We start from the raw sequence: 56,387 nt of genomic DNA, 5'->3' as shown, positions 1-56,387 counted from the left end.
GGCCAACGCATGGCGGCGCCGGCAGGTGCCGCCATGCGTCTTGAGGCGGACCGACAGCTCCCGATCGGACTCGGGATGATCGCGGCGGACGGCGTTGAGCACGGACGCATCCGCGGTGATGCGCACGACGATCCCCTGCATGCCCCGCACCCGCCATACCCGCGCCTGGATCAGGTGGGTTCGCGCAACGGGCAACGTTTCCACGGCGTTGAGCACGCAGCGATAGGCCACCAGCTGCAGTCCCAGCGAAAGCTGTCGGGGATCGCCGCGCATCCGCCAGCGAAACTCCGTGTTGCACAGGTTCGCGAAGCTCACCGAGCGCAACGTCTGGTACAGGCCATGCGTCTCGATGCCCAGCGGATAAAGCGCCGTCACGTACTCATCGAGCAGTTGCGCCTGGATCACCCCGGTGCGCGTCATCTGCATGGCCGCTGCGTGGTGCCCCTGGGAGCGCAGGTATTCCACTACGTCCCTGCGCATCCGATTGATCTGCACGGTGAGATCGGTGTAGTCGACCACCCGTTTGCGTAACGTGCGCTCGGCAGACAGGTAGCCGGCCTGCGCGAATTCCAGTGCCTGCTCCCGCACCCGTGCGAAGTCGCGCACTTGCCGGTAGGCCGCAGAGATGCGCGAGCCGAACGCAAACAGGCCGGTGGCGGTGACCGCCAGCAGGATCTGCACGGCGAAAGCCTGTGCGTCGAATACGCCGGCTTCGACGGTCTTGGGCAGCGACAGGGCCACCGCGACGTTGGCCAGTACCACGCCCAGTGCCGCACCGCGCCATCCATGGCGCAGGGTGAGCGCGATGGCGGGCACGACCAGCAACACCCTGAGGAGTTGCCGCAGCACGGTGTCGCCGATGAGGGTGATAGCGACGAACAGAAGCGCCACCACCGTGACGGACGCCAGGCCTTCGTGCAGCAGATGGGACGGCCGGCGCAAGGCTTCGTCGCGCCGCAGCCAAAGGAGCGCCGGCAGGACGAACATCAATGTGCCCAGGTAGTCGCCCAGCCAATACCGGATCAGCGTGTCGATCGGCGCCGGCCCCGATGGGCCACCCAGCGCGGCATTGAGCGCCATGTTGCACAGCGTGCTCCACAGCGCGGTCACCAGCGCAAGCGGCAACAGCCAGTGGTCCTTGCGCGTCAAATCGGGAATATGAAAGCGTGCCGTGACGGGAAGCAGCGAGATCGCGGGCATCAAGAGGAACGGACTCAGGTAGGCCCAGGTGGTGCTGGCACCCCAGTCCTCGACCCTCGGCACGCGCAACACCAGCAGCGCCGCAGCGTCACCCGCCAGCAACCATGGCCATCGCCGCGCAGGCAGGAACAGCAGGCTGGCAACGCGCAATCCCGCCGGCAGGTACCACTGGTCCACGGAGCATCGCCAAGCCAGCAAGAACGCGGCACAGTAGCCCACGCTCAGCAAAGCTCCCTTGGCGATGTTCTTTGCAGCGGCCATTCGACCATCCGTGGCAGGTTAGGGCGACTGTACAAGCGCCCCACTGTCTCAGCGTAGACAACTAGCTGCTCTATCGCGTAACCGAACTCACTTTTGATTCGGTCAAAATTTTCTGCGACGTCGATCAATCAGCATCGCTGCCCGGAACGGTCCAAACCCAGTCCGGGCACCCTGGATACTCCCAGCGATCCTGCGGATGTGCGCCCAGGCGCTTGAAGAGCTTTTCGTAGGCGGGCGAGTACTTGCGCTCGCTGAACACAATCCGCTCGGTGCCGAACTCCTGGCGCAGTGCGTTGGCGAAACCGCGTGCGAGCGGTTCGCCGAAGCCCCTGCCTTCCAGGTGTTTTTCAACGGCAAAGTGCCCCACCCGCGCTTCTTTACCGCCGGGGAGAAGGCTCCACTCGTGGACATATGCGATCGGCTGCCGGCCGTTGATCCGGACGTACAAATCGGGGCTGTAAACATCTGAGCTCCGCAGCGTCCCCACCGCCACATTCTGCTGGTAGAGGCAAGCGTACTGAAGGAGCCGATGCTCCAGCGCATGCCGGATCGCATCGTCGTCCAGAACCTCCGGTTCGTGCGCTCGCTTGCCCCAAGGCCATTTCCATCGCATCTCTCTCCCCCTTTTCATTTCTTATTTCAGACCGCAAACCACACCCACCATCAAAACGGTGGGCGCCGCATTCCCATTGCAGCATGACGGTGCCCGCGCATTCTCGCATCGTGCCCCCATCACGTTTGCAGGAGCCGATCCATGCTGCAATTCCTTTGCGACACCGCACACCGGTGGAGGCTCGTCACCCGAGCGGGTCCACTGGCGCTGTTGTGCGCGGCCGGTTGCTCAACCACCTCACCGCCGCGCGCGACTACAGACGCGGCAGCAACGGCTCCCATCGTCTTTGCACCGCAGGTAACGCGGATTCCCGTGGTTCGCCAGGGCCGCTACACCCTCGTGGAACTGGTGCCCGAGGCCGCACAGCGCGACCTGCTGCTGCAGGTCATCGACATCACGCTCCCGCCGTCGACCCAGACCACGGTCGGCGACGGTTTGCAGTACCTGCTGCGGCACTCGGGATACCGGCTGTGCGCAGACGATGCGGAGGGATCGGTGCTGTATGCCCAGCCGCTGCCGGCCGCGCACATGCACCTGGGTCCGCTCACGCTGCGCGATGCCCTGCTGACCATGGCTGGCAGCGCCTGGAGCCTCTCCGTCGATGACGTGTCCCGGCAGGTGTGTTTCCACCGAGCCGCCGAAGCGTCCGCAGAGGGCACTGGCAGCACCTGCACGGTGCCGCCTCTGGCGGACCTCGCCATCGAACACCGCATGGAGCATCCATGATTTCCCATCCGCCGAGCGGGCGCGCCCGCATGCGCTGGCCCTGGGTGGCAGTCGGTGCCGCTGTGCTCCTTTTGGGCGTCGCCACGGTGACCAACACCGTGCGGCTGTCTCGTCTGGCACAGGAGACGCGCAACGCCCATCGGGATGGGGAGATGAAGAGCCTTGCAAGCAGCGTGGCGCAACTGCGCGGGGCCCTCGACGAAGCCCGGCGCCAGCCCGCACCAGTCACCGAATCGGCGTTCTCGGCAGAGAAGCAGGCCATCGGAGAACGCATTGCCCGCATCGAGCAGGCCCAGGGGAGCCTGGCCCGCGCGGACGAGGTGACCGCACTGACGGCACGCATCGACGCCGTGCAGAAACAACTGGCCGAGCGTCAGGCCGCCACCCGACCCGCACGCGCGTCCGCAAACGGCGCAGCACGCGATGCCACGCCGGCCCCGCCGCCCTTCGCGGTACTCGGCACGGAACTGCGGGCCGGGGTTCCCTTCCTCGCCATTGCCCCGCCAGGGGCTTCCTCGCCCGCGCAGGTCCGGCTGCTGCGGGTGGGCGACCAGGAAGGCGACTGGCGGCTGGACGGCATCGAGCCAGGCGCTGCGCTGTTCACGGTTCGCGATCAGGTGCGTCGCGTGCCGGTGCACGCACGGTAGCCGCGGCATGGACGATCCTCGCCCCGCCCTCCTGATCGCGGGCCTGGCCTTGGCCCTGGCAGCGAACGTCCAGGCGCTGGCCCAGGCACCGGGCAGCGCCGAGTCCCGCATCCGCCAGAGCGAGTCCCGCCCGCTGGACCAGGCGCGCGACGACGAACGCCAGGCGCGCGAGTGGAACCTGCGCGCCGAAGAGTGGTCGCGCTACCGGGCGCTGATGCAGGGGCCGCTGGGCACCTACTCGCCGGGCCTCGATCCGCTCACCGCGCTGGGCATCGAGGCCCGATCCGACGAGGAACGCCGCCGCTATGCCGAGCTGCAGGTACAGGCCGAGGCCCGCCGCGTAGAGAAGACCCTGAGCTACCAGCGCGCCTACGACGCGGCCTGGCAACGCCTGCATCCCGGGCAGGAGCGCGTGAACCTGCAAGGCGTGCAGGGTGTGCAGGCGGACACCAGCAAGTCCGGCATGCCTGGCGCCGCGGAGCCCGGGCGAATCGCGGTCTTCGTCAAGGACGGTTGCGCGCCCTGCAACCAGCGGGCGCTGCAACTGCAGGCGGCCGGTACGGCCTTCGATGTCTATGTGGTCGGCAGCCGCAGTGACGACGACCGCATCCGCCGCTGGGCCAGCCAGGCAGGCATCGATCCGGCACGGGTGCGCGCACGCACCATCACGCTCAACCACGACGGCGGCCGCTGGCTGTCGCTCGGCCTGCCGGGCGACCTGCCGGCGGTGGTGCGTGAGGTTGGCGGCCAATGGCAGCGGCAATGACGGGCCGACGCCCCCCTTGGTGGCTGGCTCTGGCATTCGCGCTGGGTGCGTGCGGCAACACCCAAGCGCGGTCGCAGCAACTGCCGCCGCCGGCCTATCAGCTCGCCGCGGCCCAGGCAGGCGTGCCCTCGCCCGTGCTGTATGCGGTGGCCTTGCAAGAAAGCGGAACGCGGCTGCGAGGCCGGCAGGTGCCATGGCCGTGGACGCTCAATGTGGCCGGAGCCTCGCAGCGCTATGCCACGCGCGCCGACGCGTGCCTTGGTCTGCGCCAGGCGTTGCGTCGAACGCCGGCACAGCGGATCGACGTCGGGCTGGGCCAGGTCAATCTCGGCTATCACGGCCAGCGGGTCGCGCAACCGTGTGCCCTGCTCGATCCCTACCGCAATCTCGCGATCGCGGCCGAGATCCTGCGCGAGCAGCACACGCCCGGCGAAGACTGGCTGCTGGCGATCGGCCGCTACCACCGACCGGCCGGCGGTGCGCCCGCCATGCGCTACCGCGGCAGCGTGCACCGCCATCTGGTCCGGGTGCTGGGCAGCCCCCAAGCGCTCGCCGCATTGAACGGCCATTGAGGTCCCTCGCCATGAACATCCACCGATTCCACGCTGCCGGCGGCCTGCTCGCGCTGGCCACACTCAGCACGCTGCCCTGCGCGATCCGGGCCGCGACGGCGCCGGCAAGCCTGCCCACACCCCGCCCTGCGCTGATCGTGGTCGAGGACCGCGGCGGGGCTCCCGCGCAACCCTACTACGATGACCTGGGCCTGCCGGCACGCTCTTCGGCGACAGCGGATGCGCCACAGCGTCTGCCATTGCCCGGCGCAACCACCGGTCCTCGCGGGGAAGCCGCCATGCTGCCGGTGCGCTCGGGTTGGCTTACGCCAGGAGTGGTCGAGCGCCGCCCGCTTCTGGCATCGGGACTGACGCCGTTCTTCGTTATCGGCGACGATCCGCGCTCGCGCGAATGGCTTCAGCAGCGGCTCGACCGTCTGCGGGAACTGCATGCCAGCGGGTTGGTCGTGAATGTGGCATCGCCGCAAGCGCTGGACGCGCTGCGAGGGCTGGCACCGGGCGTGACGCTCTCGCCTGCGTCCGGGGACGACCTGGCCCAGCGACTGGGGCTGCGCCACTACCCCGTGCTCGTCACGGCAACCGGCATCGAGCAGTGACATGGCCCAGGCGCACGCGGTGGAGGTGCTGCTGCGCCCCGCGGTGGAGCTATACACCGTGGCGGTCTGCGCCGGCGCCACGCTGGTGTGCGTGGTGGCCCCGTGGTCGCTGGCGCTGAACCCCCTCCTCGGTCTTGCCAGTGCCCTCGCCTTCCTGGTGTTCGGTGCCCTGCGGCTTCGTCAGGCATGGGCGATCCTGCGCTACCGTCGCAACATCCGCCGCCTGCCCCGGTATGTGATGGCCAGCAAACAGGTGCCTGTCAGCCAGCAGCGTCTGTTCCTCGGTCGAGGCTTCCGCTGGGACCAGCGCCACACCCACCGCCTGATGCAGACCTACCGCCCGGAGTTCCGGCGTTACGTGGAACCCACGCGGATTTACCAGCTCGCGCGGCGCTGCGAGGCGCGGCTGGAGTTCGCACCGCCGCCATGGCCACACCTGGCACGGTTCACGGGCTGGGACCATCCGCTCAATCCGGCCCGGCCGCTGCCGCCGGTGGGCGGCATGCCCCGCCTGCACGGCATCGAGCCGCAGGAGGTCGACGTGACCTTACCGCTGGGCGAGCGGGTCGGCCACACCCTGGTGCTCGGCACCACGCGCGTCGGCAAGACGCGGCTGGCCGAGCTGTTCATCACCCAGGACATCCGCAGGCGCAGCAGCACCGGGGAGCACGAGGTGGTGATCGTGTTCGACCCCAAGGGCGACGCCGATCTGCTCAAGCGCATGTACGTTGAGGCGCGCCGCGCCGGGCGCGAAGGCGAGTTCTACGTGTTCCATTTGGGGTGGCCGGACATCTCGGCACGCTACAACGCCATCGGCCGATTCGGCCGTATCTCCGAGGTGGCGACCCGCATCGCGGGACAGCTCTCGGGCGAAGGCAACAGTGCCGCTTTCAGAGAATTTGCATGGCGGTTCGTGAACATCATTGCCCGCGCGCTCGTCGAACTGGGGCAGCGCCCGGACTACCTGCTGATCCAGCGGCATGTCGTGAACATCGATGCGCTGTTCATCGAGTATGCCCAGCACTACTTCGCCCGGAACGAGCCGAAGGCCTGGGAAATCATCGTCCAGCTCGAAGCGAAGTTGAACGAGAAGAACATCCCGCGCAACATGATCGGTCGGGAAAAACGTGTCGTGGCGCTGGAGCAGTACCTGTCCCAGGTGCGGAACTACGACCCGGTACTCGACGGCCTGCGCAGCGCCGTGCGCTACGACCGCACGTACTTCGACAAGATCGTGGCAAGCCTGCTGCCGCTGCTGGAAAAACTCACCACGGGCAAGATCGCGCAACTGCTGGCGCCGAACTATTCGGACCTGTCCGATCCGCGGCCGATCTTCGACTGGCTTCAGATCATCCGCAAACGTGCGCTGGTTTACGTCGGGCTGGACGCGCTGTCCGATGCCGAAGTCGCCGCCGCGGTGGGCAATTCGATGTTCTCCGACCTCGTTTCGGTTGCGGGGCATCTGTACAAGTTCGGCGTGGACGATGGCCTGCCCGCCGCATCCGCGAACGCCAAGATCCCGATCAACGTGCACGCGGACGAGTTCAACGAGCTCATGGGCGACGAGTTCATCCCGATGGTCAACAAGGGCGGCGGCGCTGGCATCCAGGTCACGGCCTACACGCAGACGCTCTCCGACATCGAGGCGCGCATCGGCAACCGCGCCAAGGCCGGCCAGGTGGTGGGCAATTTCAACAACCTCATCATGCTGCGCGTGCGCGAGACCGCCACGGCCGAACTGCTGACCCGGCAGTTGCCCAAGGTGGAGGTGTTTGCCACGTCGGTCACGAGCGGTGCCACTGACAGTTCCGACCCCACGGGCAATACCGCATTTACCTCCAACACCCAGGATCGCATCGCCAGCACGAGCGTGCCGCTGATCGAGCCTGCGCATGTGGTGGCGCTGCCGAAGGGCCAGGCATTCGCGCTGATGGAGGGCGGCAACCTCTGGAAGGTCCGCATGCCCCTGCCCGCACCCGATCCCGACGAGGTGATGCCGCGCGATCTGCAGGAACTGGCGGGCCACATGCGGCAACACTACATCGAGACGAGCGCGTGGTGGGATGGCCAGAGCGCGCCAGCATCGCAGGATGCCGCACTACCTGACGACCTGCTCGCGGGATTTGCACCGGAGACTGCCGGCGGTGACAACGCCGGAACAAAAGCGCTATGAGCGACGTCGCAGCCGCCGCGCAGCGCCAGCAGGTGCGGCAACAGGGACTGATCCTCGGTCTCATCACACTGCCGTTTCGCTGCTTCGGCGTGCTGTGCGGTTCGCTGTTCCTGTGCATCGTGCTCGAATGCATTGGCATGGCGTTGTTCTGGCCGGACCAGGGCTGGCACCACGCCCAAGCCATGCTCGGCCACGAGCTGGACCAGCTGTCTGACTACTTCGTGCGCAGCGCACTGGTGCAGGAGCCGGGGCGCACGGCGCACCAGTGGGTGGAGCACGCCTACGAATGGGCGTTCGTGCGCAGCGGGCTGCTGGAGTGGATACAGGATGCGTCGCGCCAGGCACGCGCGGGAGCATCCAGCCCCGCGTGGAGCTTCCGTCGGGTGCTGGCGACGGTATCCACCCACGCCGAGGGCTACCTCATCGCGGCAGCCTACACCGTGTTGGTGTTCCTGGTTCGGCTGCTGGTGCTGTGCCTGACCCTGCCTCTCGTTGCCCTGGCCGCGTTCGTGGGGATGGTGGACGGGCTGGTGCGTCGCGACATCCGGCGCTTCGGTGCGGGACGCGAATCGGGATTCCTCTACCACCGGGCGCGGGCCAGCCTGATGCCGCTGGCGGTGCTGCCATGGGTGACCTACCTGGCCTTGCCGGTCAGCGTGCATCCGGTGGCGATCCTGTTGCCCAGCGCGGTGATGCTCGGGGTGGCGGTGGATATTGCTGCCGGAAGTTTCAAGAAATACCTCTGATAGGGACGATACGGAGCGTCGCAACCACCGGTTGAGGGATAGTCGCGCTGAGCATCAGCAGGCATTGCTAAGCTAGATGCCATGGGAGGTTTCGGTCAGAGTCACGAAAGTCGAAGCCTCCATCCCCAACAAAAGTACGAGGCGGCAGCCCCGGAGGGACCTTGGACCGACATGACCTCAAGCACTGAGACCATCCGCCGACTTGCGGAGATGAGCGACCCCTCAGCATTTGAGCGCCTTGCCGCGGCAGTTCTGCGGGCCGCGAATCCTTCCGTTTACGGGAACATGGCCCATCCCGGGGTGCAGCCTGGCGGGAAGACGGTGAGAGCGCCGTTCGACAACGTTGGCTGGTTGAACCTGCCGAACGGTCAGTCGCGGCTTGTGTGTGCTGCGCACACCACAGAGCAGAACGACCTGAGCGGAAAGTGGCTTCACGATCCATCAACAGTGAAGGTCAGAAAGCCCGGCGGCAAGCCGACAAAGCCCGCAGGGGACTTGATTAAGGGCATCGAAGAAATCGAGAAATTGCGCACGACGACACCAGGCCTCGGCGTGACCTACGCCTTGACGAGCAACATCGAGGTCTCCCTTGAATTGCGTGCTGCGGCCGAGCAGATGGCATTGGTCGCCAACGTTGAGCTTGATGTCTGGTCTGTCTCTCGGATAGCGCACTTCCTAGACACCGACCCAACTGGACAGCTCATCCGCAGGTCTCACCTCGGGTCTGAGGTCGAACTGCTGTCACGTGAGCTTCTGCTGGAGATGGGCAAGCGCAGCATTCGAGATCACTTCCCATATTTGTCGCTGCCGGACGCAGTCCATCGCGACGAATTCGCCCTCGGACCGAGCGACTTACTGGTGGTCGGCGACTCAGGGATGGGTAAGACAACGGCGTGCGCGGTGGCTCTGAACTCACACATCGAAGCCGGGTTGCCGGCGATCGCTATCCCATCAGAGTTCGTCGAAGTTGAGCCAACTTTGGAAGCCGCGCTCGAGAAGGAACTCAGGCGCCAACACCCCGGCCTTGAATCGGCAGCAGGCGAGAGAGCCGTGGCTCTGTGCACTGGCGATGCGCCCCTAATGGTCCTCTTCGAAGACATCAATCGCTCGTCCAGCCCGGAGCGTCTATTAAACAAGATCCTCTCATGGACCAAGGCAATGTCTGGGGGATCTGCCAACGTCCGGGGTTGGCGCGCTGTATGCCCCATCTGGCCACGACATCTGAATGCGATCGAAGAACAGAAGGGCTTGGCTGAAGGTGTGGAAATCCTCCGGATCGACAAGTTCAGCCAGGCCGAGGCAGTTAGAGCCATCTCCACGCGCGCGACGTTGCTGGGGGTGACGATGGACGAAGGGCGCGCGGATTACATCGCCTCAAGGTTGGGGCGCGATCCCTTGCTGATTGGGCTGCATGACATCCAGTCTGACGTCGTGGCCGCGGACGTCATCCAGTCCTATATCGCTAAGCGCCTTCGCCTGGTCGCGAGTGCGCGTCATCGCACGCTTTCCGAAGCGCTTGAAGCTGTCCACGCCCTGCTACGGTGCGGGCTGCAGCAGCGAAACTTATCCCCATCTTGGGGCGAGGTCCGATCCTGGATCCATGACAAGGAGATGCTAGACACGCTGAGAAACATCGCTCTTGAAGGCAGCATCATTCGGCTGTCCAGCTCCGGAAGGGATGAAACCATCGCGTTTAGGCATGACCGCGTCTTGCACGCCCTGGCCAGCGGCTCAATGACCGAAGTCCTCAGTGAAGCTCAGGCACCTGAGTACGTCGCTGATCCCTTCTTCGCTGAGATGGCGGCAGGAGCCGCGGTACAGGCAAGGCTACCGGCGAAGGCTTTGCTCGACTTGGCGGTCGCAAGTCCAACAGTGGCTGCCCATGCATTGAGGCTGGCGTCGGAACAAAAACCTGGCCTACGCCGACATTGCAGCGCAGGCGCTTATGTCATGGCTAGTCCGGCCCGAAACAGCCGATGTGACGATGGCCAGTCGACGATACGCGGTGGCCGCCGTTCTCGCGGAGACCACATCCCGCCACGTTCTGATCCTAGCTGAGCAGTTTCCTCGAGACGACTCTCTATGGTGGGATCCGCTGTTGGCAGCTGCGTTCAGAAACGGCGATCTCCGTTCAGGGCTGGCTTTCCTGTCACGTTTTTGAGCTTGGCATGACCGTGACAGGCAAGCAAAACTTGTTGTCTCTGGTGACAAGGACTTACGGCGAGCATCTAGTCGATGCCGTCAGCGAGACCTTGCAGCACCTCGACCTGGACTTGTTCAGGAATCACGGCGTGAGGACGGGTGCCCTTCGGCTAGCTGGCTACGTTGGTGACAGTAGGCTGGCTCCCGCCGTTCGAGCCTGCTGGGACCAGGATACTAAGAATGAACGAGACCTCCGCTCCTACCTGTTCGCGGCCGCGCGATGTTGCGGTGATGCGGCGGCAGCAACCCTTGACCCGATTCTTGAGGCCTGGGAAAGCCTTCCTGACGACCCAACATCAACGATAGGCCAGCCCATTGAACGCCTAGCATCTGGGGGTGTGTCCTGGGAGTTCAGGCACTACCCGCCTCTGCACGCCCTGCAGTACCTTGTCGATAGGGCGACGTCCTCGAAAAGGCTGGGATGGCCCATCACCTACATGCTCCGAACGATCGATCACCCCATCGCTGTGGAGCATGTGACACGCTATGCATCGGCGCGCTCCTTCGACATATTCACGAGCGACCTGCTGTCGGATTGGGCACCGAATTCCAGCAGGCCTGTCAGACAGATGTCGTCGGATTCGAAGCGCCGGCTTCTGGAGATCGCCCTCTCCGACAACGAGGCTGATGACGTCCGTAAGCAGGCATTCTCCTTTTGGGATAGGTCCGCTTCACCTACCGACCTGCAGGCCATGAAGCAGATTCAGGAGGGAAGCCTTCTCTTTGACCGCGCTCTTCGGGCCAGGGCGCGGCGGCGCGACTATTCAGCCACCCCGCAGGTACTCCTCAAAATCAAGGATGACCCGAAAGGTTGGCTTCGGACCGGAATCCACATCTGGTCGAGTCCGCTGACCGAAGTGCTGGAGTCCGTACTTGACCAACTGGCAGCGAAGTCGGATGGTGACACCGACGACCTTAGTCATGACACCGCGAATGCGTTGATGTGCGTCGAAACGAAACGGCGTGTCGCAATGCTGAGCGCCAGATGGACGAAGTTGCAGACCATTCCAGAGATGGTTCAGGTGGCTCTTCTCTCTGTTGGTCCTGAGGCGCTTGCCTTGGTGTTGACGGCCATCACTGGGGCACATGATCCTGGTGTATTGCTGAAGCACTTCTCGATCACGGCGACCGCATTTTCAAGCGGAACGCAGCGGCTCGCAGCACCCGAACAATTAGACAATTTGCGTCCATTCCTACAGCACTTCTCTGAAGGAGATATCGTCATCCTTTCGGACGCCTGCGAGAAGAACGGATGGGTTGACTTCAGGCGTCAATATCTTGAGCCGCGCATGCGAGCGATGCTGAATCGCAGATTCTTTTTGCCTGGCGACACGGTCGATCTGGCCGCCCTTGATGAGGCCCTGAATCCACAGCCTGGGGTCTTAGTCAACCTCCACCGATGGCTTGAGAACTCGATGCGTCGAGGAATGGACCGCGAGGCTCTCATCGAAGCGCTGATGCAGTGGCTAGAAAAGAACCATGAGGAACGAGCTATCAAGATCATCGCGGGGATCATCAGCGAAGGAGGAACCCGTAAGGAGTTTCGGGTGTTTGAGGACGCGGCCAAGCAGCGGCCGGATACCGCAGGCCTCATTGATGCGGTCCGCTTCGACGTATTCCGCAGAAGACTTGTCTGACGCCTTCATTTTCACCCCTTCGAATGGCTGAACAGCCCCGGGCTCCTGCGGAGGGGCACTCAGATGGTCGTGGTCTGACAGGCGTTCAGGGTATGCAGTCAACTAACCACATCATGGCGCAGCTGTTTGGCACGCCACCGAAGATCCGGGGAACAGTCGGCGAACTCAGGCTGGATCCGGGACATCGCGCTGGCGACCAGCGAATCGCCGGTCAGGACTGCCAGCAGCATTACGGTCACGGTTACGCCAACGCGAACCGTGGTGGCTTGGTACAGCGCTTGGGAGATCAGGCTATTCGTGCGTAGGTTTTTCCATCCAAGACTCGTTTCACTTGGTCCACGTCTTTCGCCCCGATGCGCACGTAAATTTCCTCGGGCGTGTGGTTTTTGGCGAGCTCGCGTATTGCCTTGACTTGGACCACAGATAAGCGCCCGTCCCGCCCGCAAATCTGCGCTATCGCCCAGTCATTGTCCTTCCACTTTTCGGCGACCCATGGCGCCGGTAATCCCAAGCGGGGATGGTCATTCAGCCACTTGTGCAGAATCTTGTCGCGGTCATCGGGTAGAGGAACGACGCCTTTCGAAAGCAATCCGTTTTCGCGCAGGTAGCGCAGGCCGCTCTTTCCGCCCGGCACCATGTTGAGCCGGCGTTCGTCATCCCAATGCCCTTCCACCAGGAACTCTTCCGCCTCGTAGAGCTGCTCCACATCGTCGGTGATAGCCATCACTTTGTGGTGCACGTACGTGAGACGCCCACCCTCTTGCTCTTCGCGAAATCGGCGATGGAAAAGCAATGGACTGCCCGTCTCAATCGCGCGACGGTGCTCGGACCAGCGCTTTTGCCAGCTGCGGGTGGACACACCCACATAAAATGACCCGTCGTCGGGGTACGACGCACCAGCGCCGAAGATGTGCTGGTAGAGGACGTATGCGCGTTCGGGGTAGTGCTTGGGCGATAGCAGGAAGTGCGCGGGCACCGAAAATACAAGGCTAGGGCTCCTGATGGTGCTTTCGTCAATCTGCGTAGCTCCGCGCATGGCCGCAGCCAAGTACGCGGGGTCAGTAACGACTTCCACCGAAATCGTAGGCTGGATAGCTAACTCGCCTTCGCCCAGTGCGCCGAGACCGTACTCTGGCTTCCGGTCTACCGTTCTGTGCCCTTCCATGAGCTTCCTGAACGGAGAGATGAACCCCGGACGGTCGCCCATGAAAATCATGCGCACCACGGGTATCACTTGGCCTGGCTTGAGCCTAAACACGCCGTGGGGATTCGCAGCCACCCGCGCCCATTCCCGCCCGTAGTCGGAGGACCGCACAAAGTCTTCAAGCAGTTGCTCAACCTCGCGCCGCCTTCGAATCATCGACTTAGGCGCCAGATGCTCCCACCAAGCCTTGTTTAGCTTCATCGCGTCACCGCCTATCCTTCAAAAGCCGGCCGGCCAAGCCTATAGTTGGCGTGCCGTTTGAGAGCCAAGCTTGCACGTCTGTGGCTCCAACTTCCAAACCAGCGCCGAACGCGGCATCGCCTTGCAGGGCATCACCGCACTCTAGTATCACTATTATTGCGGCGCTCAAAGTTCAGAACACGCTCTAGGGACAGGGGTCTTGTCCTGGTCCGAGGACGTTGCTGGCTGTGCATAGGCCGGTCGGTACAGGTGGGTCTTGGGATCCAACCGCAGTGTGGGCAGGTGGTAATCGCCGCCCATGGCTGGTGAGCGCACCTTCAGCTGGATCTCCTGCGGCACGCCATCGCGCCAGTGGCCCGGAACCAAGTCAAGTTCCTCGGGCGGGTCTGCTGGAAACAGGTGGGACAGCTTGCCGACGCAGCGGCCGCTGTCATCCACCAATAGAGGCAGCGAAAAGTGCTCCCAGGGTGCATCAGGCGGCAGGCCCCGGTAGTAGGCGTCGGTGAACACAGCCAGCACGCGCACCTTGGCGGCCTTGGACTCCGAGTTCCCTGCACCGACCTGCACCAGCGGGCAGGAACGGACAGCTTTGCGGTACGGTTCCCAGCCCGCCGGAAGCGGCAGGTCCGCCTCTGGCGCCTGGCAATGGGTGGGATCGAGCGCCATGGGTGCTTTTGCCCCCACATTGACCACTGTAGACAGCATGGCGATCGCAAGCCAGCCGACATGCACAAGAGCTGCGTTCATGAGCGCATCAAAAGAGCAGAAATGGAATTCACCGGATGTGTCCGCGTCCTCCCGGTCACTTAGGCCCGCAGATGCGAAGCGTTGCTACAGAGACCGCCCAATCGATGCGCAAAGTTTCCGAAGGAATCAGAAACTTCAAAGCTAGCATGCTCCAATATGCTTGCATCGACTAGACAGTAACCCTATGCCTGCCGAGCCCTATTGCGAAATGTAAGCGAGGACCGCCAGTGGGCGCCATCAGGCTCCGTGACGACGTTCCTGCAGCTCGAGCAGACAGTCAGCGAAATCGGGCTGAATTCGGGCCATCGCACTTGGGCGTGGCCACGGATATCACCGCCGGAAGTTTTGAGAAGTATCTTTAAGGAAGGTCTGAACAACTGCATCTGATGTTGCAACAATGGATCAACGACCCGAGCGGACGATCTCGATGCAGCTGAGCTTTGGCGATGCGGAGTACAACGGCAAGCGGACACAGCGCGAGGTGTTTTTGTCGGAGATGGATCAGCTGGTGCCGTGGAAGGATCTGCTTTCCCTGATCGCGCAGCACTATCTAACGTTGGGGCAGCCGGGCCGGTAGCCGTACCCGCTGGAGACGATGCTACGCATCCACTTTCTGCAGCAGTGGTACGCACTGAGCGATCCGTCGGCGGAAGAAGCGTTGTACGACATGGTGTCCATGCGCCGTTTCGCCAAGATCGGCGGTTTGGACGATGTGCCGGACGAGACCACGATTCTCAACTTCCGTCACCTGCTGGGGTAGGAAGTCGCCGATGGAACGGTGGCTACCAGTGAGTTTGTTCGACCTGCTCAGGTCGGGCTCGTCAATCCTGGCCTCGCGACCGGGAACATCGGACAAGGATACGGAGATCGTGTGCGGCGCCAATCAGACGCTGCAGCTCAACTACACAATGCGGCTGATGTACGACTCGGGTGTCTGGGTCGATCGCTAGACTGCACACATGCAAGCATCCCGCGCGTGCGCTCTCGCCTACGCGTGGCGCATCGCCAAGCGCCAACCGATCAATCAGGGTGCTGCTGGCACCCTTGCCCCCCACGCCCGACTTGCTACACTCGTTCCACGCCGAATCGGCCTGATTAAGCGGCAACCGCCAGGCGACCCGGACGGCCTCGCGACCAGACCTCGAACGCGCCGGACCTTCCAACCCCAAGTCCCCCTCCTCTCCTCGACCATCGGTACGATCATGAAATCCACTCTCGCCTTCGTGTTGCTCGCCCTCGTTTCCTTGCCAACGCTGGCAGCCGGCAGAAGTTGCGATGAATTGAAGGCCGAACTTACCGCCAAACTCGATCACCATGGCGTCAAGGACTACACGCTGGAGATCGTCGACAACGCCGACATCAATGCACGCAGCAAGGTCATAGGCACTTGCCAGGCAGGAAGCAAGAAGATCGTCTACAGCAAGAACAAGCCGTCGACCTAATCGGCATACGCTATCCCGTCATGCAGGCAACGTGGTGCGACGGCGCGCAAGGCGGCGTCCTCGGGCGGTGCAGGGGTACGCCATGCAGGTAGTGGATCACGAACCGCACGCGTGGTTCCTGCTGCGCGACGGCGACACGCTGCTGCTCGACGTCGACTGCAGCCATGGCGCGGTCGGTGACGTGTGGACCATGGTGCTGACGGCCCAGGAAGTTGCGCAATTCCGCGCGCTCGGGCGTGATGTCATCGCGCAGCTCGCCGAGCGCGTGCAGTCGACCGCGCCGGGGGTGGTGGGCAATCGGTCGCCGTATCTGGTTCGCAAGGCGGATGTCGATTTCCGCCAGCGGGTCACGGTCGCCATCAAGGCCTGGATCCAGGACGAGGATGTCCGGCAGTCCGTGCCTGAGAGCTAGCGGAACCACTCAGGATGCACGTCGACGTCACCCACCACGTGGACGAAAGCGAACCCGACGAGGCGGACGGCTACTACTACGCCTACACTCTCTACCGCTTCAGCGACGGCCGCGATCGGCTGCTGGCGCGCTGCTACGACGATGAGGCCGATCTGGCGCATTTTCTGAACATCGAGGTGGATGGCGCCCGCGGACGATGACGGATGCGGATCTGCGGCATCCGCTGCTGCTGGCCGCAGCGGCGTACTTGGCCGAGGCCGGCAAGCGTAGACTGTGCTGGCTGAGCGGCCGCGGCGATGGCTATGAATCGCTGCCCGGCCAGCCCACCATCGGATCAGCGGAGCGGTCATGAAGCGCGTCACGGGGATTGGCGGCATCTTCTTCCTGGCCACGCTCTAATGTGTCGACTCCTCTGTCCACCACGGTATCAGGCACATTGGCATCACTTTTTTTAGGTCCGGCAGACAGTCGGCGAAGTCGGGCTGGATCCGGGACATCGCACTGGCGATCAGTGAATCGCCGGTCAGGACCGCCAGTAGCATTCCGGTCATGGTGACCAGGCCGTTGGAATTGCGCAGGATCTGCAAAGCCAATGGCAATGGAAATCCTTCCTCGACGCGGCGCAGCGGATGCAGCCCGCCGTGAACGAACGAGTTCATGGCCGACCAGGTCATGTCTTTGAAGTGCGCGAGCATTTGATAGGCACCCACAGAGATCCCTTCACCTGGGCTCCCCATGCTCTTACGCATGTCCTCCATCATTTCGCTGACGCTGGGCAGGTTCTTCGCAGCCTTCTCGCTCTCGACGGTGAGCGGTGCCAGCAGCTTTTCAATCGCTGAATCGGGTGCGGCGTAGAGGAGCCACGCCGCCCGCGTCAGCGCTTCGAACTGAAGCCGCATGAGGGCTACGGCCGAAGTGGCGAGCGCCAGTTCCATGAGGGCGCGAAGTCCCTCTGCATGTTCCAAAGCCACGAAGCACATGCCCGTCGCAACCTGCGAGCGTGGAGCGCCATGGAAGCCCTGCTCACCCAGGAGCTCGAAGATGTGCTCGTGCAACTGTTCCGAGCGCGCCAGCATCTGATCGAGGTCAAGCTGCGGACCGTACGGCGAAGAGAAACTGGTCATTGGCCAATGGTAGAGGACGGCATCGCCTCACCGGTGAAGCCTGTCACCACAGCTTGAAAGGCCAGATCGCAGCCTGCTACCGGTCTGGATGGACTGGCCCATTGCAACCGGCCTAAAGGCAGGCATCTGGACGAGCCCCGGCACGGGGTGCCGGACACCGCATCCTCTGCACCAGGCAGCCGCCGCTCCTGCAGCGTTCGGGTCATTCGCAGTTCCATCCGGTCCCTGCGCGGCTGCAGGTTCGTCCGGTGGGACCGGTGAGGACGTCCGGACCGGATTTGCGATAGATCGCGCCTGCCGTGTCGTAGCAAAAGCCTGCGTCGCAACTGGCAATCGTCGGGACCGGGGTGGTGATGATCTTCGGGGGTTCCTGCATCAGCGGGGTGTTGCTGCCGCAACTGGCATTGACTTGCGCAATGGCCGCATTGGTCCGTATGCGTTTCTCGTCCTGGGAGAGCGTCCGGATGCTCGACACGAACTCCAGCTCCTTCTGTGCGATGCGGCAGGCAGGGGTGCCGGCCGAGGACACCGAAGTCCCGTTCTGCGCGACCGACGATGCCTCTGCACGCTGGCGCCGCTGAAACTCCTGCTCGTCGCGCTCTGCGGCCCGATCCTGGTGTTTTCGCTCAATGGCCCCTGCCGCCTGCGCGCGCTCTCGCGTGATTTCGTCGGCACTTTTAGGACGTTCCAGCAGCTCGCCCGTTTGGTTTGCGGCGCATGGGACATCCGCGTAGACAGTCTTGCCTGCTGCGTCGGTGCAGCGGTGGACCTGGGCGTTGGCAGCGAAGACAGCGGACACGCACACGGCGGCGCAGAGGAGTGGCTTGAAGATTTTCATGTAGCGATCCGCAAGGGTTAACAGGGTGCGTAATTCCTCCTCAACGCATGAGCGGACGGCACAGTTGTCTGAGGCTCCTGCCACATTGCAACAAGCTGCTACAGCACTTCACATCGTGCGTACTGCAACGCAGAGGCGCCCACTGCAGGATGGAAGTTGAAGGCCATGCGCTGGATCCTCAACTTCCACGTCCATCACGGCATGTACTTGATCGTCAGTAACGCATTGGGCGCGATGCAGCCAGTTCTCTGTGCGAGGATGACCCAACCTGACGGTACGGGCGCCACGTTGCAGACCTCCATGGTGCCCAGTTCGGGGCGCGCCTCGCGGATTTCCCAATAGGCGTATCCCGGCAGGCCGCACCCTTTCGCAACAGAGACGACAACCCATCCCAGCGGAACGCTGGAGGCGGGAACGTTGCACATGGAGAAACTGATGCTGTTCGGCGCTGCATACCGGATTTGGTAGTTGGGAACGCCAGCGATGCAGCCGCCCTGGATGGAGGTCACCGCCCAGCCCTGTGGCACCGCCGTCAGGCCGCACATGTTCATCGAACCACGAGCAGGATCCACCCTGCGTATCTCGTACAAGCCGTTGCCGGACCCACAGCCAGCGCGAATCGACGTCACCACCCAGCCTTCGGGAAGGGGAACGTTGGCACAGATTTCCATCAGGTCGACGGAACTGGGCAACTGCAGATTCGCCGCACCCGTCGGTCCTCCTTGCACACCCGCAGTCGCGATGAATGGACAGAGCGCGACAGCGGCGGATAACGCCAGATTGATCAATTTCCTCACAGCAATTCCCTTGGTGTTTTTGAATTGGATGGATGGGCGCGATGGAAGCGGCGCTCGAAAGCCCTTCCAGACGGGCATGTGCCAACGAATGCGCGCACCAGAAAAGACGAATGGAGAAGATGTCGTCCCCACCTCGAAACGCGAGCACGACCGAAAGCCAGAGCACCATCACAGTTGCCGCGCCCGCCGGGCGCCCCCAGCGAGGGCGTCGCTTACCATCTGCGCCCATAAAGGGGGGAATGCGGGTGGAAGTGAAGAACAAAGGAGAACGGCCGGCGGCTCTGCCGACCGTGACGGTCAAGGAGTCATGGCGTGACGTGTGGTTCTGCTTTCGCAGGCCGGTCGTCCTGGAGATTTCCGCCAATGCGGTGACGGTGGAAGGGCAGGACGTGCGGTACTGGCAACTGTCGGCGGTGCAGGACAGAGCGCCGACCTGGTTCCTGCCGCGGTGGCTGGACCGCGGGCACCTCGTTCTGACCTACCGATCAGGCAAGGAAGAGCGTCACTGGTCCTTCGCCCTGCCCAACGACATCCGCGCCCAGGCGCGCAAGGCGACGCTGCAGCGTGTGCACCGGGAACTGGCACGCGCGCTGGACGCGGCCGACCAGGCGCTGGTCCCGCTTCGAATCGACGCCGAGGGCACCTATCGATCGGACCGGTACGTCAGGCACTCCCAGGCCGGGCGGATCACCAGGGACCACTCGGAAACGATCCGGAAGATGGTCCCGGTCTTGGCCACACTGCACCAGCACCCCCTGCTTGCGCGCAGTGACAGGGAACAGGCTCGGTCGTTGAAGGAAGAGCTGGATGGCCTCGCCCGGTTTGTGCTCGAACCCGAGGCCTCGCGCGGAGAGCACAACGAGCGATATCTCGCGCATCAGTCCCTGGCGGAGGCCCCCTACTTCAAAGCGGTCGAAAGCGGCGAGCTGACTGCCGAGCAAACATCCGCCGCGCTGGTGTTCGAGGATGCCACCCTGGTCGTTGCCGCCGCAGGTTCCGGCAAGAGTTCGTGCATCGTCGGTAAGATCGGCTTTGCGCTCAAGTCCGGGATGTTCAAGGACCACGAGATCCTCGCCCTCGCCTACAACAAGGAGGCCGCCAAGAGCCTGCAGACGCGGTTGTCCGAGAAGCTCTCGAAGGCCATCAAGCGCGAGGTGTCGGTCGCGTCGAAGACCTTCCATTCCTTTGGGCTTTCTGTGCTGGTGGAGGCCCATGGCGAAGGCATCCGGCCGCGCGTGCTGGAGGAGGATGCCGGAGAAGAAGGGCGCTTCCTGCGCGCGGTCATTGCACGCCTTAAGGACGAGGACCTCGCCTTTCAGCAGGCGCTCGCCGACTGGCTCCTGTTCGCGCCCTTCGAAGACCCCAGCCCGTTCGGCGTGACCGGCGATCTGGAGGAATGCGCCCGGCGCTACGAGGAGTGCTGTCGGCAGCGCATCAAGGCGAAGAGAGAAGAGGGAAAGGAAAGCTACAAGCCCACCATCCCCACCCTGGACCCGGTAACCCCGGTGCGCTCCCTGGAAGAGCGTAGCATCGTGAACTGGCTGGTTCTGCGGGGCATTCCATTCGATTATGAATTGCCCGACTGGGACGGCGCGGAACTGCTCGGGCTCGGCGTGTTTCCCTCCTCGGGGAAGCCGCGCCCCTACAAGCCAGACTTCACCTATCGCAAGACTCAGCGCCTGCGCGATGGCACACAGCGCGACGTGCTCATAGTGCACGAGCATTTCGGATTGGACAGGAATGGGCGAGCACCCGCATGGATGGGTGGCGACGAGTACGAAGCGCAGGCCCGTAGCAAGCGAGCGATGTTCAAGAAGCGGGTCGCGAGCAGCCAGCGCACCAGGAAGCCCGTCGTCTTCTTCGAGACCACCTCGGCCCAGTTGCGCGATGGCACGCTGTGGGCCTATCTGGAGCAGTCGCTCAAGGACGCCGGCATCGCGGTGGGTGCACCGTCCGCGGACGTGTACCGGCGGGCGATCGCCAGCTTCGGCCCCCTCGATGACCGCGAGAAGCTCATCATGGACTTCGTCCTGCGCTTCAAGGACTCGGGCCTCACGGAAGAACAGGTCTTGAAGGAAGCAGAACAACACCCCAACCCGTGGCGCGCGGGCCTTTTCCTGAAGGTGGCGTTTTCCGTGTTCCATGCCTACCAGCAAGCGTTGAAGGACGCCGGCAAGATCGACTACGCCGACATGCTGCGCGAGGCGGTGACCGCGCTGCAAAGCGGTCGTGTCCAGACGCCCTATCGGTTCGTCCTGGTGGACGAGTTCCAGGACATCGCACGCCTGCGCGCGAACCTGGTGAAGTCCGTCCTGGACCAGGCCCCAGACGAGTCGATCGTGTTCTGCGTGGGCGATGACTGGCAGACGATCAATCGGTTCTCAGGATCCGACGTCGGCATCTTCAAGAACATCGGCGACCATTTCGGGCGCCATGAGCGCCAGTTGGTGCTGTCGCGCACGTTCCGCTGTTCCAGCGGGATCGCTACGCTGGCCCGCGAACTGGTGCTGAAGAATGCCAACCAGTTCGACAAGCCCGTGCATGCCCGACCAGATCGGCTGACCCAGTGCGTGCGTGTCGTTCTTCACAAGCCCGGTGCGGCGCACAGGATGCCGGCGCTGGAGACGCAGCTGGCAAGCCTGATCGACACCGGCAAAGCCCTTGGCCTCGCACTTCCGACTGTGCAGATCCTCACCCGCACGACCGCCGAAACGACGGCGCCGCAGGGACTGGACTCGGAGGAAGCGATCAAGGCGCTGAAAGTCAGATACGACGGCAAGCTGCAAGTGCAGGTCATGAGCCTGCACGGGTCCAAGGGCCTGGAGGCCGATTTCGTGGTGCTGGTGGGACTCGATTCCGGCTTTCGGGGCTTCCCGGACGAACGCGCACCGGAGCCGTTGCTGGACCTGGTCTTGCCCAAGCTCGCCAACGAGAACGAAGAAGAACGCCGTCTGCTCTACGTGGGTCTCACCCGGGCCAAGCACCAGGTGGTGATCCTGGCCAATGGCGAGGCGCCGAGCGAATATGCCCTAGAACTGGCGGCACTTTCGGAACGGCACCCCTTCATCGAATGGGTCAACCTGGACGCGCAGCGGGTAGCGTGCCCCAAGTGCAAGATCGGGTCCCTGGAGGCCCACCGCTATAACGCACGCAGGTTCGATTGCTCCCGTTCCGCGAGGTGTGGCTATCGGGCCTGGGTCCCCCAGACACTCAGCCAGACAGCCGCCCGATGAAGCGCTGGCATCTTCACCAGCACCCCGGTTCTCCATCGAGTTCGTACAGCAGCCCGTTCGTATACAGATAAGGGAGCAGATCGCCCCCATCGCGTAACCCCAGCTTCCTGAGGCCGTTGTACTTGTGCGTGGTCACAGTGGCGTAACTGCGCCCCGTGCGCGACACGATCTCCTGCGCCCTCTCTCCGCGACAGAGCGCGAGCAACACCGCCTTCTCTGCCGCCGTCAGCGATGCCCAGGAATGCGACTGGATGGATTGCAGATCAATGCGACCATCCAAGTGGTATTGGCCGCCGCAAACCGCAACGATGGCCTCCATGAGTTCCGCGGCGGGGCTGGTCTTGGCAACGTATCCCATGGCACCGGCATCGATGACGGCCTTGGCCAGAAACGCACTTTCATCCGCGGTGTAGACGAGCACGCGGGCTTCAGGATCGGCCCGCAGCAGCGCCTGCACCAGCTTGGCCCGCTTGACCGCCCCAGGCATCACCAGATCGAGCACCACCACACGCACTTCGGCCGAAGGCCCCGCACACGCGTCCAGCAGTTCCGCACTGCCGGCGAACGTGGAACACTGCGATGGAGGCACTCCGATGACCTCGGCCAGCAACTGCCCTACCGCGAACGTCACCGAAGGATGGTCGTCGGCAATGAGATAGCGAAAGTGCTGCTGGTCCGTCCTTTCAAGGTGCTTGGATCGTGCGCCTGCAGACGACAATCGGTTGACCGGCTTGGTATCGGAGATCGGTTCCGTCATGGCCCTTGCCACCCATCAGCCTTCATCAATAACCACCTTGAAGATCCATGAACGAGCACCCAAGGGCTCTCATTCACTCTGCATCGAGCGGAAATACGAATCGAACGGTTCCATCTCCATGGCCTCGCGCCTGCGGTCGATTCCCGGTCTGTCTTCGATGGGATAAGGCTCGAGCTTTCCATTCTCTTCACCGATTTGTGACCCATAGATCTGGGGCTTTCCCTGGTACATCCTCAGACGATCGATCATGAGGGCGTAATCGTGGCGCGCCAGTTCGCCCCGGAGCACGAGGGGGCGAGCGTGGATGAGTGCGTCCTGCATCAGCTCAGGGCTATGGGAATGTTGCACGAGCAGGTAGAACTCGCCGACGCCCTTGCGACCCACCATCGCCTGGCTCGGAAATCCATGCTGCCGAAGGACCTCTGCGACGAACTGGCTGTTCTTGGCGTCGTCCGCATTGACCGCCTTGGCTTCGGCGGAATCGGCATCCGTCGCCGCGTTATCCCATGCCTCGCGCAAGGACTGGTCCCGCTGGTACCGCTCATCCAGGGCCCGCCGCAAATCAGGGTGGGTCATCGGCACGGGACGTTGGCAGAGGCCAGACGCAGCCACCACCGCGTCGTGCGGCACACCCACCGATAGCAGATCGTTGGCCGCCCGCAGATCCAGAGCGACCGGCGCCAGTCCGATTTCATCGCGATGCTGGTTGACGGTCCTCTCGTCCAGGCCTTTCGGCAGACCCAGCAGCCCATCCTTGAGCTCCGGGATGGCGCCATAGGTTTGCTTCTTTCCACGTGCGACGGACAGACGGTCGGCCAGCTCGGCGTAACCTCTGGGGTCAATGTCGTCACCGACGCGCTCGTAGAGCGCATCGACCACCTTCCGCTGGAGTGCCTTGTCCCCACCGGAGGCCAGGATCACCGGCCCCATGGCATTGAGCACGTCGCACCCCACCTGCCCCTCGGACGGGACACCGCCCTCCAGCACCTTCTTCAGCGCATCCAACTCTTCGCGATTGAGGGGACGTTCGCTGGCGCGCGCTTTCAGAGCGAGGAGTTGATCTCGCAGCGCGGACCCGGGACCTTCCGCACTGTGCGCGAATGGCACCTGGGCCATGAGGCCCAGAACGAGACAAGTCGAAATCGCTACGAGTCGGGACATTCAGCGGCACCCTGTCTGAAAATCAAGAATACCTCGTATCCACCGCGCCGGCACTGCTGAGCTGGGTCGCCAGTTGCGCGTAGCGATGGGACGTGCAGATGGCTTGCAACTCGATCCCGTTCGAGTCAGCCGACGGTGGCGGGCTCGCGTCGGACGACAGTCCGATGACAAAGTCACAGAACCCGCCAAGAACCCTCATGGAGGGAACGTAGTCCTCCACCCAGAGGAATTGCCCCTGCTGATTGACCTCCACGAAAATGCAATTTCCAGAGCGATCCACGATGAAATCGAAGCACCCCATATCCAGTGCCATTGCCCGCATGAACTCAAGGCACTTGCCATGGATTTCGGCCGGCAGTTCGATCGGACTCAGGACGCCTTGAAGGTCGTCTATCGCTCGCCAGTCGATCCTGCCGACAGCATCGGCCTGGGAGTCGATGCGCACGGAATATTCCCGCCCCCCGAAGAAGGTTGAGCGGATTTCATACTGTTTTTCGATGCGAGATTGGTAGATGGCGGGTACGGCCCGAATGGTGTCTGGGTCCGTCAGATCATCGGCGGCAATACCCGACGTGTAGTTCTCGCGCACCCCGTCCTTCTCGATCCACGTCATCGAACCGAAGGTCTTGAAAATCGCCCCCGGCCCATCTGCACTTCGGTCAAGGACGAATTGCCGGATGGCCTCCGGGTCGTTGCTGATCAATGTGTCCGGAATCTGGAACCCTACCAGCGATGCCTGGCGCAGCTGCTGGATTTTGCTTTCCCCGTTCCAACGAACCGCTGGCGAATGCAGCCAGCGCGCCGACGCCCCCAGGGGCGACCAGAAGAATCCGAAGAACGCGGCGTTGTCCACCGCAGCAAATCTCCGGTCATCGGGGTGCAGCCAGTCCGGCAGTTCCATCTTTCCAATGCGGCGCAGCCACACGACGTCGAAATCCGTTGGCAAGTACGTGCGTCCGCACACCGTCCACTGGACCTCGCCTTGGCGGAACCGGACACTGCCCACGTGCTCCCCCGCCACGGGCGGCTCGCTCCAGACGACACAGACGTGCCCCAGCGATTCGAGCGCCGTGGCAACGGCCAGTGCATGGACGTCTTGCGTGTTGGAAATGATGAGAAGGTTCATGCCGCTCGCCGTGTCCCTGCCCTGAGTGCCGGCACCGAATCGGAGAGGGTCCAGTGCACTGGACCCTCCTTCAACGATGCTGCCCGACGCGATTTCAGTTGTCGTCGAAGGTGCGCGACGAGCCGTTGGGACCACCGCCCACGGTGATCTTCGTGCGCTTCGGCTTCTTCTTGTCGCCGTCGTCGCCGTCGTCGTCGCCACCGGAAACCTGCGAGATCTCCTCGTTGCTCAGCGCGCGCGCATGCACGTAGCCCATCAACCGCTTGGTGCTGATTTCGTTCTGCATCTTTCTGCTCCGTAGGAACAAACATGGTGGCAGCGAAAGCCGCGCTGCCTTCGGCATCCAGGGTGGGTTCACCCTGAAATCTCGGTGGTGCGATGGACCCGGGGCTCGGGCGCCCCTGTCTTTTCGGTCAAGCGGTTGCTGACGACGCAACCGCTGCGCAGGACCACGACCCGATCCGCACTGGCGATCGTGTCTGGCCGGTGCGCAATGATGATTCTGGTGATGTCCAGTCGCTCGATTTCATGGTTGATCCGGCGCTCACAGTCCACATCCAGATGGCTGGTGGCCTCGTCCAGCACGAGAATCCTGGGCTTCTTGTACAGCGCCCTCGCCAGCAAGACCCGCTGCTTCTGGCCACCCGACAGCGAGGACCCCATGTCGCCCACGAACGACTCGTAGCCCATCGGCATGGCGCTGATCTCCTCGTGGATGTGCGCCAGTCGCGCCGCCGCCATGATGTCTTCGAGACTGCCAGCCTCATCGAAGAAGGAGATGTTTTCGGCAATCGAGCCAGCGAACAGGGCATCGTCCTGCATCACGGTTCCGATGAGGCTGCGGTATTCGCTCAGGCCATGGTGAAGAATGTCGGTCCCGTTGATTTCGATCCGGCCGCTGCTGGGCTGCAAGAGTCCCAGCAACAACTTCGCCAATGTGCTTTTGCCGCACCCACTGGCCCCCACGATGCAAAGGGACTGCCCCGCCTCAATCTCCAGGTCGACCCCATTGAGCACCAGGGGCTCCCCCTGCGCATAGCGAAAGCAAACCCCTTTGAGCGACAGATTCGGGCGCCCGGCCTCCGCGCCGCTGCGCACACTCAAGGCATTTCGCTCCGGGGCTGCCAGCGAGATGTCGGCAATGCGCTCGCCATGCAGACGCAGCATTTTCAGCTCAACCAGCTTGTCGACCAAACCGCCCATCTTCGCGGAGAATTGGTCCGCATAGGCCACGAAGGCAACGACAATTCCGGCCGAGAACCGGCCCTGCATCGTGAAGTACGCGCCCAATGCGATGAGGGACGCGCGAAGCAACCCGAACAGGCACTGGCTGACGACGGCAAACGAGAGGGTGATGCGCTGAACGACCATGTCGCGCTCTGCCATTTCGTAGGTCGCGTTGGCCAAGCGCGCGCTGCGGTCGCTCTGCTTGTTCGCGAGCTTGATCGCCTGCACGCCACGCACGGACTCCATCAGCACGGTCTGCTGCTTCGCGCCGTACACGAGTTGTTCCTCCGTGGTCCGCCACAGCGTGCGGTACATCACCCAGCGCAGCAGAATGTAGACCGCGAAAACGCCCACCACGCAGCCGGTGAGAGGCAGGCTGTAGATGCAGAGGATCCCCAGCGCCAGGATTCCCATCACGCCATCGAGCATCGCCTCGACAAAGCTGCCCGTCAGCGTGGACTGTATCGAGTGGACCGAGGAGAACCGGGAGACGACATCGCCCATGTGGCGCTTTTCGAAGTACTCCAGCGGCAGCTTCATGAGGTGGCTGAAGAGGTTGTTTGTCCACTGCGCACCCAGCGACGCGCCGAGCCAGCTCAAGATCCATGCGCGCGCCAGCGTGAGACCGGACTGGATCACGATGACCAGCATGAAGCCGACCGTCATCACGGCAAGCAGGCTGCGATCCGAGGTCACCAGCACCTGGTCGAGCACCCATTGCATCTGGAAAGGCAGGGTCAGCCCCAGCACCTCGATGCCGACGGCAAGGCCGACGATCTGCAGCAATGCGCGCTTCCAACCGAAAACGCGCCCCGTCAGCGAACGCAACGGCATCGGCTTGGGTCGCCGCGTCGTCTCGAAGTCCTCAGTGGGAATGAGTTCCAAAGCAATGCCGGTGAAGTGCTTGCTCGCCTCGTCCATCCCCATTCGGACGCGCCCTCGCGCAGGGTCATGGATCTCTATGCCCTTGTTCGTGACCCGGCTCAGCACCACGAAGTGATTGAGGTTCCAGTGCAGGATGCAGGGCACGACGGCATCGCGCAGGTATTCCATCTCGGCGCGAAGCGGCCGCGTGGCAAACCCCACGGCATTGGCGATCTGCATGACGCGGGACAAGGTCGCGCCTTTGAGCGACGTGCTGAACCGCCTGCGCATGCCGGCAAGATCGACGTGGTGCCCGTGGTATCCCGCAATCATCGTCAGGCACGCCAGGGCGCACTCTGCAGCCTCGGTCTGCATCACCATGGGAAGGCGCTTTCTCACGTGCCAATCCGCCCAGTGCCTGCCCGCACCCATCAGCCCCTCGCTAACCATGCTGGTGGTCCTCGATGGAGCGCTTTTGCAAGCCGTAGAGGGGTTCGAACAACCACTCGATCAGGCGGCGCCGGTCCAGGAGGATGTCCGCGTCGAGCGTCATCCCCGGCCGGAGCGCTTCGGGCTTGCCGTAGATCTGGACGTCCTGGCTCTTCAGGTCCACCAAGACCCGGTAGCTCGCCTCCTTGATGTCCTTGCCCGTCGTCTTGTTCGCCTCCGAGGGCGAAAGCGAGCTGCGCGACACCTGCTGTACCCGACCGAGGTACTGGCCGAACTTCTGGTACGGGTAGGCCCGATACCGGATGACGACCTCCTCTCCGGTGCGAAGGAATCCAACCGCCTGGGTCGGCACCCAGAGCTCCGCCTGCAACTTCGAAGAAGCGGGAAGAACCGCCATCATCGGCTGCTGTGCTCCCACCGACTGCCCCACATACACAGGGGCACTGGTCACCACGCCATCGACGGGCGCTTTCAAAAGCCCTGCGTTCTGCGCGGCATTTCTGGCCTGGAGTTGCATGACGTCGGCCAACTGGCGCCCGGTCTCGTTGTCTTTGCCCGCAAGCACCGCGGGCAGCTGATCCCACTGGGCCTGGAGTTCGTTCAGTTGCTGGCGCAACTGCAATCCCTGGCGGCGCAAATCCTTCAGCTGCGCCTGGTGCTGCAACGCCTGGTCGTGTTGCGTGAGGATCTGCTGCCGGCTGACGACACCGGAGTCCTGGTATCTCGACCACTGCTCGTAGAGCGCGATGGCATCTTTCGCCCGCTGGCTTTGCAGATCCGCCTGGTCATCGACCTGGCGAATCTGGCCTTGGAGCAGCTGGATCCGCTCCTGAATGTCCTTGCGCTGGATGGCGCCCATCCGATCTTGACCGGCGAGATCGTCCATCAACTTCTGGCGCTTATAGGACAACTGCTCTGCTACGGCGGAATTGACGTCGCCCATCGCAGCGCTGCTTTGCGTTTCGGAAATCTCCAGCAACGGCTGTCCGGCGTTGACGCGGTCACCCTCGCGCACGTGAATCCGCGTGACGGTGCCTGGCGACGGCGCTGCCACCATCAGCAGCCCATGGCTTGGCACCAGCGCTCCACTCACCGGTTCGTGGCGGGTGTAGCGCCCGAGAAACAGCAGCATGACGATCGCGAAAACGGCAGCGATGCTGAAGCCCACGAAAGCCCATCCAATGCGCGGCGTCTGCAAGCGGATCGATCCGACGAGCTGGCTGCGTCTGTTCTTGTAAACCTCTTCCCGGAACAAGCTGGAGCTCACACCATGGTCCTCGCGCGCCGATTCGTAGCAATGCATCGCAATCTGTGTGCGGGCTATGATGTCAGGCCACTGCCTCCCTTCCTATTGGGAAATCTATGAGTTTCCGGGTACTGATCGAAGGGTGGACCTGGCTTCCCTGGACCGTCATCTTTCCTGCCACGGTGCTGCTGTGGCACCACCGCTCGCGTGTTCTCGGTCTGTGGGCGATCGGTATCGGCTACGCGCTCGCTTCGCTGGTGGGACAGATTTCCGCACAGGTCGTGTTCTGTCTTGCAGCGTTGCTGTTCGCGGGCTGGGCGGTCGCGGATGGCCGCCCCCGCGAACTGCGCATCGCCGGGCATGCGCTGTTTATCCTGACCGCTCTGGTCCTGCGCCAGCACATCGCGCCCGGCTTCCACAACCCACTCGCACTGGAAGGCACGCTCGCCACCGGCGCGGTGCCATTCAAGGCCTACCTCAATCTCGACAAGACGCTGGCTGCGGTATGGGTCGTGGCGGCAATCGCCTGGCTGGACAACGACGGTCCGGTGAAGCGGCGCATCTGCGCGGGCATGCTCATCGGCTTGGCCACCTTCGTGCTGCTGGCGGTGCTTGCCCTGAGCGCTGGCGTGGTGCAGGTGGAGCCGAAGATCCCTCCCGCGACCTGGCTATGGGCACTGAACAACATCCTGCTGGTCTGCTTCGCCGAGGAAGTCTTGTTCCGCGGCTACGTGCAGGGCGGCCTCGCCCGTCTGCTGGCCGGCCGTCGCGGTGGCGAATGGATAGCGATCGTGGTTGCTGCCGCGCTCTTCGGCGTCTCGCACCTGGGACAGGGCCTGGCCATGCAAATGCTGGGCGCCGTCGCGGGCATTGGCTACGGCATCGCCTACCGCCGATACGGGCTGCCAGGGGCCATCGCCGCCCACGCCATTCTCAACGTGAGCCACCTCCTGCTGCTGACTTACCCCGCCCTGGCTTGAGCCGCGCGCGGCAGGAAGGCCTGCATAAATTCCACGGAGGCCGTCGCCACGGCCCCCGCGATCGTCGTCTTGTGGGGTGAGCCGATGGCGTGGGCGCCCGCGGCAAACGCCTGCGCGCGCCGGTTGGCCGGTGGTGTCCCGAGCGCATCGAACATGGCCAGCATCGCAGGCACGGAGGCCGTCTGGTCTTCACCGCCTTCCGGATCCCGGTAATACCCCAGGTACACCGGACAACGTACCCGGGGCCAAGGAGGCGCAACAGCGTTCTTCCGGAATGTCTCGCGCAGTGCCCCGAAGCCATCCGGATGGACGGTATCGGACCAGTACGCGAGGACGGCTTGCGACCTCGGACGCTGGTCTTTCCAGGGATCGTGCCCGGCACACAACTGGTCCAGCAGCGCGGGATCGGCGGCCTGCACGCCAGGCGACCAAGCCACGACCGCGGCCACGTCATCGGGCCGGGCGGCGGCAAGCCAGAGACCGAGCGTGGCGCCGAGGGAGGACCCGACGATGGCCACGGCCTCCCCCATCTCGCACGCGCGGTCCAGGGCCTCGATCGCCGACGCCTCCAGGCGCTCCGCGGTCAGCCCACGCATCGCGTCAGCAGCCTCTTCGCCGTGTCCCGGCCAGCAGTGCACGCAGAGGTTGGCGCCCACTGCGTCGGCCATCTGCTCGGGCAGTTCGCCGGCCTCACCGGGGCTTGCGGTGAAGCCATGGAGGTACAGGAGCGCGAGAGGGGTACGTACACCGGCGCCCAGACGCCATCGCTCTCTCGCTTCGTTGCCAGGCTTCACCCTTCGCTCCCGGGTGCCCGCCTGGCCGCATGGTGCCTGATGGCGGCAAGCAGTTCGTGTGCATTGATCGGCTTTGCCAGGTAGCCCGATATGCCGCTGGACATGGCGTCCCGGACCGACTCGCTGCGGGTGTCGGCCGTCAGGACGATGATCGGTGGGAGACGGGCGACGTTGCCGGCCACCTCGTGCAATGCATCCCAGCCGGACGTTCCCGGCATGTGCAGGTCCAGGAATACGATGTCCGGCGCCGCCGCCTGGATTCTGCCGACCGCGTCGCGGCCATCGGCGTGGAACGTCACGCGATGACCGGCGCGCGACAGCAGGTTGTCGATGACCACGCGATTCATCTCCATGTCTTCGAAGACCAGGCAATGCAGCGAAGGCACCCTCTCCCGGTGCTCGCTCAAAGCCTCGTGCAGGTCCAGGGACCTGCTCCTGTCCACCACCGCTGCCGGCGCCGTGAATCGCCAACGAAAGATGCTGCCGCCTGCAGGATTGTCGCTGACCGACAGGGTCCCTCCCATGGCTTCGCACACCGATCGCGCGATGTACAGGCCCAGGCCCACGCCGCCCTCTGTCCGGCTCGAACCGGAACTGAGCTGCTGGAACGGGGCAAAGATCGCCTCCTTCTTGCTGTCTGGAATGCCTATCCCCGTGTCGACGACGGTCACCAGCATGTCCCAACGGCCTTCGACCGGTGTCCCAGCGATCGTCAGATCCACCGTGCCTCCCGCTGGCGTGAACTTGATGGCATTGGTGACCAGGTTGGTGATGACCTGCTCGATGCGGCCCTCGTCGCCCGTCAGGCACGGCGTTTCGGGCGCCTCGATCTGCCATCCGATGGTCACCCCCTTCGCGGACGCCGTGTTGGCGCACACGGCTTGCACCGTGCTCATCACGTCCCGCATGTTGAGCGGTTTCTCGACCAGCCGCAGCCGGTCGCCATCGATGCTGGCGACGTCAAGGACCTCGTTCACCCGATGCCGCAGCGCGTTCGCGTTGGCGCTGACCACCTGCATCAGGTCCTGTTGCTCGCGTTGCAGGGAGCGCGCGTCGATGAGTTGCGCGCAGTTGATGATCGCGTTGAGCGGTGTGCGCAGTTCGTGGCTCATGGTGCTGATGAAGCGGCTTTGCGTCTCGCGGGACGCCAGGGCCTGGAACGCGATCTCCTGCATGGCCAGAACCATGCGGGCCACCATGAGCGGCAACACGACGGTCAGCGCCACCGCGTAGACGAAATAGGCCGGCCGGGACAGCCAGTATCCCTGCGGGGCCGTCAACAACAGCAGCACGAAGATGCCGATCAAGGCGGGCTTGATCGCTTTCTTCCCATAGCGCGCAACGGCCGCGATGGCAATGAAGGGCAAGAAGGCGTTGAGCCAGATCAGCAGGATGAACGAGTAGTAGGTCTGTATGCCGATGACCAGAAGGTTCATGGAGAACCCGGCGCCGTCCAGCCAATCGCTCGCCGGGATGACGCGGCGGCGCACGAGCACCATCCAAACCAGCGAGACCACCAGCAAGGCGGCCGTTACAGGAAACACCGACCGCGCCTCCTCCTGCAGGATCGGCTGCGGCCCATACATCCAGCCACCGCTCCACACCGTCACGATGGCCTGGATGATGAAGCGGCCGATGCATGCCCGGTACTCCAGGAAGGATTCAAAGATCCGGACCAGCCGATCGTTCTTGAGCTGCTTGGCCGCCAGGATCAGGCCGGGCGCCTCCAGCTGCGCTGCATCACCTCGCATAACGGCTCACGCCCCCCGTGCTTCGGCCAGCGTTTCGCGAAAGCCCGTGATGAGCTTGAGCGCTGCGTTCGCCAAGGCGTGGTAGCGCCGCGCGACCACGATCCTGTCCACCCCATGGCAGAAGTCCGAGCGCAGCCGCTCGCACGCCTGCAGCAGTTGCGCGGCGCCCGCGGGCGCCAGCGCGTTCTTCAACGCGTGGATCTGGTCGAGGATGCTCTCTTCGCTCGTGTCTGGGACGTGGATCGTGCACGTGCCGATGCAACGCTCGATCTCCCCAAGCACTGCAGCCACATAGTCGGGCAGGCTGTCCGAATTGAGGTGGAGCATCAGGTCAAGCATCGAGCCTGGCTGCACGTGCGGCTGGGCATGGAATGGGTCGTTGTTGCGGGCCGCCGATGCGGGAGTCGCCGAACCACCCTGGGCCCGGCGCGGCCAGTCGAGTTTGTGCAAAAGCTTGTGGACGACGGATGTCATCGGACCATTCCTCAGATCGGCTGGAGCCGCGAGCACGATCTTGATCTGCGGGCCGACGCGCCGGTGCGGCCGGTGCTATCTGTCTACGAATCGAGACAGAACCCCCTGCGCGCCGACAGGCATATCAGCGTCCACGGCCCCCAAATCCATGGGCCTTGGGGGGCGGCGCGCCTGCGCTCGCCCAAAAAAACGCCCGCGGTGCGTGCTGGACATGGCTTGCAAGGCATCGACGATGAAGACCATGCGCGCAAGAGCATTGCGCTCTGTGGAAAGCGCGCCGAACCACCCCATGGCCATGTTTGATAACTGTATATTTGAACAGTGTTTTGCGAACTCATCCAACTTCGACGCAACGGGCTGCGGCTGCGCCCTGATGAATGGCCCGCTCCGCTCATAGGCGAGCTGCGTCTGTTCTACTGGCAACAGCGACAAACCAACCTGCGCCGAACCCTCCGGGACCTGAGCCTGTGGGTCGGCTGGGGCACCACGTGCGCGCCAAAATGCAAAATCCTGGACCCCGTTCTGATCGATCTCGTCGGCGACGGCTTCCTTTTTCGCGGCACGCAAACGCATGTCGTTGAAGATCGCGTGTATGAGCATGAGCAGCTATGGCTGTTGCGGCCGCGCCAATCGATCGATGGGCCGGCGCTGCCCCCGATCGATCTGTCCCAATGGATCAAACATGTGCCAGAGACTCTACACCCAAGCCCCATTGCGCCCTTGGTAGTTGAGTCCAGTGCCGACCTTCCGAATGCCATGGGTGGAGAAGCCCCGATATCACGGCGCAAGCCCGGGAGGGATTCGTGAATCACGCAAGGTCTCCGGACGTGGGCCTCTTCGAACTGCTCACCATGGCCCGTCAAGCGGGCGTGGTTGCTCCCGATGCGGAAATGCCCCAGCCCCTGCTGGAATACAGCTACGCGTTGGTGCAATCGTGTGCTCGGATTGGCGATCCATACGGAGACTGGGACGCCAATGCGGGGGATCACATCAGGGCTGTATTTTTTCCCTGACGCCAGACCTCAGGCGCCGATGCGGCCGAGAGAACGGCGCACAGGAGCGGCGTGCTGCCTGCCCCCTGGCGCTTCGCCACTCAGGGCTCCGAAGGCCCAGGTAGAACTTGCGAGGAACCGTTCTTGCCTTTGTCGAGATAGAACACGCACCGACTCCAGCACTGTTGAACCTCGATGGATCGACTGCTCCGGAGCACCTCGCTGATTTCGTCAATGCCCCATTTCTGTCCGTCAGGCGGTCGCACGGTCACCCTCGCCGGCAGGTGGCCACCCACGCGCATGACCAGGTAGCCGCCCGGGGGGATCTCGAAGTGCTTTATTGAACTCGGGTGGTCGCGGTCCGCATTCATCCGACGCACGTTGGCACGCAGTCTTTTTGCGAGGAGGCACAGGGCCTTGAATTGGCTACCGCTCCACAGGTCGTCGGTTCGGCGGTTGATGGCGCCAATCGGTGTTTCGCCTTGGCGCGGCGTAGCGGGATACCTTGCCTCCAGCGTGACCGCCTTGCTCAGGAACTCCAGCAGGTCGCGCGGGGCGAGTGACGCATCGATCTCCAGATCATCGGCCAGCCGGGCGTAGTCATGGCCGTAGCGCCTGGTGTCCGCCGCGAACAGCGATTCGGGACAGTGCCGGAGCCATTGGGCCAAGCCTGCCTTCAGGTACATCTCGACGGCGTAACCGAGCAGAAGGACCGATGCCCTGGGATTTCCCGAAAGCGCGATCAACTCGCTGGGCTGCGGGGATCGGTTCGGGCGCGCCCTGATCTGTCGCCGCTGGCACAGCCAGCGGGCCCGGATCGATCGTGCAGTGGTCACCAGCCCATCCCCCTCCTGGATCCAGGCATTCGCATCGAAGACCCCGTGGCTTTCCTTGCCGAGCCGCTTGGGCGTCAGTGCCGCGTTTTGAACCATTGCATCGCCTCCAACAGGGCCGGATCGAAGGATCGTCCTGGTCCTCCCTGGATTCTAGGAAACCACACCCCGCTCCGTCGCCATACCGCCGCCCTGACAAAGCGGTAGCGCGCCCGTCCCCATTGATGGCGGCATACCGGCGGACCCCGCCGCAGCATCGAGTCTCCCCACCGCCCCAGGAGACCCGACATGACCTCGCGTGCCACGGCCAGCCACGACGCTCCCATCCACCTCCCCCTGTGCGGCGTGCTGGCCGTGGCACTCCTTTGTGGCGGCGTCGCATCGGCGCACGCCGATCCCGCCATCGAACGCGAGCAACTGGCAAGCGCCATGCGCCTGCTCGACCAGGTGGACCGCATCGCCCTGGCATCGGACGCAACGGCGGCTGTGCAACCGGCCCGATACCACTTCGACTACGCCCGCCTGCGCGACGACGTGGGCCGCATGCGAGCGGGCTTTGCCAGTTACCTCACGCCCCAGCGCGCGCAGCCGCGTGACCCGTCGTCTCTGGCGGGCCATTACACCCGCGAGGACGCCCGCGAGAGCACCAGCCCTTCACCGCAGCAGGAGCGATCGCGATGACCGCGAGCGCCGATCAGATCGCCGCATTCCAGGCCAATGGCGGCTTCACGCCCTCGGCCGTCTCGGCCGTGGTGCTGAGCTTCGTGTTCGCCGTCCTGCTGCTGTGGGGCGTCTGGGCCATGCGCACGGCCTATGTCGGCTGGGCCGAGCACCGGACTTCGCAACGGCAGTTCCTGGGCGTGATCGCCCGCTTCCTCGCGATGTACGTGGTGCTGAGCTTCTTCCTGCTTTCCTGATGACTCCGAAGGATTCGCCATGAACACTTCCACTCGCCTTCGCTTCCGTGCTGCGGGCATGGCTGGCACCGCGCTCGCGGCCACCCTCCTGCCGCTGGCCCAGGCAGCACGCGCCTCAGGCCTTCCCACCATGGAAGACCCCTCGCGCGGTGCCGGCAGCGGCATCCTCAAAACCTTACAAAACTACGGCTACGACATCGTGCTGCTGGTGGCCCTGCTGGTGGTGGCGTCGATGTTCATCGGCGTCTGCTACCACGCCTACACGCGCTACTCGGAAATCCACACCGGCCGCGCGACGTGGGGCCAGTTCGGCCTGACCGTGGCCGTGGGCGCGATGCTCCTGGTGGTGGGCATCTGGCTGCTCACCAAGGCCACGGCGATCCTGTAATGGCTCCCCCTGACACACCGCGCGACGGCCTCGTGGCCTTCCTGCCGCATCGCCTGAACCGCCAGCCCGTGGTCGTGCGCGGCCTGACCGCCGACGAGCTCTGGATCTGCGCGGGCCTGTCCGCCGCGGCCGGGCTGATCGCAGGCCTGCCGCTGGCCTGGCTCACGCGCAGCGTGGCCATGGTGCCGACGATGATCGTGGCGGGCATCGCCGCGGGCGTGTTCATCGGCGGCGGTCTCCTGCGCCGGCAAAAGCGCGGGCGCCCCGACACCTGGCTGTACCGGCAGATGCAGTGGCAGCTGGCGCTGCGCCATCCCCATTGGGCGGTGCGGTTCGGTGGCCGTGGCCTGGTGACCCGCACGGGTGGCTGGACCACGCGCCGGACGTCGCGCATTCGGCGCCCCCGGCCGCGGGGCCGAACGCCATGAGCCGCTTCAAGAACGAAGTGGCGCACCTGCAGGCCCACGTCACCACCCTGCGGCGTGGCGGGGCGGCGCTGTTCGCCTTGGCGCTGCTGCTGGGCCTGGGCTGGTGGAACGCGCCGCGCCACCTCACGATCCACGTGCCGCCGGATCTGCGCTCGGGCAGCACGCGCAAGTGGTGGGAGGTGCCGCCGGAGAGCGTGTATGCGTTCGCCCTCTACGTCTTCCAGCAGCTCAACCGCTGGCCCACCAATGGCGAGGACGATTACCCGCGCAACCTGCGCGCCCTGTCCGCCTACCTCACGCCCGCCTGCCAGGCCCTGCTGCAGCAGGACTACGAAGCCCGGCGCAGCAACGGCGAGCTGCGCCAGCGCGTGCGGGGCCTGTACGAGTTGCCCGGCCGCGGCTACGGCGACGATCCCGCGGCGCGGGTCAAGGTGCTGTCGGAGCGCGATTGGGTGGTCACCCTGGACGTCAGCGCCGACGAGTACTACGGCGGCGAGCAGGTCAAGCGGGCGCTGGTGCGCTATCCGCTGAAAGTGGTGCGCCTGGACGTCGATCCCGAGCGCAACCCGTTCGGGCTCGCGCTGGACTGCTACAGCGGCGCACCACAGCGCATCGCGCCGCCCACGCCTGCAGCCTCGGCGCCAGCCCCGGCCACGCTGCCCTCCACGCTCGCGCCCACCACCCCAACCCCCACGCCGTCCGGAGGCCATCCATGAAGCGCTTCGTCCTGCCCCTGGCGCTGGGCGCCTGCGTCCTGTGGGGCGGCGCGCCCGCGGCGCACGCGCTGCAGATCCTGCGCTGGGAGCGCCTGCCGCTCGCCGTGCCGCTGCGCATCGGCGAAGAACGCGTCCTCTTCATCGACCGCAACGTGCGCGTCGGCGTGCCGGCCGAGATCACCGACCGCCTGCGCGTGCAGAGCGCGGGCGGCGCGATCTACCTCAAGGCCAGCGAGGCGATCGAGCCGACGCGCCTGCAATTGCAAGACGCCGACAGCGGTGCGCTGATCCTGCTGGACATCGCCGCCGAGCCGGCGAAGGAGGGACAGGCACCGCTGGAGCCGGTGCGCATCGTCGAGGGCGAGGCACCGGGTCCCCGCTATGGCGCGCGCGATCGCGAAGGCGGCGCTGCCGAGACCGAACCGCCAGCCGATGCCACGGCCCCATCGACATCGGAGGCCGCATCCACCGCCCGGCGCGAAACCCCCATCGCGGTGGTGCTCACCCGCTACGCCGCGCAGAACCTGTACGCGCCCTTGCGCACCGTGGAGCCCGTGCGCGGGATCACGCAGGCCACCCTGCGCCGCGGCCTGGACCTGGACACCCTGGCACCGTCCCTGCCCGTGCGGGCGAAGCCGCTCGCCGCCTGGCGCATGGAAGACCAATGGGTCACGGCGGTCCGCCTGACCAATACCTCGCCGCGCTGGATCGACCTCGATCCGCGCACGCTGCTGGGCGACTTTGTGGCCGCGACGTTCCAGCACCCGGGCCTGGGACCGGCGGGCGATCCGACCGATACCACGGTGCTGTACCTGGTGACGCGCGGGCGTGGCCTGGCCGACGCCTTGCTGCCGCGCATCAGCCGCATCGACGCCGCGCAGAACCTGCCGCGCGCTTCCGGCAGCGAGGCGGATGCGCAGCCCTCCCCGGGAGACCCCCATGCAAAGTAACGGCCTGCTCAAGTGGCTGATGATCCCGATGGCGGCCCTGCTGGTGTTCGTGGGGATCCAGGTGTTTTCCGGGGGCAAGACCGATCGCGCGGCCTCGGGTGAGGTGGCGGCCCAGCTCACCCCGGAGGAGATGAAGGCACTCGGCATCGATGGCGACACGCCGCGCGACACGGTGGCCACGCTCGTGGCGCAGGTCAAGCAGTTGCGCAACGAACTGCAGACCTCGCTGGGCGACAACAAGAACCAGCGCGCCGAGAACGAGCGCCTGCGTCAGCGTGAGAGCGCCATCGACCAGCGCATCCAGGCCGCGCTCGACAGCGAGCGCAGCCGCCTGCAGCAAGAGCGCGACCAGGTGGCCGGTGACAAGCAGCAGACCCAAGGGCTGCTACAGGACCTGCAGCACAAGCTCGACCAGATGGGCGGCAAGAACGGCAATGCGGACCTGCCGGTCGGCCTCGGACTCGAAGAGGGCGATGGCAAGGGATTCGGCACGGCCGCCGGCTCGCGCGGGGTGCGCTGGATCGAGCCCGACGATGCGCGACCGGAAGGCGCCAAGGGTGCGGCGGCGACCGGCAAGGCGGACCGGTTTCCGATGCACTTCGGCGCGGCCGATCCCGCTGGAGGCCCATCGGCCCTGTCCTCGGCGGCGGCCCTGGCCGATGCCGGCGCGTCGGCGAAGACCTCGGCCAAGGCGGTCTATACGGTCCCCACCAACGCGACGCTCATGGGATCGGTCGCGATGACGGCCCTGATCGGGCGCGTGCCGGTCGATGGCACCGTCAACGATCCCTATCCGTTCAAGGTCCTGGTAGGGCCGGACAACCTCACGGCCAACGGCATCGACCTGCCGGAGGTGGCGGGCGCCGTCGTGAGCGGCACCGCATCCGGCGACTGGACGCTGTCGTGCGTGCGCGGCCAGATCCGCTCCGTAACGTTCGTGTTTCGCGACGGCACGATCCGGACGGTGCCCGAGGACAAGGGCCAGGGGGGTAATACCCAAGCCACCGCGGGCACGGGCAACGCCGCCGATGGCCACGGCCCCATCCTGGGCGGCCTGGGTTGGATCAGCGATCCGCACGGCATCCCCTGCGTCAGCGGCGAACGCCGCAGCAACGCGCAACAGTACCTCGGCTCGCAGGCCCTCATCACCGCCGCTGGCGCCGGCGCCGCCTCGCTGATCAAGAGCGACAGTGGCAACGTGGCGGTGGTCAGCAACGGCACTGGCGCCCTGGGCACGGTGGGCATCTCCGGCAACGAAGCCATGGGCCGCATCCTGGGCGCTGGCGTGCAGGAGATGTCGCAGTGGGTGAACAAGCTCTATGGCCAGGCATTCGCCGCCGTCTACGTGCCGCCCGGCGCCCAGGTCGCCATCCACCTCGAACAACCCTTGCAGATCGATTACGACGCGCAGGGACGCAAGGTCAACCACACCCTCGGAGGCGCACATGCGACGGACCTGGACTAAGCCCACGGCAGCCGGGGGGGCGCTGTTCGCCCTGTCGCTGGCCCTGCTCACGGGATGCGCCACCCACAAGGAAGCGCTGCTGTCCCACGGCGATCGCACCATGCGGGATGTCTGGGACCAGGAGACGGGCGGCGGTGGCGGCAGCGCCAACGGGCCGGCCGCGCGGCAACTGCTCGATGCGCGCCAGGTGCTGCGCCGCCCGCTCACCGAGGCCGACCGGCAGGCCATGCCGGCCGAGAACATGGCGTACACCCGCACTGCGCAGAACGAGATCTATCGGCAGTTCCACCGGCTGCCGAATCCCGACCTGGTGATGTACGTCTTCCCGCACCTGGCGGGCACCGATCCGGTGCCTGTGCCCGGCTACAGCACGGTGTTCCCGCTGTACCAGCGCATCCAATACGCGATGCCGGGCGAGCGCGTGGAGGACTATTGATGCTGCGGCGACCGCGCTGGCCGTGGGTCCGCCAGGACGCCGGGGCCGAGGCCCGCCGCGATCCTGCGGGGAGCGATTCCGGGGGGCCGGATGCCTGGGAGCGGCACGTCGCCGAATTGGCAGCGCACGGCATTCCCGCGCCGGGTGCCCGTGCACGCGATCCGGGCCGGCCGCGCGCTACGCTGGCCGACGAGCGCGCGCTCTACGGCGTGGCCCCTTCGTTCGTGGACCTGCTGCCGTGGGTGGAGTACCTGCCCGAATCGCGCAGCGTGCTGCTGGACGATGGGGTCTCCGTGGCGGCGTTCTTCGAGCTGACGCCGATCGGCACCGAGGGGCGCGAGATGCACTGGCTGTGGCAGGCGCGCGATGCGCTGGAGAACGCGCTGCAGGATGCGTTCGACGAGCTGGACGATCACCCGTGGGTGGTGCAGCTCTATGCCCAGGACGAAGCCGACTGGGAGGGCTATCTGCGCGACCTGGACGCCTACCTGCAGCCGCGGGCACGGGGCACCGCGTTCACCGCGTTCTACCAGCGCTTTCTTGCCCACCACCTGCGCGCGGTCGCAAAACCGGGCGGCCTGTTCGAGGACACGGCGGTGACGCGCCTGCCCTGGCGCGGCCAAGCACGCCGGGTGCGGATGGTGGTGCACCGCCGTGTTCCGAGCACCAGTGCCCAGCGCCGTGGCCCGTCCCCGGAGCAGGCCCTGGCGACGGTATGCGACCGGCTGCAGGGCGGCCTGTCGAACGCGGGCGTGCGTGCGCAGCGCCTGGGCGCGGCCGACATCCACGCCTGGCTCCTGCGATGGTTCAACCCCTGCCCGACGCTACTGGGCGACACGGCCCAGGACCGGGAGCGCTTCTACGAGCTCACGCGCTATCCGACCGACGAAGAGAGTGAGGAAGGCGAGATCGAACTGGCGAGCGGCACCGACTTCGCGCAGCGCCTTTTCTTCGGCGCGCCGCGCTCCGATGTCGCCAACGGGCTCTGGTGGTTCGACGGCATGCCGCACCGTGCGGTGGTGATGGACAGGCTGCGCAGCGCACCGGGCACGGGCCACCTCACCGGCGAGACGCGCAAGGGCGGCGATGCAGTCAACGCGCTGTTCGACCAGATGCCGGAGGACACGGTGGTGTGCCTGACGCTGGTCGCGACGCCGCAGGACGTGCTCGAATCCCACCTCAACCACCTGGCACGCAAGGCGGTGGGCGAGACGCTGGCCTCCGAGCAGACGCGGCGCGACGTGCAGGAGGCACGCGGGCTGATCGGCAGCGCCCACAAGCTCTACCACGGCGCCCTCGCCTTCTACCTGCGCGGGCGCGACCTGGCGCAGCTGGACGAGCGCGGCGTGCAGCTGGCCAACGTGATGCTCGGCGCCGGCCTGCAGCCGGTGCGCGAGGACGACGAGGTGGCGCCGCTCAACACCTACCTGCGGTGGCTGCCGTGCGTGTTCGATCCGGCCAAGGACACGCGCAAGTGGTACACGCAGCTGATGTTCGTGCAGCACGCGGCGAACCTGGCCCCCGTGTGGGGCCGCAGCCAGGGCACGGGCCATCCGGGCATCACGCTCTTCAACCGCGGTGGCGGCACCGTGACCTTCGATCCGCTCAACCGCCTGGACCGGCAGATGAACGCCCATCTGTTCCTGTTCGGGCCCACCGGCTCGGGCAAGAGCGCCACGCTCAACAACCTGCTCAACCAGGTGATGGCGATCTACCGGCCACGGCTCTTCGTGGTGGAAGCCGGCAACAGCTTCGGCCTGTTCGGCGACTTCGCCAAGCGGCTCGGGTTGACGGTGCATCGGGTCAAGCTCGCTCCCGGCGCCGGCGTCCGCCTTGCGCCCTTTGCCGATGCGCGGCGCCTCGTCGAGACGCCGAGCCAGGTGCAGACCCTGGACGCCGATGCCCTGGACGAGAACCGCGAGCACGGCGCCCCCGCTCCCGAGCACGACGAACAGCGCGACGTGCTGGGGGAGCTGGAGATCACCGCGCGCCTGATGATCACCGGCGGGGAGGACAAGGAGGAGGCGCGCATGACGCGCGCCGACCGCAGCCTGATCCGCCAGTGCATCCTGGATGCCGCCCGCCGCTGCGCGGCATCGGCACGCACGGTGCTGACCCGCGACGTGCGCGATGCGCTGCGCGAGCGCGCAAGCGACACCACGTTGCCGGAAAGCCGGCGCACCCGGCTGCTGGAGATGGCCGATGCGATGGACATGTTCTGCCAGGGCGTGGACGGGGAGATGTTCGACCGCCCCGGCACGCCCTGGCCCGAGGCCGACATCACCATCGTAGACCTCGCCACGTTTGCGCGCGAGGGCTACAACGCGCAGCTGTCGATCGCCTACATCTCGCTGATCAACACCGTCAACAATCTCGCCGAGCGCGACCAATTCCTGGGCCGGCCAATCATCAACGTGACGGACGAGGGCCACATCATCACCAAGAACCCGCTGCTGGCGCCCTACGTAGTCAAGATCACCAAGATGTGGCGCAAGCTCGGCGCCTGGTACTGGCTGGCGACGCAGAACCTGGACGACCTGCCGCGCGCCGCGGAACCCATGCTCAACATGATCGAGTGGTGGATCTGCCTGTCCATGCCGCCGGACGAGGTCGAGAAGATCGCGCGGTTTCGGGAGCTCAACGCGGCGCAGAAGGCGTTGATGCTGTCGGCACGCAAGGAGTCCGGCAAGTTCACCGAGGGCGTGGTGCTGTCGAAGTCGATGGAGCTGCTGTTCCGTGCGGTGCCGCCCAGCCTCTATCTGGCGCTCGCGATGACCGAACCGGAGGAGAAGGCCGAGCGCTTCGCGCTGATGCAGCAGCACGGGATCAGCGAACTGGATGCCGCATTGCGCGTGGCCGAGAAGATCGACCGGGCGCGCGGGATCGAGCCGCTGTCGCTCGATGCGCTGGGCTGAAACGGAGAGCGGACATGCAGCGTTTCTCCGGCTGGCGCGCCCTCCTGAGGCGACTGGAATGGCCGACGGTCTTGGCCATCTCGCTGGTGGTGGCGGCGATCGTGCTGGCGGTCTGGCCGCTGCATCCCAGGCAGGGCGCGACGCCTGCGGCCACCGCGACCCAAGCACCACCGCTGCCACCGGGACCGCCGTGGATCCATGGGCGGGCCGATGCGCGCTTCACGGTCACGTTGTATGCGGACCTGGAGTGCCCGTACTGCCAGGAGTATTTTCCGCAACTCAAGCGGTGGATCGATGCGAACCCGGATGTGAACCTGCAGTGGCACCACTTGCCGCTGGCCATGCACGAGCCGGCCGCTGGGAATGAGGCGCGCCTGGCCGAGTGCGCGGGAGAGGTCGAAGGACAGGTGGGTTTCTGGAAGGCTGTGGAGTGGATTTACGGACACACGCAGGGTGAAGGCCAAGGTCTGCAGGCCGGTGCTACCTATCCTGGCATGACGCCAGCGCTGCAGGCGTGCCTGGGCAGTCCACGCCCGCAGGAGGTTATGCAGCGGCAAACCGAGGAAGCGCAACGCGCACGGGTGAGCGGGACCCCTTCGTTGCAGCTGCAGGATCGCCGAACGGGCAAGGCAATGACATTGGCCGGGCCGATCGAAGACGATGCACTGCTTTCAGCGATGGACCTGCTGACGCACTCCGAGAAGTAGACATTTGGGGGGCGTGACAAGCAACACGCTCACTACCGTGTTCGGTCGGGCTATCCTCCGTTGACGCCTGCAAGAGAGCCTTCCAATGCGGGGCCATATTGGGGGATCGAGTGTGCCGCTCAATCTCCCCTGAGCTGCATGCGGCAGGGTTAGTCTCGATCTGGCAAAGCACTACGGGGTGCAACACTATTGGTCAAAAGTAGTGCTCGCCACGCGAAGCCGGGCTCAGGGAGCCTTGGTATGCGGACTGGCACTACACACATGGGGGGAGCGTCATGGTGGAGTACTGCGACCTTGTGATGAAAGGTGGGATCACCAGCGGGGTGATCTATCCAAAGCTGATTGCCCGGCTTGCATCGAAGTACCAGTTCAAAAATATCGGCGGCACGTCCGCAGGTGCCATCGCGGCCAGCGCCTGCGCCGCTGCCCAATACGGCGTGCACCATGGCAATCCGCAAGCCTTCGAGACGCTGACAAAACTGCCCGATCTGCTGAGCGAGAAGATCACCGCCGATCATCGCTCCAAGCTGTTCACTCTCTTCCAACCCGCTCCAAGTGTCCGACGACATTTCGGCGTGCTGGTGGGTATGTTGAACAAAGATTCGCGTGGAGCTGTGCAGGCGGTTCTTGGCGGTCTCATCCGCATGTACAAGACCTCCGTGGTAATCGGAGTCCTACTGGGCAGCCTGCTGCTGTACCCGTTCATTGACGCACTCCTCCCCATCGTCGGCGAGTGGAAGCACGTTGCGGCTTCCCTTGGGCTGGCGCTGCTCATCACCGGAATGACTGCGCTGTCAGTCCGCAGTTTTATACGGGGAAAGACAGTGCATGCCCTACTCTGGGCTGCAGCACTTCCGCTTCTGGTGTTTACGGCGCTGATGGTAGCAACAGCACACGGCTCGGTCCTTCGCCTGGGTGCATACACGGTGGGAACGATTGCGGTGACCTTGCTGTACCAAGCCGCCGTCTGCACCGCGATTGTCGGCTTTTTTCGTGCGTAGTCTCTTGCGAGGACTGCACGGCAATCACTACGGTCTATGCAGTGGCCGAACACCTGATGATGCCGCCTCGGAAAATCATCAAGAAGGTTTGACCAACTGGCTGACGAACTACCTCAATGCGCTGGCAGGCCTGTCCCCTGATGCCCCCCCACTCACCTTCGGACAGCTGTGGGGACATGCCGACCCCACCCAGCCGCGAGCCATCAATTTGGAAGTCATGACCACTGCGATTTCCCAGCAGATGGTCTACTCCATTCCGTTTCGGGACGGTACTCCACCGTTCTATTACGACCCCGAAGAGTGGAGTCTGCTGTTTCCGAAGTCGGTGATGGATGCCTTGAAACAGGCCCATTCCCACAGCAGCGAAAACGAAGAAAAATCGCTGGAGGTGCAGAGCGCTAGCGGCAAGACGTTGCGCCCTCTGCCAAGGAATGCCGGCTTGCCGTTGGTGGTAGCGGTCCGAATGAGCCTAAGCTTCCCACTCCTTCTGTCTGCGGTGCCACTGCATGCGATCGACTGGAGCCTCAAGGACAATGCGCAGCGCAAACGAGAAAGTCGCCCGCTCCTGGCCAAGCGGGTTTGGTTCTCCGACGGTGGCATCGGCAGCAACATGCCACTGCACATGTTCGACTCGCTACTGCCTGGTCACCCCACTTTCGCAGTCAATCTGAAAGCGGAGCATCCGGACCACCAGATCAGCACCCCAGAGGCGGCCAACAACGCCAGTGGCCGCGTCTATCTGCCAGAAGACCGGCGTGGCGGAATGCAGCGCTACTGGCAGCCTGCCGACGACACCGCGCCACTGAGTGGGCTGATCGGCTTCTTCAGCAGCATCGTCAACACCATGCAGAGTTGGCGCGACGAGATCATGTTTCCCTATCCGGGGTTTCGCGAACGTATCGTCCAGATCAGCCAACGGGACGGCGAAGGGGGGCTGAATCTGGACATGCCCAGCGACACCATTGAGGCGCTCGGAAACGCCGGAGCCATGGCCGCAGACCGATTGATCGACAGCTTCCACCCATCTGGAGCCCAACACGCAGAAGGATGGCGGCGACACCAGGAAGCACGATTGACAACACTGCTTGGCACGCTTCAGCCCGCCAGCGAAGCCATCGGCCCTGCACTGCAGAGCGGTGTGTGGCACACCGTCGTAGACACGATCGCCTCCTATGAAGCCGATGAGCGCCAACTTGCAAAGGAATATCTGAACGAACTGCAAGTGTTGGGCGCGCTCGGTGCCAGGCACAGACCGTCGATGCAGGATGTAGCGCCAAAGCCTTTGGCCCAGTTGAAGATCTCACCAAGGATTTAGCAACTCCAGGGGCTTGGAGCATCTCCGCATAACGCATAGCAGTCGCCCTGGTACTACCCACGCCAAATGGACTCAAGAGAAAAGCGCAAGGAGGACGAAACATGCAGTACATCGAAAGAGAGACAGAGCCACCACCCGAATTACTGAGGGGAAGCGCGGCCACACTACAGCGCGAGACGCTCGCCAGATTCATGGCAGACACCGAGGAAAAGCGCAGTCAGTCAAAGATCTATCGCTCCGAATTGAACTTTGAACACCCCAGCCTCAAGATCGCGCTCGCAAGACTTTTCCACGGCCGCTGTGCATTCTGCGAAGCGGAGCGCGAGACAACGCCATATCACTTCAGACCTCCCGAGGAAGCCCTCCCCTACGAGCGCAGCGAACAGGCTCACCTGTACTACAGTTGGCTGGCCTTGGCTTGGCAGAACTTCTACGCCATCTGCTCGTCGTGCAGGCCCAGGGAAACAAACTATTTCCCGGTGCTTGGCAAGCGGGCAGAGATTCCGCGCCCCGCATTGTTTGACCAGTTCGCTAGCAACAACAATGGGCTGTGGCCCGCGACGGACTACCCTCCCAGGGAGAAGCCGTTGCTCCTCGATCCCTGCACGGATCGAAATGTCCATACCCACCTTTGGGTAGGAAAGGATGGTGCGCTCTGGGGCCTCACGCGACGAGGGACCTTCACAATCGAGCACTTTCATCTGAATTCTTGGGAACTTGCCGAAGAACGGCGCCGTCAGCACACGCGATACTTCGAGGAACTCCTGGAACGGCTCTCATCACCTTACGGTGACATGCCAAGTCGCGTTTTCGATTTCCAGAAGCTGGAGTTCGGAGGAACTTGGTATTTGCTATTGCGCCGACTGGCAGCCGCACTCGGCGCGAGAAAGGGTACCCGCCCAGTTTTGGCGATGAGCCGTATTGAACGCGTGTTTCGCCAGCTCAAGGGCACTAGCGATGCATACGATCGCCTCACCCGCTGCTGGTCTGAACTCAGCGAAGAGGAGCCGCCGAATCCAACGGATATCCCGGAGAGCTGGCACCGACCCAGCAAAGCGACGATTTCCGAAATCAGCATCGAGAACTTCAAAGCCATCGAAGGCATCCACATCAAGCTTCAAGATCCGGAAGATGTTCGCTCGGACCGAGACACCCCACGCAGCCCATCAGCCCTGATTTTGGGCGAGAACGCTGCCGGAAAGAGTTCGATCCTGGAAGCCATCGCACTGACACTGGCAACACCTGCTGCACGCAACGCACTCGGGCTGACGGCGCGCAATTTTGTACTTTCACCCTACCTGCTCGGCGCTCCGGACTCACCAGCGATCAGTTCTGCGAAGGTGACCATTCGCCTTTCGGACGACTCCACTCGAACACTGCGCATTCAGCACGAGAGGATGGTCGATCCTACGCCTGGGAATCAAGATGTCGTTCCCGTCTTTGCCTATGGGGCATTCCGGCAGTACCAGCATCGGCAGAGTCGCAAAAGCTCTCCCGCAGCATTCATTCGCAATCTCTTTGATGCCAGTGTACTTCCCAACCCGGAACGATGGCTTCTGGAGCTGAGCAAGGAGCAGTTCGCAATGGTGGTCAGAGCGCTCCGCGACATCCTCTCGATCGAAGGGGAATTCGAGGTCATCGATCGTGACCTGGAAGGAAAGCAATGCTTCGTCGTGACTGCCACCACTGTCGAAGGCCTGCCATTGGTCAAAAGCCCCCTCAACGTGGCTTCCTCGGGCTTCCGATCCGTTCTGGCGATGGCATGCGACGTGATGCGCGGGCTCATGAATCCCAAGGTCCACAAAGACTTCGACAGCCTGGATGCAGCAACAGGCGTGGTCCTGATCGACGAGGTCGAGGCCCACCTGCATCCGCGATGGAAAATGCGCATCATGCGCGGACTCCGAAGGGCACTCCCCAACGTGACGTTCATCGCAACCACCCATGATCCGCTGTGCCTTCGCGGCATGAATGATGGCGAAGTGGTCGTACTGCGACGGGCCAACTTGGAACACGGATTGACCGGCGCGGGACTGTCTATGCGCGTCGAGGCACAGACCAAACTCCCTTCCATTTCCGAACTCCGGGTGGAACAGCTGCTGACCTCCGATCTCTTCCAACTCCATTCCACTGACGATCCTCAGATGGAAAGCCAGTTGGCGCACATTGCCGATCTACTCGCCATGGCACCCAACGACTTGACGGACGAACAGCGCGAGGCTGTCGATGAATTCAACAACGACATCGCTTCGGCCATGCCGATTGGAACTTCCGAAGCCCAGCGGATCGTGCAGGAGGCAGTCGCCGACTACTTGCAGCAACGGTCCAGAATCCCGAAGGAGCGAGGGGCTCAACTGAGAGAGAGCGTCAAAGCGCGCATCGTGCAGGCACTCCAGGGAGTGCAGTGATGCGCAAAGTGGACCGAGGCACAGTCAGTGCACCAGCTTGCCTGACCGCCAAAGACAAGCAGGGAAAGACCGAGAAAGACCGGGCGCAAGACCACCAGAACAATGCTTCAGCTGACAAGGGGACCTTCGACTTCGCCGTCTACAAGCACGAGGAGGTCAAGAAGCAGCTCGCATTGCTCTTTCACGGGAAATGCGCTTACTGCGAAACCTTTTATCCCGCGTCCGCCCCCGTGGACATCGAGCATTACCGGCCCAAAGGCGCCGTGAGCGAAGACCCTCAACACCCTGGCTACTGGTGGTTGGGGATGAGCTGGGAGAACTTGCTTCCGAGCTGCATCGATTGCAATCGAAGACGCAAGCAGCGCATCGTCTCCGGCTCCACGAGCTTGGCGCAGTTGTATGCCAACGGGGGGCTCGGCGGCACCTCCATGGCCTCGACCCAGTCCGGGAAGAAGGACAGTTTTCCGCTGGCGACGGGAAGCAAACACGCCCAATCCGAGAAGGATTTTCCAGGCACCGAAAAGCCGCTCCTATTGGATCCAACCCAAGACGATCCCCGGGACCATCTGCATTTCCACATCGATCGCAAGTCGCCGTTGGGCCTTGTATTGGCAGGTCGTCCAGGGCATCCCAGCGAACGCGGCGCCACCTCCATCCAGATTTACGGACTCAACCGCTTGGGCCTGGTCCAGGATCGCACCAGGGTGCTGCGCCAACTGGAGTTCATGGGAAGCCTGGCCATAGAGCTGGGCAACATCATTGAAGAGTTGAAGATAGAACCTGTGGCAGCCGCGCTCATGGCATTGCCAACCCCGGACATCCCACAGCGCTTGCAGCTGCTGCAAGACAGAATATTCGGCGAGATGCGCCAGATGGCACATCCCACCGCGCCTTACTCGGAAATGGTGCGAAGCTGGATCGATGAGTTCGTGGCAGACCTATAAAGATCGTAATGAACAAATGCATTTCGCAATTGCCTGTGTCCATGGCGCCACTGCAGTCGCGCAGTCTGCAAGATCTTCCTCGCTCATCCCATGTTTTTCATTGGAGGCGATGAAATCCAATCAAGACAGGATATTTCGGTAGCCGCGCTGAGCATTGCGGTTCATCAAGCGAATCAATATATACCGAGGCAAAGCGCGTTCCTGATGGAGCCCGCTGCGGCAACAAGTCACCATTCGCATGCAGGCAGTCGACGGGTCTCCATCGACTTCCCCCAGGCAGCCCCGATCTTCAAGGCTGCGGCGTGATCCATCCACGCTGATCGCTCCAGTCCGCATCGCGTCCACTCACCGCGAACGACCGGCACACCTGTGCCGGTGGATGCCAATCATCGTCAACCCCCGGGGGATTCCGTCCCTTGCGGGGCCGCGAACCTCCTTCTTCCATCGGAGGTTCCATGTCTACGCAACTTGCCAGAATCGATCCGCCCCACTCCACCGTCTCGTCCGGCTTCTCCGTCCCGGAGCGCCGTCTCATCCAGCGCGCCATTGCCCTGCTGGAACGCCGCATGTTCCAACGTGGCGTCCATCTTGACAGTCCGCAGGATGTTTTCGATTTCCTCCGGCTCCGGCTGGCCGGGGAAACCCACGAAGTCTTTGCGGCCGTGTTCCTGGACTCCAAGCATTGCGTCATCGCTTTCGAGACGCTGGCCCACGGCTCCATCGACCAGGCGGTGGTCTATCCCCGCATGATCGTCAAGCGCGCGATCGAGTTGAATGCCGCTGCCTTGATCCTCGCGCACAACCACCCCTCCGGTGACACACTTTGCAGCGAAAAGGACCGCGCGGTGACCGACCGGCTGCGCACCGCATTGTGGTCTGTCGATATTCGTGTCATTGACCACGTCATCGTCGGCAAGGGCACGCCCTACTCGTTCGCCCAAGACGGCCTGCTCTGACCCACGGGCGCCCCCACCGGGCGCCCGCTCTTCTCGACCCACCAACAAGGTGGGGTTGCGGTGGTTCCGTTTGTCGATGGCTTGCCATCGGGGCTTCGGTTCGACTTGGGGACACCCACCCGCATCCGGAGTCGACACGTGCCGTTCCCTGCTTTCTCGCTGCTCCAGCGCCTGCGCCGCCGGGCACCGCCAGTGGCGGCGCTGCTGGTCCTCCTGCCATTGGCATCGACGACCTATGCCGAAGTCCGGGTCTTCACCGACAGCGCCCATCCCGTCACCGCGCCCGCGGGCATCACCGTCACCGAACTCGACGCTCCTGCCCACCTGGTGGCCGCGCTGGGCGCAGGCTTGCCGAGCGATCCCGCGCGGGCCGAGGCCATCATGCGCCGGCGCCTCAAAGAGGACCCGCGCGGCACTCCCGCACCAGCGCAGATCGCACAAGCCTACCAGGGTCTGGCGGATGCCTACAGCGCTGGCATCACGAAACTGCCGGCGGTCATGGTCGATGGCCGCTATGTGGTCTACGGCGAGCCGAACGTCTCCCGAGCGCTGGCCCGCATTGCCGCATACCGGAGCACGCAGCCATGATGCGCTCCCGGCGGTTTCGGGCCGTGGTCGTGGGGGCGCTGCTCGCGAGCACAGGTTCCTCCTTCGCGCTCAACACGGCCACCATCGTGTCCTCGGCGTTGTCGCCGGATTGCCTGGCCTACCGCGTGGTGGGCGTGTGCTACTGGTTGTACTGCACATGGAGCGGCTGCACCGTGCGCACCTCGATCAAGGTGCAGCACTACATCCCCGACGCGGTCGTGTCGAGCTACAGCAACACGGGGGAGAACCCCTGGGTGGAAGTACGGGCCATGAGCCTGCCCAATTCCACCGCGAAGGCCGGCGGCGATGGCACGACCAATGAGGACCACGAAAACAACCTGGCCAAATTCAAGAACGCGGATGTGATCGGACACCCGGCCGGCGCCGCGTTCAGCGAGTTCGCCAGCCAGTCCGGCTACACCTGCGAGGGCGCCGGCACGCCGTTCGTCCCCTATTTGCTCAGCACCTTCGACACGCTCGCCTGGCGCTACAACGTGCCGGAGATGGCGTACCCCGAAGCCCTGACCCCCGGCATGCGCGAGATCGGCTCGCGCTCGACGGCTGACCTCTGGGGCAACGTCTATCCCCGTGGAGGGTTCCTCCATCAGAGCGATGACCATCTGGCGGGCGCGGTGGTCGCGCAGCGGGCGGGCGATGTCGTCACACGCAAAGGGCAGCCCCACGTCTACCAGCCGCTGCTCGCCAACCCACATGCAGGCTACTGGCCGGCCGGCGCGCTGCTCGAGAGCTACGCCGCCACCGGAAGGTGGCAGGAACTGACCCCGACCCTGTCCACCGGCTGCGCAGTATTTCCCAACAGAAACACCCATGTGCAGGCGCAGCGAGGTGACTACGCCTGGGCGCTGTGGCGCCCCTACAGCTGCTGCCAGCGGCGCGGCCAGGTGTTCCTGGGCAGCGTGGATTTCTTCTGAGGGCACGCCGATGAAACACCATTTTTCCCATAGGCATTTTCCTGCCGTGCGCCGGTTCGGGCCCGCCGGCCTGGCTGCGCTGACGCTGGCCGCCAGCGCGGCGTGGGCGCAGACGCGCATGGATGCGGACGGCATCGATGCCAGCGGCAACGTGCTCGGCAGCGACGTGCTGTACAGCATCGGCGGTGGCCGGGCCGTGTCCATGGGACCGGTCGGCAACATGCAGAGCATCGGCGTGGGCGCTGACTGGAACAGCAATCTGGTGTGCGGCGACATGAGCATCACCACGACGCTGCAGAACCAGCTCAACGGCGTCACCAACGGCTTCCAGTCGATCATGAGCAACGTGATCCAGAACGCCACCAGCGCGGTGGCGTCGCTGCCGGCGCTGATCATCCAGCGCGCCGACCCTGGCCTGTACAACCTGCTGACCAACGGCATCCTGCAGGCGCGTCTGGACTTCGACCGTTCGAAGATGACCTGCCGCGCGATCGCCAACCGCATGGCGGACATGGCCGGCGGGCAGACCGGATGGGACCAGTTGTCGGAGGGCATGGCACTCAAGCAGGCCGTGTCCAGCACCGATGCGGTGTCGGCCATCGAACGGGCCGAGGCGAACAAGGGCAACAGCGGCGTTCCCTGGGTGGGTGGCAGCAGCGCGGGCGGCTCGGGCCAGGCCGCCATCAAAGTGGTGAGCGACGTCACGCGTGCCGGCTACAACCTGCTCAATGGCCGCGGGGTCACCGAAACCTCCTCGATCAACGCGAACGACTGCAACGGCCGGCTGACCTGCCAGACCTGGACCTCGCCCCAGGCCGCCGCGACCTGGGCGACCCGCGTGCTGGGTGAGCGCGAGCAGCGCACCTGCCAGGCCTGCAACAAGACGGTGACCACGCCCGGCGTGGGCCTGACCCCACTCATCCAGGAAGAGTACGAGACCAAGCTCAAGGCACTGCAGGAACTGGTGAGCGGCGCCAAGCCAACGACGGCCGCCAACCTGGATGCGGCGGGCAGCGCATCGCTGCCGGTCACGCGCGGCGTGATCGAAGCGCTGCGCGACGAACCCGACCAGGACTTGCTGGGCAAGCGCCTGGCCTCGGAAGTGGCGTTGGCGAGCGTGATGGAAAAGGCGTTGCTGCTGCAGCGCACGCTGCTCACTGGCCGCAAGGAACCCAACGTCGCCGCGAACGAACTCGCGACCAAGGCCGTGGACCGGGAGAGCGGCGCCCTGGAGCAGGAGATCCAGAACCTCAAGACCGAACTGGAGCTTCGCCGCGAACTGGCCGGCAATTCGCCGATGGCGCTGATCCAGCGCCACAGCACCCGTGCGGCGGGCTCGCGCGGCATCTACCAGGGCGATCCGACGCGTGACCGCGTGCAGGAGATCCAGAAGCCACGGAGCACGCCGTGACCGCCGCGGGACGCAGCCTGCGCGTGCAGCACCTGGTCAATGTCTCCGGGGGCAAGGACTCCACCGCGGTGTACCTGCTGGCGATCGAGTCCGGCCGCCCGTTTCGGGCGGTGTTCGCGGACACGGGCAACGAGCACGAGTTGACGTACGAGTACGTGCAGCGGCTGCATGAGCGCACCGGCGGGCCGCGGGTGGAATGGGTGAAGGCGGATTTTCGTGCCCGGATGGCCAAGCACCGCGCCTATGTGCTGGAGCATTGGCCGCGCATGGGCATTCCCGATGCGCTGGTGCACGAGGCCGCGCAGCTGCACGAGCCAACTGGCAACCCGTATCTCGATCTCTGCATCACCAAGGGGCGCTTTCCCTCGCGGATGGCGCAGTTCTGCACGTCCGAACTCAAGGAGTTGCCGATCACCGAGCGGGTGGTGATTCCGATGCTGCGCCAAGGCCCGGTGCTGCAGTGGCTGGGCATCCGCGCTGACGAAAGTCGGCACCGGGCGCAGCAGCCGCGCTGGAACCGACACGAGTCTGGCAGCTTCCTGTGGCGCCCGATCTTCGATTGGACGGTGCAGGACGTGTGGAAGAAGCACACCGACCATGGTCTGGCGCCTAACCCGCTGTATGCCCTGAGCATGGGGCGGGTCGGCTGCATGCCCTGCATCCATTGCGGCAAGGCCGAGCTCCGCTCGATCGCCGAGCGCTTCCCGGCGCACATTGATCGCATCGAGCGCTGGGAGCGGGTGGTGGCCGCGGCGAACAAGCGCCACGCGGCGACGTTTTTCCCGGCCATGAAGGATCCGACCGATGCGGACCGGCCCGGCCGGTACTCGGGTATCCGCCGGCTGGTGCAGTGGTGCCGGACGGCACGGGGCGGACGGCAGTACGCGTTGTTCTTCGATGACTCGCCTGGTGGCGGATGCACATCCGATCTGGCGCTGTGCGAGAGGAACCCTTCGTGACAGAAAAGCGCGGACGCCGCTTTGCCTGGCTGCTCAACCGCCGGCTGGGCATCGCGTTGCTGTGGACGGCGCTGGCCATCAGCATCGCCGTGGCTGCGAACTTGGTGGGCATCCGCATGCTGGGCGGCATCGAAGCCTGGAGCCATTGGCTGCGAGCGCACGCCGGCTATTTTTTTTGCCTGGCGGTTGGTTCTGTATGGGGCGACAGCCTGGGGTTGGCGGCGCCTTCGCATACGCAATCACCAAAATGCGAAAAACTTCGACGATCTTGCACGCATTCGCCGAGTTGAGGTCGCAACAGTGCTCGCTGTTCTTCTCCTCGAAGCGAGCAACCTCTGAGGAACGAGGAATACGGGGCTCGGGGCCACCGCATTTCTGATGGTACCGCGCCGACAGATGCGTTCGACTTGCGACATACACGCACCAGGAGTTCCACGTGCCAGTTCGCCGCCGCCCGCTCAGCCCTCTCGCAGGCAACTGCATAGACGCACTGCTCAGTCGCACGATGCTCTCGGTCATGACTGCGTTCGCCGACGAGCGCCATGCGAACCAAGGGAACATCCTTCAAGGACTTGCAGCGCATCAGGCGGTCGCAGGAATTCAACGGGAAGACGGGTCTGCGCGATGATCGGCAACCAGCACACGGGCGGATTGCCCGGCGTGGTGATGCACGCTACCTCACACGAGGGATTGCTGGTAGATGTGGATGGCAAGCGCGCGCGCCTAGCCATCATTGACGATGAAGGCAAAGTCATCGCTGCTGGCGCTGACGTGGCCCGTGAAGCCGAAGCGGTGCTGCTCAACAACTACCGAAACACTCTGAAGGGCCAGGGGTTTCTCCGTACTTACAGCCATCCCATTCAAAGAGGATAGGTCGTCCAGCGCATTCCCAACTTCCGCGCGACCGAACTCAACACACTACGAAGCCGTTGTACGTTTGGTGAGGTCTATTCCGACCACAATGACGTCGTCCACGTTATGAAGGTTGGGGGCAAGTGCCACCCAGCGCTCTCGAAGTTCATCCACAAGTCCATTGAAGTCGACCACACCTGCCGCATTTGGCAGGTGCCACGACTTCTGCTTTCCGCGGTAAACCAGCAAGAAGATGCCGCAGGCCGACCTGCGGTCTCGCAGGTAGTCGCCGCATAGCTGTGTCTCGAGTCGCTCGAACAACTGGGGTCCGGTCCAGTTGTCAGCCAGCTTCAGTTCAATGGGTACTGGAGCGTCAAATGCGATCCCGTGGAGGCGCAGGTCAGGGCGCTTGGCATCAGCGAGCTCTTCCTCCTGCGGAACTCCGTAGCGCCCGCAGGCCAGATTGCGCAGCCAGTTCCCGATATACGTTCGAACGTCTACTTCGGAAGCCACGCGGGCCATCATTGGAGCATCGCTGCTGTCTCCTTGCTCCAGATCCTCCTTAAGGTCAAGGAGTCGCGAAATCGCGAGTTCGAAGAGCTCGCGGTGATTGCGTGGCAGGCGCTCTTGCTCATGATGGAACTCCCGCACCTGAGATTCGGACCAAGGTGCACCCATCGCGTCAGACTCTGCTTTGGCCTTGACCAGCCGTTCAATGTACAGGCGATGTGACTGGCTCGGGTGCTCGCGAGCAACCGCGCTCAGCGCCACAAAAGCACCCTTGCCAGGCAGTTCGCTAAGAAGTGCCAGCAGGTGTTCCCGGGCGTCCTGTGCGTGGTCACGAAGTTCTGGCGAGTAAACGCCGCGCCCAGTACGATCAATGTCATCCTGGAACCGGATGTGCTCGTGAGCCAGCAGGTATAGCGTCTTAAGGTGATCTGCAGTGCAGAACCCACGGCGAACGCAAGAAGCTTCGTCATGCCTACCTCCAACAATCTGTGTCAGGACGGTCATCATGAAGCGGCTGCGCTCTCCAGCAGCGGAGAACGTCTTGATTCGCGCGGAAAGCGCTGGGAGAGCTTCGTCGGCAGCAACGCCTATCCACACCGCGTACCACTGTGCGCATTGCTCGAGTTGGACGGCCGACAGCGCTCGAGACCGCGCCAATGACCGCACAGCCCGATTGTCTGTGGCGGACCTCTGTATGACGTTCAACAGAAACTGTAGGCTGCGCAGGTTCTTAGGCTCTGCTGCAGACAGACGCGAGAGCAGAGCGGGCGCCAGCGACTCCCACAGCCACTCCCCCC

At 64.2% G+C, this 56,387-nt stretch carries 56 protein-coding genes and 2 pseudogenes (1 of these 58 running past the window's edge); 39 read left to right on the top strand and 19 right to left on the bottom strand.

The features are described 5' to 3' along the window. Together AC27IO_RS00290 and AC27IO_RS00285 are read right to left on the bottom strand one after the other, a co-directional pair. Window positions 1–1,461, bottom strand: partial view of an MASE1 domain-containing protein gene (locus AC27IO_RS00290; protein ID WP_498736602.1) — the 5' portion only. The gene continues 54 nt to the left of window position 1, outside the view; only the first 1,461 of its 1,515 coding nucleotides appear in the window; it begins with the start codon at window positions 1,459–1,461; its stop codon lies off the left edge, out of view. A gap of 124 nt (window positions 1,462–1,585) precedes the next feature. Then, on the bottom strand, window positions 1,586–2,074 hold the full coding sequence (locus AC27IO_RS00285; protein ID WP_498736600.1) for a hypothetical protein: 489 nt from the start codon (window positions 2,072–2,074) through the stop codon (window positions 1,586–1,588). Window positions 2,075–2,386: 312 nt separating this feature from the next. Between AC27IO_RS00285 and pilL2 the strand changes: the two genes are divergently transcribed. The 9 genes from pilL2 to AC27IO_RS00240 all read left to right on the top strand — a co-directional run bounded on the left by pilL2 (window position 2,387) and on the right by AC27IO_RS00240 (window position 12,139). Continuing rightward, window positions 2,387–2,800: a PFGI-1 class ICE element type IV pilus protein PilL2 gene (gene pilL2, locus AC27IO_RS00280; RefSeq protein WP_498736597.1), complete on the top strand. Its 414-nt coding sequence runs from the start codon at window positions 2,387–2,389 to the stop codon at window positions 2,798–2,800. Next, window positions 2,797–3,447: a hypothetical protein gene (locus AC27IO_RS00275; RefSeq protein WP_498736595.1), complete on the top strand. Its 651-nt coding sequence runs from the start codon at window positions 2,797–2,799 to the stop codon at window positions 3,445–3,447. Before pilL2 ends, AC27IO_RS00275 begins: the two co-directional genes overlap by 4 nt. A gap of 7 nt (window positions 3,448–3,454) precedes the next feature. Further along, window positions 3,455–4,213 carry a TIGR03759 family integrating conjugative element protein gene (locus tag AC27IO_RS00270; protein WP_498736594.1) on the top strand — a complete coding sequence of 253 codons (759 nt, stop codon included), beginning with the start codon at window positions 3,455–3,457 and terminating at the stop codon, window positions 4,211–4,213. Further along, the gene (locus AC27IO_RS00265) at window positions 4,210–4,785 is read left to right on the top strand and encodes a lysozyme family protein (RefSeq protein WP_498736592.1); all 576 of its coding nucleotides are present in this window, start codon (window positions 4,210–4,212) and stop codon (window positions 4,783–4,785) included. Before AC27IO_RS00270 ends, AC27IO_RS00265 begins: the two co-directional genes overlap by 4 nt. An 11-nt stretch (window positions 4,786–4,796) precedes the next feature. Continuing rightward, window positions 4,797–5,381, top strand: a complete 585-nt coding sequence (locus AC27IO_RS00260; protein WP_498736590.1) for an integrating conjugative element protein — start codon at window positions 4,797–4,799, stop codon at window positions 5,379–5,381. A gap of 1 nt (window position 5,382) precedes the next feature. Next, entirely contained in the window at window positions 5,383–7,554 is a 2,172-nt protein-coding gene (traD, locus tag AC27IO_RS00255; protein ID WP_498736587.1) for a type IV conjugative transfer system coupling protein TraD, read from the top strand. Continuing rightward, window positions 7,551–8,300 (top strand): TIGR03747 family integrating conjugative element membrane protein, encoded by a 750-nt coding sequence (locus tag AC27IO_RS00250; RefSeq protein WP_498736585.1) that lies wholly within the window; start codon window positions 7,551–7,553, stop codon window positions 8,298–8,300. The genes traD and AC27IO_RS00250 overlap by 4 nt, the downstream gene beginning before the upstream one ends. Before the next feature lie 210 nt (window positions 8,301–8,510). Then, window positions 8,511–10,358, top strand: a complete 1,848-nt coding sequence (locus AC27IO_RS00245) for a hypothetical protein (RefSeq protein ID WP_498736583.1) — start codon at window positions 8,511–8,513, stop codon at window positions 10,356–10,358. 581 nt (window positions 10,359–10,939) lie between these two features. Further along, the gene (locus AC27IO_RS00240) at window positions 10,940–12,139 is read left to right on the top strand and encodes a hypothetical protein (protein WP_498736581.1); all 1,200 of its coding nucleotides are present in this window, start codon (window positions 10,940–10,942) and stop codon (window positions 12,137–12,139) included. 286 nt (window positions 12,140–12,425) lie between these two features. On the opposite strand, the gene AC27IO_RS00235 is transcribed toward AC27IO_RS00240, so the two are convergent. Next, window positions 12,426–13,544: a hypothetical protein gene (locus tag AC27IO_RS00235; RefSeq protein WP_498736579.1), complete on the bottom strand. Its 1,119-nt coding sequence runs from the start codon at window positions 13,542–13,544 to the stop codon at window positions 12,426–12,428. A 165-nt stretch (window positions 13,545–13,709) separates the two neighbouring features. Further along, window positions 13,710–14,291 (bottom strand): hypothetical protein, encoded by a 582-nt coding sequence (locus AC27IO_RS00230; protein ID WP_498736577.1) that lies wholly within the window; start codon window positions 14,289–14,291, stop codon window positions 13,710–13,712. 427 nt (window positions 14,292–14,718) lie between these two features. Between AC27IO_RS00230 and AC27IO_RS00225 the strand changes: the two are divergent. From AC27IO_RS00225 to AC27IO_RS00205, 5 genes and pseudogenes are all read left to right on the top strand, one after another. Further along, window positions 14,719–15,045: pseudogene (locus AC27IO_RS00225) on the top strand (transposase); the annotation flags it as partial. Window positions 15,046–15,250: 205 nt separating this feature from the next. Then, the gene (locus AC27IO_RS00220) at window positions 15,251–15,733 is read left to right on the top strand and encodes a DUF1161 domain-containing protein (protein WP_498736575.1); all 483 of its coding nucleotides are present in this window, start codon (window positions 15,251–15,253) and stop codon (window positions 15,731–15,733) included. Between the two features lie 82 nt (window positions 15,734–15,815). Continuing rightward, window positions 15,816–16,145, top strand: a complete 330-nt coding sequence (locus AC27IO_RS00215) for a hypothetical protein (RefSeq protein WP_498736573.1) — start codon at window positions 15,816–15,818, stop codon at window positions 16,143–16,145. A 14-nt stretch (window positions 16,146–16,159) separates the two neighbouring features. Beyond that, window positions 16,160–16,345, top strand: a complete 186-nt coding sequence (locus tag AC27IO_RS00210) for a hypothetical protein (protein WP_498736571.1) — start codon at window positions 16,160–16,162, stop codon at window positions 16,343–16,345. After that, window positions 16,342–16,497: a hypothetical protein gene (locus tag AC27IO_RS00205; protein WP_498736570.1), complete on the top strand. Its 156-nt coding sequence runs from the start codon at window positions 16,342–16,344 to the stop codon at window positions 16,495–16,497. Before AC27IO_RS00210 ends, AC27IO_RS00205 begins: the two co-directional genes overlap by 4 nt. A gap of 43 nt (window positions 16,498–16,540) precedes the next feature. Here AC27IO_RS00205 and AC27IO_RS00200 read toward each other — a convergent pair whose 3' ends face one another. From AC27IO_RS00200 to AC27IO_RS00190, 3 genes are all read right to left on the bottom strand, one after another. Then, window positions 16,541–17,269: a DUF6988 family protein gene (locus AC27IO_RS00200; RefSeq protein ID WP_498736568.1), complete on the bottom strand. Its 729-nt coding sequence runs from the start codon at window positions 17,267–17,269 to the stop codon at window positions 16,541–16,543. A 202-nt stretch (window positions 17,270–17,471) separates the two neighbouring features. Beyond that, on the bottom strand, window positions 17,472–18,107 hold the full coding sequence (locus tag AC27IO_RS00195; RefSeq protein WP_498736566.1) for a DUF4124 domain-containing protein: 636 nt from the start codon (window positions 18,105–18,107) through the stop codon (window positions 17,472–17,474). Window positions 18,108–18,301: 194 nt separating this feature from the next. Further along, a complete protein-coding gene (locus AC27IO_RS00190) occupies window positions 18,302–18,904 on the bottom strand; it encodes a hypothetical protein (RefSeq protein WP_498736564.1) in 603 nt (200 codons plus the stop codon). Between the two features lie 245 nt (window positions 18,905–19,149). Here AC27IO_RS00190 and AC27IO_RS00185 point away from each other — a divergent pair, with 245 nt between their 5' ends. After that, window positions 19,150–22,137, top strand: coding sequence for a UvrD-helicase domain-containing protein (locus tag AC27IO_RS00185; protein ID WP_498736562.1), 2,988 nt, complete (start codon window positions 19,150–19,152; stop codon window positions 22,135–22,137). Between the two features lie 13 nt (window positions 22,138–22,150). Here the strand turns inward: AC27IO_RS00185 and AC27IO_RS00180 are convergent, their stop codons facing one another. The 6 genes from AC27IO_RS00180 to AC27IO_RS00155 all read right to left on the bottom strand — a co-directional run bounded on the left by AC27IO_RS00180 (window position 22,151) and on the right by AC27IO_RS00155 (window position 28,989). Beyond that, window positions 22,151–22,894: a response regulator gene (locus AC27IO_RS00180; protein ID WP_498736560.1), complete on the bottom strand. Its 744-nt coding sequence runs from the start codon at window positions 22,892–22,894 to the stop codon at window positions 22,151–22,153. Between the two features lie 69 nt (window positions 22,895–22,963). Beyond that, window positions 22,964–24,055, bottom strand: coding sequence for a DUF6624 domain-containing protein (locus AC27IO_RS00175; protein ID WP_498736558.1), 1,092 nt, complete (start codon window positions 24,053–24,055; stop codon window positions 22,964–22,966). 22 nt (window positions 24,056–24,077) lie between these two features. Next, complete coding sequence (locus AC27IO_RS00170; protein WP_498736556.1) at window positions 24,078–25,181, bottom strand: ATP-grasp domain-containing protein; 1,104 nt, start codon at window positions 25,179–25,181, stop codon at window positions 24,078–24,080. Between the two features lie 94 nt (window positions 25,182–25,275). Continuing rightward, window positions 25,276–25,467 carry a hypothetical protein gene (locus tag AC27IO_RS00165; RefSeq protein WP_498736554.1) on the bottom strand — a complete coding sequence of 64 codons (192 nt, stop codon included), beginning with the start codon at window positions 25,465–25,467 and terminating at the stop codon, window positions 25,276–25,278. A gap of 68 nt (window positions 25,468–25,535) precedes the next feature. Continuing rightward, a complete protein-coding gene (locus AC27IO_RS00160) occupies window positions 25,536–27,653 on the bottom strand; it encodes a peptidase domain-containing ABC transporter (RefSeq protein ID WP_498736552.1) in 2,118 nt (705 codons plus the stop codon). Between the two features lie 61 nt (window positions 27,654–27,714). Then, the gene (locus AC27IO_RS00155; protein WP_498736550.1) at window positions 27,715–28,989 is read right to left on the bottom strand and encodes an HlyD family secretion protein; all 1,275 of its coding nucleotides are present in this window, start codon (window positions 28,987–28,989) and stop codon (window positions 27,715–27,717) included. Between the two features lie 95 nt (window positions 28,990–29,084). Between AC27IO_RS00155 and AC27IO_RS00150 the strand changes: the two genes are divergently transcribed. After that, entirely contained in the window at window positions 29,085–29,948 is an 864-nt protein-coding gene (locus tag AC27IO_RS00150; RefSeq protein ID WP_498736548.1) for a CPBP family intramembrane glutamic endopeptidase, read from the top strand. Here the strand turns inward: AC27IO_RS00150 and AC27IO_RS00145 are convergent. From AC27IO_RS00145 to AC27IO_RS00130, 4 genes are all read right to left on the bottom strand, one after another. Then, entirely contained in the window at window positions 29,930–30,742 is an 813-nt protein-coding gene (locus AC27IO_RS00145; RefSeq protein WP_498736546.1) for an alpha/beta hydrolase, read from the bottom strand. The two genes, AC27IO_RS00150 and AC27IO_RS00145, sit on opposite strands and share 19 nt — an antisense overlap. After that, window positions 30,739–32,352 carry an ATP-binding response regulator gene (locus tag AC27IO_RS00140; RefSeq protein WP_498736544.1) on the bottom strand — a complete coding sequence of 538 codons (1,614 nt, stop codon included), beginning with the start codon at window positions 32,350–32,352 and terminating at the stop codon, window positions 30,739–30,741. The genes AC27IO_RS00145 and AC27IO_RS00140 overlap by 4 nt, the downstream gene beginning before the upstream one ends. Before the next feature lie 147 nt (window positions 32,353–32,499). Next, window positions 32,500–32,967: a hypothetical protein gene (locus AC27IO_RS00135; protein ID WP_498736542.1), complete on the bottom strand. Its 468-nt coding sequence runs from the start codon at window positions 32,965–32,967 to the stop codon at window positions 32,500–32,502. 75 nt (window positions 32,968–33,042) lie between these two features. Continuing rightward, window positions 33,043–33,567 carry a hypothetical protein gene (locus AC27IO_RS00130; RefSeq protein WP_498736540.1) on the bottom strand — a complete coding sequence of 175 codons (525 nt, stop codon included), beginning with the start codon at window positions 33,565–33,567 and terminating at the stop codon, window positions 33,043–33,045. A 227-nt stretch (window positions 33,568–33,794) separates the two neighbouring features. On the opposite strand from AC27IO_RS00130, the gene AC27IO_RS00125 reads away from it, so the two are divergent. Beyond that, window positions 33,795–33,980, top strand: coding sequence for a hypothetical protein (locus tag AC27IO_RS00125; protein WP_498736538.1), 186 nt, complete (start codon window positions 33,795–33,797; stop codon window positions 33,978–33,980). Between the two features lie 80 nt (window positions 33,981–34,060). On the opposite strand, the gene AC27IO_RS00120 is transcribed toward AC27IO_RS00125, so the two are convergent. After that, on the bottom strand, window positions 34,061–34,891 hold the full coding sequence (locus AC27IO_RS00120; RefSeq protein WP_498736536.1) for a hypothetical protein: 831 nt from the start codon (window positions 34,889–34,891) through the stop codon (window positions 34,061–34,063). A gap of 189 nt (window positions 34,892–35,080) precedes the next feature. On the opposite strand from AC27IO_RS00120, the gene AC27IO_RS00115 reads away from it, so the two are divergent. From AC27IO_RS00115 to AC27IO_RS00010, 22 genes are all read left to right on the top strand, one after another. Continuing rightward, window positions 35,081–35,473: an integrative conjugative element protein, RAQPRD family gene (locus AC27IO_RS00115; protein WP_498736533.1), complete on the top strand. Its 393-nt coding sequence runs from the start codon at window positions 35,081–35,083 to the stop codon at window positions 35,471–35,473. Beyond that, window positions 35,470–35,709 carry a TIGR03758 family integrating conjugative element protein gene (locus tag AC27IO_RS00110; protein WP_498736531.1) on the top strand — a complete coding sequence of 80 codons (240 nt, stop codon included), beginning with the start codon at window positions 35,470–35,472 and terminating at the stop codon, window positions 35,707–35,709. The genes AC27IO_RS00115 and AC27IO_RS00110 overlap by 4 nt, the downstream gene beginning before the upstream one ends. Before the next feature lie 19 nt (window positions 35,710–35,728). Continuing rightward, window positions 35,729–36,097 carry a TIGR03745 family integrating conjugative element membrane protein gene (locus tag AC27IO_RS00105; protein WP_498736529.1) on the top strand — a complete coding sequence of 123 codons (369 nt, stop codon included), beginning with the start codon at window positions 35,729–35,731 and terminating at the stop codon, window positions 36,095–36,097. Further along, on the top strand, window positions 36,097–36,525 hold the full coding sequence (locus AC27IO_RS00100; protein ID WP_498736527.1) for a TIGR03750 family conjugal transfer protein: 429 nt from the start codon (window positions 36,097–36,099) through the stop codon (window positions 36,523–36,525). Before AC27IO_RS00105 ends, AC27IO_RS00100 begins: the two co-directional genes overlap by 1 nt. Then, on the top strand, window positions 36,522–37,241 hold the full coding sequence (locus AC27IO_RS00095; protein ID WP_498736525.1) for a PFL_4703 family integrating conjugative element protein: 720 nt from the start codon (window positions 36,522–36,524) through the stop codon (window positions 37,239–37,241). Before AC27IO_RS00100 ends, AC27IO_RS00095 begins: the two co-directional genes overlap by 4 nt. After that, complete coding sequence (locus tag AC27IO_RS00090) at window positions 37,238–38,191, top strand: TIGR03749 family integrating conjugative element protein (RefSeq protein ID WP_498736523.1); 954 nt, start codon at window positions 37,238–37,240, stop codon at window positions 38,189–38,191. Before AC27IO_RS00095 ends, AC27IO_RS00090 begins: the two co-directional genes overlap by 4 nt. After that, entirely contained in the window at window positions 38,181–39,656 is a 1,476-nt protein-coding gene (locus AC27IO_RS00085) for a TIGR03752 family integrating conjugative element protein (protein WP_498736521.1), read from the top strand. The genes AC27IO_RS00090 and AC27IO_RS00085 overlap by 11 nt, the downstream gene beginning before the upstream one ends. Then, the gene (locus AC27IO_RS00080) at window positions 39,637–40,092 is read left to right on the top strand and encodes a TIGR03751 family conjugal transfer lipoprotein (RefSeq protein ID WP_498736519.1); all 456 of its coding nucleotides are present in this window, start codon (window positions 39,637–39,639) and stop codon (window positions 40,090–40,092) included. Before AC27IO_RS00085 ends, AC27IO_RS00080 begins: the two co-directional genes overlap by 20 nt. Then, entirely contained in the window at window positions 40,092–43,007 is a 2,916-nt protein-coding gene (locus tag AC27IO_RS00075) for a conjugative transfer ATPase (protein ID WP_498736517.1), read from the top strand. Before AC27IO_RS00080 ends, AC27IO_RS00075 begins: the two co-directional genes overlap by 1 nt. A gap of 14 nt (window positions 43,008–43,021) precedes the next feature. Continuing rightward, complete coding sequence (locus AC27IO_RS00070) at window positions 43,022–43,714, top strand: DsbA family protein (protein ID WP_498736515.1); 693 nt, start codon at window positions 43,022–43,024, stop codon at window positions 43,712–43,714. A gap of 275 nt (window positions 43,715–43,989) precedes the next feature. Continuing rightward, a complete protein-coding gene (locus AC27IO_RS00065) occupies window positions 43,990–44,715 on the top strand; it encodes a patatin-like phospholipase family protein (protein ID WP_498736513.1) in 726 nt (241 codons plus the stop codon). 88 nt (window positions 44,716–44,803) lie between these two features. Beyond that, window positions 44,804–46,030: a hypothetical protein gene (locus AC27IO_RS00060; RefSeq protein WP_498736511.1), complete on the top strand. Its 1,227-nt coding sequence runs from the start codon at window positions 44,804–44,806 to the stop codon at window positions 46,028–46,030. A gap of 101 nt (window positions 46,031–46,131) precedes the next feature. Next, window positions 46,132–48,438, top strand: a complete 2,307-nt coding sequence (locus AC27IO_RS00055) for an AAA family ATPase (RefSeq protein ID WP_498736509.1) — start codon at window positions 46,132–46,134, stop codon at window positions 48,436–48,438. Then, the gene (locus AC27IO_RS00050) at window positions 48,438–49,382 is read left to right on the top strand and encodes an HNH endonuclease family protein (RefSeq protein WP_498736507.1); all 945 of its coding nucleotides are present in this window, start codon (window positions 48,438–48,440) and stop codon (window positions 49,380–49,382) included. The genes AC27IO_RS00055 and AC27IO_RS00050 overlap by 1 nt, the downstream gene beginning before the upstream one ends. 90 nt (window positions 49,383–49,472) lie before the next feature. Then, window positions 49,473–49,688 carry a hypothetical protein gene (locus tag AC27IO_RS00045; protein WP_498736505.1) on the top strand — a complete coding sequence of 72 codons (216 nt, stop codon included), beginning with the start codon at window positions 49,473–49,475 and terminating at the stop codon, window positions 49,686–49,688. Between the two features lie 149 nt (window positions 49,689–49,837). Further along, window positions 49,838–50,338: a JAB domain-containing protein gene (locus tag AC27IO_RS00040; RefSeq protein WP_498736503.1), complete on the top strand. Its 501-nt coding sequence runs from the start codon at window positions 49,838–49,840 to the stop codon at window positions 50,336–50,338. Between the two features lie 138 nt (window positions 50,339–50,476). Next, window positions 50,477–50,926, top strand: a complete 450-nt coding sequence (locus AC27IO_RS00035) for a TIGR03757 family integrating conjugative element protein (RefSeq protein WP_498736501.1) — start codon at window positions 50,477–50,479, stop codon at window positions 50,924–50,926. Beyond that, window positions 50,926–51,858 (top strand): TIGR03756 family integrating conjugative element protein, encoded by a 933-nt coding sequence (locus AC27IO_RS00030; protein WP_498736673.1) that lies wholly within the window; start codon window positions 50,926–50,928, stop codon window positions 51,856–51,858. Before AC27IO_RS00035 ends, AC27IO_RS00030 begins: the two co-directional genes overlap by 1 nt. Before the next feature lie 10 nt (window positions 51,859–51,868). Next, window positions 51,869–53,269, top strand: a complete 1,401-nt coding sequence (locus AC27IO_RS00025) for an integrating conjugative element protein (RefSeq protein WP_498736499.1) — start codon at window positions 51,869–51,871, stop codon at window positions 53,267–53,269. A 23-nt stretch (window positions 53,270–53,292) separates the two neighbouring features. Next, on the top strand, window positions 53,293–54,228 hold the full coding sequence (locus AC27IO_RS00020) for a phosphoadenosine phosphosulfate reductase domain-containing protein (RefSeq protein WP_498736497.1): 936 nt from the start codon (window positions 53,293–53,295) through the stop codon (window positions 54,226–54,228). Beyond that, window positions 54,225–54,518, top strand: a complete 294-nt coding sequence (locus AC27IO_RS00015; protein ID WP_498736495.1) for a hypothetical protein — start codon at window positions 54,225–54,227, stop codon at window positions 54,516–54,518. The genes AC27IO_RS00020 and AC27IO_RS00015 overlap by 4 nt, the downstream gene beginning before the upstream one ends. Before the next feature lie 334 nt (window positions 54,519–54,852). Next, window positions 54,853–55,101, top strand: coding sequence for a hypothetical protein (locus AC27IO_RS00010; RefSeq protein ID WP_498736493.1), 249 nt, complete (start codon window positions 54,853–54,855; stop codon window positions 55,099–55,101). Window positions 55,102–55,146: 45 nt separating this feature from the next. Here AC27IO_RS00010 and AC27IO_RS00005 read toward each other — a convergent pair. Continuing rightward, window positions 55,147–56,387: pseudogene (locus tag AC27IO_RS00005) on the bottom strand (hypothetical protein); the annotation flags it as partial.

This window comes from Acidovorax sp. KNOB132 (genome assembly GCF_057541515.1).
The sequence above is the reverse complement of the archived record's forward strand: the minus strand, read 5'-3'. Positions and strand labels throughout refer to the sequence as shown.

Excerpts from the sequence above, each read along its gene's own strand:
- AC27IO_RS00260 (WP_498736590.1), top strand. The coding sequence starts at position 4,797 with ATGAACATCCACCGATTCCACGCTGCCGGCGGCCTGCTCGCGCTGGCC.
- AC27IO_RS00230 (WP_498736577.1), bottom strand. The coding sequence starts at position 14,291 with ATGAACGCAGCTCTTGTGCATGTCGGCTGGCTTGCGATCGCCATGCTG.
- AC27IO_RS00150 (WP_498736548.1), top strand. The coding sequence starts at position 29,085 with ATGAGTTTCCGGGTACTGATCGAAGGGTGGACCTGGCTTCCCTGGACC.
- AC27IO_RS00085 (WP_498736521.1), top strand. The coding sequence starts at position 38,181 with ATGCAAAGTAACGGCCTGCTCAAGTGGCTGATGATCCCGATGGCGGCC.
- AC27IO_RS00130 (WP_498736540.1), bottom strand. The coding sequence starts at position 33,567 with ATGCTCATACACGCGATCTTCAACGACATGCGTTTGCGTGCCGCGAAA.
- AC27IO_RS00100 (WP_498736527.1), top strand. The coding sequence starts at position 36,097 with ATGGCTCCCCCTGACACACCGCGCGACGGCCTCGTGGCCTTCCTGCCG.
- AC27IO_RS00275 (WP_498736595.1), top strand. The coding sequence starts at position 2,797 with ATGATTTCCCATCCGCCGAGCGGGCGCGCCCGCATGCGCTGGCCCTGG.
- AC27IO_RS00080 (WP_498736519.1), top strand. The coding sequence starts at position 39,637 with ATGCGACGGACCTGGACTAAGCCCACGGCAGCCGGGGGGGCGCTGTTC.
- AC27IO_RS00055 (WP_498736509.1), top strand. The coding sequence starts at position 46,132 with ATGCAGTACATCGAAAGAGAGACAGAGCCACCACCCGAATTACTGAGG.
- AC27IO_RS00040 (WP_498736503.1), top strand. The coding sequence starts at position 49,838 with ATGTCTACGCAACTTGCCAGAATCGATCCGCCCCACTCCACCGTCTCG.
- AC27IO_RS00025 (WP_498736499.1), top strand. The coding sequence starts at position 51,869 with ATGAAACACCATTTTTCCCATAGGCATTTTCCTGCCGTGCGCCGGTTC.
- AC27IO_RS00045 (WP_498736505.1), top strand. The coding sequence starts at position 49,473 with ATGTTTTTCATTGGAGGCGATGAAATCCAATCAAGACAGGATATTTCG.
- AC27IO_RS00170 (WP_498736556.1), bottom strand. The coding sequence starts at position 25,181 with ATGAACCTTCTCATCATTTCCAACACGCAAGACGTCCATGCACTGGCC.
- AC27IO_RS00165 (WP_498736554.1), bottom strand. The coding sequence starts at position 25,467 with ATGCAGAACGAAATCAGCACCAAGCGGTTGATGGGCTACGTGCATGCG.
- AC27IO_RS00135 (WP_498736542.1), bottom strand. The coding sequence starts at position 32,967 with ATGACATCCGTCGTCCACAAGCTTTTGCACAAACTCGACTGGCCGCGC.
- AC27IO_RS00270 (WP_498736594.1), top strand. The coding sequence starts at position 3,455 with ATGGACGATCCTCGCCCCGCCCTCCTGATCGCGGGCCTGGCCTTGGCC.
- AC27IO_RS00115 (WP_498736533.1), top strand. The coding sequence starts at position 35,081 with ATGACCTCGCGTGCCACGGCCAGCCACGACGCTCCCATCCACCTCCCC.
- AC27IO_RS00285 (WP_498736600.1), bottom strand. The coding sequence starts at position 2,074 with ATGCGATGGAAATGGCCTTGGGGCAAGCGAGCGCACGAACCGGAGGTT.
- AC27IO_RS00215 (WP_498736573.1), top strand. The coding sequence starts at position 15,816 with ATGCAGGTAGTGGATCACGAACCGCACGCGTGGTTCCTGCTGCGCGAC.
- AC27IO_RS00030 (WP_498736673.1), top strand. The coding sequence starts at position 50,926 with ATGCGCTCCCGGCGGTTTCGGGCCGTGGTCGTGGGGGCGCTGCTCGCG.
- AC27IO_RS00010 (WP_498736493.1), top strand. The coding sequence starts at position 54,853 with ATGATCGGCAACCAGCACACGGGCGGATTGCCCGGCGTGGTGATGCAC.
- AC27IO_RS00250 (WP_498736585.1), top strand. The coding sequence starts at position 7,551 with ATGAGCGACGTCGCAGCCGCCGCGCAGCGCCAGCAGGTGCGGCAACAG.
- AC27IO_RS00095 (WP_498736525.1), top strand. The coding sequence starts at position 36,522 with ATGAGCCGCTTCAAGAACGAAGTGGCGCACCTGCAGGCCCACGTCACC.
- AC27IO_RS00220 (WP_498736575.1), top strand. The coding sequence starts at position 15,251 with ATGCAAGCATCCCGCGCGTGCGCTCTCGCCTACGCGTGGCGCATCGCC.
- AC27IO_RS00065 (WP_498736513.1), top strand. The coding sequence starts at position 43,990 with ATGGTGGAGTACTGCGACCTTGTGATGAAAGGTGGGATCACCAGCGGG.
- AC27IO_RS00075 (WP_498736517.1), top strand. The coding sequence starts at position 40,092 with ATGCTGCGGCGACCGCGCTGGCCGTGGGTCCGCCAGGACGCCGGGGCC.
- AC27IO_RS00090 (WP_498736523.1), top strand. The coding sequence starts at position 37,238 with ATGAAGCGCTTCGTCCTGCCCCTGGCGCTGGGCGCCTGCGTCCTGTGG.
- AC27IO_RS00175 (WP_498736558.1), bottom strand. The coding sequence starts at position 24,055 with ATGTCCCGACTCGTAGCGATTTCGACTTGTCTCGTTCTGGGCCTCATG.
- AC27IO_RS00205 (WP_498736570.1), top strand. The coding sequence starts at position 16,342 with ATGACGGATGCGGATCTGCGGCATCCGCTGCTGCTGGCCGCAGCGGCG.
- traD (WP_498736587.1), top strand. The coding sequence starts at position 5,383 with ATGGCCCAGGCGCACGCGGTGGAGGTGCTGCTGCGCCCCGCGGTGGAG.
- AC27IO_RS00180 (WP_498736560.1), bottom strand. The coding sequence starts at position 22,894 with ATGACGGAACCGATCTCCGATACCAAGCCGGTCAACCGATTGTCGTCT.
- AC27IO_RS00200 (WP_498736568.1), bottom strand. The coding sequence starts at position 17,269 with ATGACCAGTTTCTCTTCGCCGTACGGTCCGCAGCTTGACCTCGATCAG.
- AC27IO_RS00265 (WP_498736592.1), top strand. The coding sequence starts at position 4,210 with ATGACGGGCCGACGCCCCCCTTGGTGGCTGGCTCTGGCATTCGCGCTG.
- AC27IO_RS00195 (WP_498736566.1), bottom strand. The coding sequence starts at position 18,107 with ATGAAAATCTTCAAGCCACTCCTCTGCGCCGCCGTGTGCGTGTCCGCT.
- AC27IO_RS00070 (WP_498736515.1), top strand. The coding sequence starts at position 43,022 with ATGCAGCGTTTCTCCGGCTGGCGCGCCCTCCTGAGGCGACTGGAATGG.
- AC27IO_RS00240 (WP_498736581.1), top strand. The coding sequence starts at position 10,940 with ATGCTCCGAACGATCGATCACCCCATCGCTGTGGAGCATGTGACACGC.
- AC27IO_RS00120 (WP_498736536.1), bottom strand. The coding sequence starts at position 34,891 with ATGGTTCAAAACGCGGCACTGACGCCCAAGCGGCTCGGCAAGGAAAGC.
- AC27IO_RS00160 (WP_498736552.1), bottom strand. The coding sequence starts at position 27,653 with ATGGTGATGCAGACCGAGGCTGCAGAGTGCGCCCTGGCGTGCCTGACG.
- AC27IO_RS00210 (WP_498736571.1), top strand. The coding sequence starts at position 16,160 with ATGCACGTCGACGTCACCCACCACGTGGACGAAAGCGAACCCGACGAG.
- AC27IO_RS00110 (WP_498736531.1), top strand. The coding sequence starts at position 35,470 with ATGACCGCGAGCGCCGATCAGATCGCCGCATTCCAGGCCAATGGCGGC.
- AC27IO_RS00245 (WP_498736583.1), top strand. The coding sequence starts at position 8,511 with ATGAGCGACCCCTCAGCATTTGAGCGCCTTGCCGCGGCAGTTCTGCGG.
- AC27IO_RS00235 (WP_498736579.1), bottom strand. The coding sequence starts at position 13,544 with ATGAAGCTAAACAAGGCTTGGTGGGAGCATCTGGCGCCTAAGTCGATG.
- AC27IO_RS00050 (WP_498736507.1), top strand. The coding sequence starts at position 48,438 with ATGCGCAAAGTGGACCGAGGCACAGTCAGTGCACCAGCTTGCCTGACC.
- AC27IO_RS00105 (WP_498736529.1), top strand. The coding sequence starts at position 35,729 with ATGAACACTTCCACTCGCCTTCGCTTCCGTGCTGCGGGCATGGCTGGC.